At 70.5% G+C, this 54892-nt stretch carries 60 protein-coding genes, 1 other RNA gene and 1 pseudogene (1 of these 62 cut by a window edge); 43 read left to right on the top strand and 19 right to left on the bottom strand.

Going from position 1 to position 54892, the window contains the following annotated elements:
• From F3H10_RS09800 to argF, 9 genes are all read left to right on the top strand, one after another.
• Positions 1-737, top strand: partial view of an argininosuccinate synthase gene (locus F3H10_RS09800; protein ID WP_149784590.1) — the 3' portion only. The gene continues 511 nt to the left of window position 1, outside the view; the window shows 737 of its 1248 coding nt (coding positions 512-1248); its start codon lies off the left edge, out of view; it ends in the stop codon at positions 735-737.
• The gene (gene argH, locus F3H10_RS09795) at positions 738-2258 is read left to right on the top strand and encodes an argininosuccinate lyase (protein WP_149784589.1); all 1521 of its coding nucleotides are present in this window, start codon (positions 738-740) and stop codon (positions 2256-2258) included.
• A gap of 217 nt (positions 2259-2475) precedes the next feature.
• A complete protein-coding gene (gene lysW / locus F3H10_RS09790) occupies positions 2476-2664 on the top strand; it encodes a lysine biosynthesis protein LysW (protein WP_066413002.1) in 189 nt (62 codons plus the stop codon).
• A 41-nt stretch (positions 2665-2705) separates the two neighbouring features.
• On the top strand, positions 2706-3635 hold the full coding sequence (lysX, locus tag F3H10_RS09785; protein WP_149784588.1) for a lysine biosynthesis protein LysX: 930 nt from the start codon (positions 2706-2708) through the stop codon (positions 3633-3635).
• Positions 3632-4741 (top strand): N-acetyl-gamma-glutamyl-phosphate reductase, encoded by a 1110-nt coding sequence (argC, locus tag F3H10_RS09780; protein WP_149784587.1) that lies wholly within the window; start codon positions 3632-3634, stop codon positions 4739-4741. The genes lysX and argC overlap by 4 nt, the downstream gene beginning before the upstream one ends.
• Positions 4738-5667 (top strand): acetylglutamate/acetylaminoadipate kinase, encoded by a 930-nt coding sequence (locus F3H10_RS09775; RefSeq protein WP_149784586.1) that lies wholly within the window; start codon positions 4738-4740, stop codon positions 5665-5667. The genes argC and F3H10_RS09775 overlap by 4 nt, the downstream gene beginning before the upstream one ends.
• Complete coding sequence (locus F3H10_RS09770) at positions 5664-6791, top strand: aspartate aminotransferase family protein (protein WP_149784585.1); 1128 nt, start codon at positions 5664-5666, stop codon at positions 6789-6791. Before F3H10_RS09775 ends, F3H10_RS09770 begins: the two co-directional genes overlap by 4 nt.
• Positions 6792-7021: 230 nt before the next feature.
• On the top strand, positions 7022-8131 hold the full coding sequence (locus tag F3H10_RS09765) for a [LysW]-lysine hydrolase (protein WP_149784628.1): 1110 nt from the start codon (positions 7022-7024) through the stop codon (positions 8129-8131).
• Between the two features lie 119 nt (positions 8132-8250).
• The gene (gene argF, locus F3H10_RS09760) at positions 8251-9165 is read left to right on the top strand and encodes an ornithine carbamoyltransferase (RefSeq protein ID WP_149784584.1); all 915 of its coding nucleotides are present in this window, start codon (positions 8251-8253) and stop codon (positions 9163-9165) included.
• A gap of 207 nt (positions 9166-9372) precedes the next feature.
• Here the strand turns inward: argF and F3H10_RS09755 are convergent, their stop codons facing one another.
• Together F3H10_RS09755 and F3H10_RS09750 are read right to left on the bottom strand one after the other, a co-directional pair.
• Positions 9373-9771, bottom strand: coding sequence for a rhodanese-like domain-containing protein (locus tag F3H10_RS09755; protein ID WP_149784583.1), 399 nt, complete (start codon positions 9769-9771; stop codon positions 9373-9375).
• Positions 9768-10298, bottom strand: a complete 531-nt coding sequence (locus F3H10_RS09750) for an NADPH-dependent FMN reductase (protein WP_149784582.1) — start codon at positions 10296-10298, stop codon at positions 9768-9770. Before F3H10_RS09750 ends, F3H10_RS09755 begins: the two co-directional genes overlap by 4 nt.
• A gap of 796 nt (positions 10299-11094) precedes the next feature.
• On the opposite strand from F3H10_RS09750, the gene F3H10_RS09745 reads away from it, so the two are divergent.
• Together F3H10_RS09745 and F3H10_RS09740 are read left to right on the top strand one after the other, a co-directional pair.
• Positions 11095-12474 (top strand): phosphoglucomutase/phosphomannomutase family protein, encoded by a 1380-nt coding sequence (locus F3H10_RS09745; RefSeq protein WP_149784627.1) that lies wholly within the window; start codon positions 11095-11097, stop codon positions 12472-12474.
• A gap of 72 nt (positions 12475-12546) precedes the next feature.
• Complete coding sequence (locus tag F3H10_RS09740) at positions 12547-13290, top strand: DNA polymerase sliding clamp (protein WP_149784581.1); 744 nt, start codon at positions 12547-12549, stop codon at positions 13288-13290.
• Positions 13291-13338: 48 nt separating this feature from the next.
• Here the strand turns inward: F3H10_RS09740 and F3H10_RS09735 are convergent, their stop codons facing one another.
• The 3 genes from F3H10_RS09735 to F3H10_RS09725 are packed head-to-tail and all read right to left on the bottom strand — an operon-like array spanning position 13339 to position 17212.
• Complete coding sequence (locus F3H10_RS09735; protein ID WP_149784580.1) at positions 13339-15129, bottom strand: histidine kinase N-terminal 7TM domain-containing protein; 1791 nt, start codon at positions 15127-15129, stop codon at positions 13339-13341.
• Between the two features lie 42 nt (positions 15130-15171).
• Positions 15172-16572 carry an MFS transporter gene (locus F3H10_RS09730; protein ID WP_149784579.1) on the bottom strand — a complete coding sequence of 467 codons (1401 nt, stop codon included), beginning with the start codon at positions 16570-16572 and terminating at the stop codon, positions 15172-15174.
• Positions 16573-16618: 46 nt separating this feature from the next.
• Positions 16619-17212 carry a DUF7474 family protein gene (locus F3H10_RS09725; protein ID WP_149784578.1) on the bottom strand — a complete coding sequence of 198 codons (594 nt, stop codon included), beginning with the start codon at positions 17210-17212 and terminating at the stop codon, positions 16619-16621.
• Positions 17213-17365: 153 nt separating this feature from the next.
• On the opposite strand from F3H10_RS09725, the gene mdh reads away from it, so the two are divergent.
• From mdh to F3H10_RS09710, 4 genes are all read left to right on the top strand, one after another.
• Entirely contained in the window at positions 17366-18280 is a 915-nt protein-coding gene (gene mdh / locus F3H10_RS09720) for a malate dehydrogenase (RefSeq protein WP_149784577.1), read from the top strand.
• A gap of 160 nt (positions 18281-18440) precedes the next feature.
• On the top strand, positions 18441-18602 hold the full coding sequence (locus tag F3H10_RS16095; protein ID WP_188127917.1) for a hypothetical protein: 162 nt from the start codon (positions 18441-18443) through the stop codon (positions 18600-18602).
• 103 nt (positions 18603-18705) lie between these two features.
• Positions 18706-19104 (top strand): DUF5790 family protein, encoded by a 399-nt coding sequence (locus F3H10_RS09715; RefSeq protein WP_149784576.1) that lies wholly within the window; start codon positions 18706-18708, stop codon positions 19102-19104.
• Positions 19105-19224: 120 nt separating this feature from the next.
• The gene (locus F3H10_RS09710) at positions 19225-19509 is read left to right on the top strand and encodes a hypothetical protein (RefSeq protein WP_149784575.1); all 285 of its coding nucleotides are present in this window, start codon (positions 19225-19227) and stop codon (positions 19507-19509) included.
• A 5-nt stretch (positions 19510-19514) separates the two neighbouring features.
• On the opposite strand, the gene F3H10_RS09705 is transcribed toward F3H10_RS09710, so the two are convergent.
• Positions 19515-20291, bottom strand: coding sequence for a creatininase family protein (locus tag F3H10_RS09705; protein ID WP_149784574.1), 777 nt, complete (start codon positions 20289-20291; stop codon positions 19515-19517).
• Positions 20292-20418: 127 nt separating this feature from the next.
• Between F3H10_RS09705 and F3H10_RS09700 the strand changes: the two genes are divergently transcribed.
• Complete coding sequence (locus tag F3H10_RS09700; protein WP_188127916.1) at positions 20419-20736, top strand: DUF5789 family protein; 318 nt, start codon at positions 20419-20421, stop codon at positions 20734-20736.
• A 62-nt stretch (positions 20737-20798) separates the two neighbouring features.
• Here F3H10_RS09700 and F3H10_RS09695 read toward each other — a convergent pair whose 3' ends face one another.
• On the bottom strand, positions 20799-22745 hold the full coding sequence (locus F3H10_RS09695) for an ABC transporter ATP-binding protein (protein WP_149784573.1): 1947 nt from the start codon (positions 22743-22745) through the stop codon (positions 20799-20801).
• Positions 22746-22921: 176 nt separating this feature from the next.
• Between F3H10_RS09695 and F3H10_RS09690 the strand changes: the two genes are divergently transcribed.
• The 3 genes from F3H10_RS09690 to F3H10_RS09680 all read left to right on the top strand — a co-directional run bounded on the left by F3H10_RS09690 (position 22922) and on the right by F3H10_RS09680 (position 25003).
• Positions 22922-23374, top strand: a complete 453-nt coding sequence (locus F3H10_RS09690; protein WP_149784572.1) for a hypothetical protein — start codon at positions 22922-22924, stop codon at positions 23372-23374.
• Positions 23375-23445: 71 nt separating this feature from the next.
• Positions 23446-23991: an NUDIX hydrolase gene (locus tag F3H10_RS09685; RefSeq protein ID WP_149784571.1), complete on the top strand. Its 546-nt coding sequence runs from the start codon at positions 23446-23448 to the stop codon at positions 23989-23991.
• A gap of 82 nt (positions 23992-24073) precedes the next feature.
• Positions 24074-25003 (top strand): CPBP family intramembrane glutamic endopeptidase, encoded by a 930-nt coding sequence (locus F3H10_RS09680; protein WP_149784570.1) that lies wholly within the window; start codon positions 24074-24076, stop codon positions 25001-25003.
• A gap of 53 nt (positions 25004-25056) precedes the next feature.
• Here the strand turns inward: F3H10_RS09680 and F3H10_RS09675 are convergent, their stop codons facing one another.
• Positions 25057-26259: a TIGR04347 family pseudo-SAM/SPASM protein gene (locus F3H10_RS09675; RefSeq protein ID WP_149784569.1), complete on the bottom strand. Its 1203-nt coding sequence runs from the start codon at positions 26257-26259 to the stop codon at positions 25057-25059.
• Positions 26256-26606 carry an Htur_1727 family rSAM-partnered candidate RiPP gene (locus F3H10_RS09670; protein WP_149784568.1) on the bottom strand — a complete coding sequence of 117 codons (351 nt, stop codon included), beginning with the start codon at positions 26604-26606 and terminating at the stop codon, positions 26256-26258. Before F3H10_RS09670 ends, F3H10_RS09675 begins: the two co-directional genes overlap by 4 nt.
• Before the next feature lie 123 nt (positions 26607-26729).
• Here F3H10_RS09670 and F3H10_RS09665 point away from each other — a divergent pair, with 123 nt between their 5' ends.
• The 3 genes from F3H10_RS09665 (at position 26730) to F3H10_RS09655 (ending at position 29061) form a co-directional block, all read left to right on the top strand.
• Entirely contained in the window at positions 26730-27800 is a 1071-nt protein-coding gene (locus F3H10_RS09665; protein ID WP_149784567.1) for a radical SAM protein, read from the top strand.
• 60 nt (positions 27801-27860) lie between these two features.
• Positions 27861-28262: RNase P RNA component (rnpB, locus tag F3H10_RS09660), an RNA gene on the top strand.
• Between the two features lie 196 nt (positions 28263-28458).
• On the top strand, positions 28459-29061 hold the full coding sequence (locus tag F3H10_RS09655) for a TIGR00296 family protein (protein ID WP_149784566.1): 603 nt from the start codon (positions 28459-28461) through the stop codon (positions 29059-29061).
• A gap of 120 nt (positions 29062-29181) precedes the next feature.
• Here F3H10_RS09655 and F3H10_RS09650 read toward each other — a convergent pair whose 3' ends face one another.
• Positions 29182-30342: a nicotinate phosphoribosyltransferase gene (locus F3H10_RS09650; RefSeq protein WP_149784565.1), complete on the bottom strand. Its 1161-nt coding sequence runs from the start codon at positions 30340-30342 to the stop codon at positions 29182-29184.
• A gap of 113 nt (positions 30343-30455) precedes the next feature.
• The gene (locus F3H10_RS09645; RefSeq protein WP_149784564.1) at positions 30456-32204 is read right to left on the bottom strand and encodes an Hvo_1808 family surface protein; all 1749 of its coding nucleotides are present in this window, start codon (positions 32202-32204) and stop codon (positions 30456-30458) included.
• 130 nt (positions 32205-32334) lie between these two features.
• On the opposite strand from F3H10_RS09645, the gene F3H10_RS09640 reads away from it, so the two are divergent.
• From F3H10_RS09640 to F3H10_RS09585, 14 genes and pseudogenes are all read left to right on the top strand, one after another.
• Positions 32335-32913, top strand: coding sequence for a cysteine hydrolase family protein (locus F3H10_RS09640; protein ID WP_149784563.1), 579 nt, complete (start codon positions 32335-32337; stop codon positions 32911-32913).
• A gap of 108 nt (positions 32914-33021) precedes the next feature.
• Positions 33022-33633: a hypothetical protein gene (locus tag F3H10_RS09635; protein WP_149784562.1), complete on the top strand. Its 612-nt coding sequence runs from the start codon at positions 33022-33024 to the stop codon at positions 33631-33633.
• Positions 33634-33688: 55 nt separating this feature from the next.
• Positions 33689-33832 carry an HVO_2523 family zinc finger protein gene (locus F3H10_RS16090; RefSeq protein ID WP_188127915.1) on the top strand — a complete coding sequence of 48 codons (144 nt, stop codon included), beginning with the start codon at positions 33689-33691 and terminating at the stop codon, positions 33830-33832.
• A 177-nt stretch (positions 33833-34009) separates the two neighbouring features.
• A complete protein-coding gene (locus tag F3H10_RS09630; protein ID WP_149784561.1) occupies positions 34010-34975 on the top strand; it encodes a phytoene/squalene synthase family protein in 966 nt (321 codons plus the stop codon).
• Positions 34976-34979: 4 nt separating this feature from the next.
• Positions 34980-35189, top strand: coding sequence for a hypothetical protein (locus tag F3H10_RS09625; protein WP_149784560.1), 210 nt, complete (start codon positions 34980-34982; stop codon positions 35187-35189).
• Positions 35190-35274: 85 nt separating this feature from the next.
• Entirely contained in the window at positions 35275-36552 is a 1278-nt protein-coding gene (gene hisD / locus F3H10_RS09620; protein ID WP_149784559.1) for a histidinol dehydrogenase, read from the top strand.
• 296 nt (positions 36553-36848) lie between these two features.
• Positions 36849-36905, top strand: a pseudogene (locus tag F3H10_RS16575) (hypothetical protein); the annotation flags it as partial.
• Positions 36906-37070, top strand: coding sequence for a hypothetical protein (locus tag F3H10_RS16570; protein WP_394349709.1), 165 nt, complete (start codon positions 36906-36908; stop codon positions 37068-37070).
• 52 nt (positions 37071-37122) lie between these two features.
• A complete protein-coding gene (locus F3H10_RS09610) occupies positions 37123-38295 on the top strand; it encodes a mechanosensitive ion channel family protein (RefSeq protein ID WP_149784558.1) in 1173 nt (390 codons plus the stop codon).
• 230 nt (positions 38296-38525) lie between these two features.
• Complete coding sequence (locus F3H10_RS09605; protein WP_149784557.1) at positions 38526-39542, top strand: phosphate signaling complex PhoU family protein; 1017 nt, start codon at positions 38526-38528, stop codon at positions 39540-39542.
• Positions 39543-39718: 176 nt separating this feature from the next.
• Positions 39719-40087, top strand: coding sequence for a HesB/IscA family protein (locus tag F3H10_RS09600; protein ID WP_142986178.1), 369 nt, complete (start codon positions 39719-39721; stop codon positions 40085-40087).
• A gap of 72 nt (positions 40088-40159) precedes the next feature.
• Positions 40160-40405, top strand: a complete 246-nt coding sequence (locus F3H10_RS09595; RefSeq protein WP_149784556.1) for a DUF5816 domain-containing protein — start codon at positions 40160-40162, stop codon at positions 40403-40405.
• A 97-nt stretch (positions 40406-40502) separates the two neighbouring features.
• A complete protein-coding gene (locus F3H10_RS09590; protein WP_149784555.1) occupies positions 40503-40841 on the top strand; it encodes a DUF7116 family protein in 339 nt (112 codons plus the stop codon).
• A gap of 142 nt (positions 40842-40983) precedes the next feature.
• Positions 40984-41184, top strand: coding sequence for a dodecin (locus F3H10_RS09585; protein ID WP_149784554.1), 201 nt, complete (start codon positions 40984-40986; stop codon positions 41182-41184).
• A gap of 27 nt (positions 41185-41211) precedes the next feature.
• Here the strand turns inward: F3H10_RS09585 and F3H10_RS09580 are convergent, their stop codons facing one another.
• On the bottom strand, positions 41212-41694 hold the full coding sequence (locus F3H10_RS09580; RefSeq protein WP_149784553.1) for an RNA-binding protein: 483 nt from the start codon (positions 41692-41694) through the stop codon (positions 41212-41214).
• A 172-nt stretch (positions 41695-41866) separates the two neighbouring features.
• Here F3H10_RS09580 and F3H10_RS09575 point away from each other — a divergent pair, with 172 nt between their 5' ends.
• The 3 genes from F3H10_RS09575 (at position 41867) to F3H10_RS09565 (ending at position 43332) form a co-directional block, all read left to right on the top strand.
• Positions 41867-42445 carry a 2Fe-2S iron-sulfur cluster-binding protein gene (locus F3H10_RS09575; RefSeq protein ID WP_149784552.1) on the top strand — a complete coding sequence of 193 codons (579 nt, stop codon included), beginning with the start codon at positions 41867-41869 and terminating at the stop codon, positions 42443-42445.
• 84 nt (positions 42446-42529) lie between these two features.
• The gene (locus tag F3H10_RS09570; RefSeq protein ID WP_149784551.1) at positions 42530-42889 is read left to right on the top strand and encodes a hypothetical protein; all 360 of its coding nucleotides are present in this window, start codon (positions 42530-42532) and stop codon (positions 42887-42889) included.
• A gap of 116 nt (positions 42890-43005) precedes the next feature.
• Positions 43006-43332, top strand: a complete 327-nt coding sequence (locus F3H10_RS09565; RefSeq protein ID WP_149784550.1) for a NifU family protein — start codon at positions 43006-43008, stop codon at positions 43330-43332.
• Positions 43333-43375: 43 nt separating this feature from the next.
• Here the strand turns inward: F3H10_RS09565 and F3H10_RS09560 are convergent, their stop codons facing one another.
• The gene (locus tag F3H10_RS09560; protein ID WP_223174291.1) at positions 43376-44875 is read right to left on the bottom strand and encodes a DUF402 domain-containing protein; all 1500 of its coding nucleotides are present in this window, start codon (positions 44873-44875) and stop codon (positions 43376-43378) included.
• Positions 44876-45068: 193 nt separating this feature from the next.
• On the opposite strand from F3H10_RS09560, the gene F3H10_RS09555 reads away from it, so the two are divergent.
• The gene (locus tag F3H10_RS09555) at positions 45069-46106 is read left to right on the top strand and encodes a PrsW family intramembrane metalloprotease (RefSeq protein WP_149784548.1); all 1038 of its coding nucleotides are present in this window, start codon (positions 45069-45071) and stop codon (positions 46104-46106) included.
• 27 nt (positions 46107-46133) lie between these two features.
• Here the strand turns inward: F3H10_RS09555 and F3H10_RS09550 are convergent, their stop codons facing one another.
• The 4 genes from F3H10_RS09550 to F3H10_RS09535 all read right to left on the bottom strand — a co-directional run bounded on the left by F3H10_RS09550 (position 46134) and on the right by F3H10_RS09535 (position 49718).
• Positions 46134-47114, bottom strand: a complete 981-nt coding sequence (locus F3H10_RS09550) for an ROK family protein (protein ID WP_149784547.1) — start codon at positions 47112-47114, stop codon at positions 46134-46136.
• Positions 47115-47225: 111 nt separating this feature from the next.
• The gene (locus F3H10_RS09545; protein ID WP_149784546.1) at positions 47226-47708 is read right to left on the bottom strand and encodes a universal stress protein; all 483 of its coding nucleotides are present in this window, start codon (positions 47706-47708) and stop codon (positions 47226-47228) included.
• Between the two features lie 261 nt (positions 47709-47969).
• Entirely contained in the window at positions 47970-48353 is a 384-nt protein-coding gene (locus tag F3H10_RS09540; protein ID WP_149784545.1) for a DUF5611 family protein, read from the bottom strand.
• Between the two features lie 114 nt (positions 48354-48467).
• Entirely contained in the window at positions 48468-49718 is a 1251-nt protein-coding gene (locus F3H10_RS09535) for a DUF7093 family protein (protein WP_149784544.1), read from the bottom strand.
• A 168-nt stretch (positions 49719-49886) separates the two neighbouring features.
• On the opposite strand from F3H10_RS09535, the gene F3H10_RS09530 reads away from it, so the two are divergent.
• Entirely contained in the window at positions 49887-50201 is a 315-nt protein-coding gene (locus F3H10_RS09530) for a 2Fe-2S iron-sulfur cluster-binding protein (protein WP_149784543.1), read from the top strand.
• Positions 50202-50345: 144 nt separating this feature from the next.
• Here the strand turns inward: F3H10_RS09530 and F3H10_RS09525 are convergent, their stop codons facing one another.
• Positions 50346-50540, bottom strand: coding sequence for a cold-shock protein (locus tag F3H10_RS09525; protein WP_023499165.1), 195 nt, complete (start codon positions 50538-50540; stop codon positions 50346-50348).
• A 251-nt stretch (positions 50541-50791) separates the two neighbouring features.
• Between F3H10_RS09525 and F3H10_RS09520 the strand changes: the two genes are divergently transcribed.
• A complete protein-coding gene (locus F3H10_RS09520; protein ID WP_149784542.1) occupies positions 50792-51334 on the top strand; it encodes a hypothetical protein in 543 nt (180 codons plus the stop codon).
• Positions 51335-51349: 15 nt separating this feature from the next.
• Here F3H10_RS09520 and F3H10_RS09515 read toward each other — a convergent pair whose 3' ends face one another.
• Positions 51350-52816, bottom strand: a complete 1467-nt coding sequence (locus tag F3H10_RS09515; RefSeq protein ID WP_149784541.1) for an amidohydrolase — start codon at positions 52814-52816, stop codon at positions 51350-51352.
• Between the two features lie 181 nt (positions 52817-52997).
• On the opposite strand from F3H10_RS09515, the gene F3H10_RS09505 reads away from it, so the two are divergent.
• On the top strand, positions 52998-54647 hold the full coding sequence (locus tag F3H10_RS09505; RefSeq protein ID WP_188127914.1) for an HTTM domain-containing protein: 1650 nt from the start codon (positions 52998-53000) through the stop codon (positions 54645-54647).
• The last annotated feature ends 245 nt before the right edge of the window (positions 54648-54892 follow it).

The raw sequence follows: 54892 nt of genomic DNA, 5'->3' as shown, positions 1-54892 counted from the left end.
TCGACGAGAACATCTGGTCGCGCGCGGTCGAGGGCGGCAAGCTGGAGAACCCGAACTACGAGCCGCCGGAGGACATCTACGAGTGGACCGCCGAGCCGGAGGGCGAGACGACCATCGAGGTCGCCTTCGAGGAGGGCGTCCCCGTCGCCGTCGACGGCGAGGAGATGGACCCCGTTTCCCTCATCCAGTACCTCAACGAGTACGCGGGCGAGTTCGGGATCGGCCGCACCGACGTGATGGAGGACCGCATGCTCGGGCTCAAGGTGCGCGAGAACTACGAGCACCCGGCCGCGACGGTCCTGCTCACGGCTCATCAGGCGCTGGAGGACCTCGTCCTCACGAAGAACGAGCGCTCGTTCAAGAAGGGGATCGAACACGAGTGGTCCGAGAAGGCCTACCAGGGGCTCGTCTTCGCGCCCGTCGTCGACGCGCTGGACGCCTTCATCGACGAGACCCAGGACGTGGTGACCGGCACCGCGACGGTCAAGGTCTCCGGGGGCAACTGCCGCGTCGTCGCCCGCGACTCCGAGTACGCCGTCTACTCCGAGGAGATGGCCTCGTTCAACACCGAGGACGTCGCCGGCATCGCCCAGGAGGACGCCACGGGCGTCGCGAAGTACCACGGGCTCCAGGAGCGCCTCGCCAACGACGTGAAGAAGGCGGTCTCGAAGCCCGAACTCGCCACGGACGGCGGTGCCGCGTCCGACGACGGCTCCGGTGAGACGGACGGGAACTAGATGACCGACGACGATCCCGACACGGCGACGGACGCCGTCGCGAACGCGGACGACTCGGCGGAAGGCGGCACCGCCGTCCGTCGCGACCGCTTCAGCGGCGGCCCCGCCCGCGCGTTCCTCTCGAGCCTGGCGGCCGACGAGGCGATCTTCGCGGCGGATCTCGCGGTCGACCGCGCGCACGTGGTCATGCTCGCGGAGCAGGGGATCGTCGACGACGCGGTCGCCGGCGAGGTCCTCGCCGCGCTCGACGACGTGGAGGCCGCCGGACACGGCGCGCTCCCGGACGGCGAGGACGTCCACGAGGCGATCGAGACGGCCGTCATCGACCGGGTCGGACCGGACGGCGGCCGGATGCACACGGCGCGCTCGCGCAACGACGAGGTGGCGACGTGTATCCGCTACCGCCTGCGCGAGGACCTGCTCGCGGTCGCCGAGGCGACGCTGACGCTGCGGGAGGCGCTCCTCGACGTCGCGAGCGAGCACGCGGAGACCGTGATGCCCGGGTACACCCACCTCCAGCCCGCCCAGCCCACGACGGTCGGCCACTACCTGCTCTCGTACGCGGGCGGGGTCGGTCGTGACACCGAGCGCCTGCTCGGCGCGTACGACCGGACGAACCGCTCGCCGCTCGGCGGGGCCGCCTTCGCGGGCACGCCCTTCGACGTCGACCGCGAGCGCACGGCCGACCTGCTCGGGTTCGACGGACTCGTCCACAACTCGATGGACGCCGCCTCCGCACGCGACTTCCTCGCGGAGGCGGCGACCGCGTGTGCGACGCTGTCGACGACGCTGTCGGGGCTCGCGGAGGACCTGATCCTCTTCTCGAACAAGGGCTTTCTCGAGCTGTCGGACGACTACTCGTCCACGTCCTCGATCATGCCCCAGAAGAAGAACCCCGACACGCTGGAGCTGACCCGCGGCGTCGCCGGCGACGCGATCGGCGAGGCGACGGGGACGCTCTCGCTGCTGAAGGGGCTGCCTCGCGCGTACAACCGCGACCTCCAGCGCGCACACGCGAGCGTGTTCGAGATCGCCGACGACGTGCGGGAGGCGACCGAGGTCGCCGCCGGCGCGGTCGCGACCGCCGACTGGGCGGTCGAGGACCTCGCGGCGGCCGCCGGCGACGGGTTCTCGACGGCGACGGGCGTCGCCGACCTGCTCGCGACCGGCGGCATGCCCTTCCGGACCGCCCACGAGATCGTCGCAGCGGCCGCCGAGGGCATCGACGACGCCGACGACCCGGCGACCGCGGCCGCAAAAGTTGACGAGGCCGCACGGGAGATCACGGGTGAGCCCCTCTCGGCGTACGTGAGCCGCGAGGAGGTGGAGGCCGCGCTCGATCCGACCGAGAGCGTCGCGAGCCGCGATTCGACCGGCGGGCCCGCCCCCGACGCGGTCGCCGAGGCGCTCGCGGCGAGCAGGGCCGAACTCGACGACGACGCGGAGGTCGTGGCCACGCGACGCGACGCGCTCGCGGACGCGACCGATCGGCTGGAGACGGAGGTGGAGACGTATGTGTGAGTCGCCCCGTGACGCGGCCTCGACGTTTCAGCAGCCGCCGCGACCGCCGCGATCGCCGCCGTCCCCGCGAGGGGACGACTAATTACTGGAATCTGTCATCGGATTTCACATGACGGCTGAAATCGCTTTTCGCACCGTTAGAGGAGACTCCATGTTTTGTAAACAAAATTATATTTCCGAAGGGTTTATGTTTTATCGGGGGTGAGTATCGCCCACGATGACGACCGATACCGACCCGGTGCTGGCAGAGGACCCGATCACGGGCGAGGAGATCGAGCTTCCGGCCGACGTCGAGGTCGGCGAGATAATCGACAGTCCGGTCACCGGGACCGAACTGGAGGTCATCTCGCTCGATCCCGTCACGCTGGAGGAGGCTCCCGAACTCGAGGAGGACTGGGGAGAGTAGATGGTGACGAACCTCACGACGTCGACACGCGAGTGGTCGGAATGCGCATAGGGATCCTCTACTCGCGGATCCGCCGCGACGAGAAGCTGCTGCTCGAGGAACTGCGCGACCGCGGCCACGAGATCGAGAAGATCGACGTGCGCAAACAGCGGTTCGGACTGGAGTCGACGACGGCGAACGTCGCCGACCTCGACCTCGTCGTCGACCGGTGTCTCTCCACGAGCCGGTCGCTGTACGCGACGAAGTTCCTCGACAGCTACGGCGTGCCCGTGGTGAACTCCCCCGAGACCGGCGACGTCTGTGCGGACAAGGCGAAGAACTCGCTCGCGCTCGCGGAGGCGGACGTCCCCACGCCCGCCACGGAGGTCGCGTTCACGAAGGAGGCCGCGATGGAGGCGATCGAGTCGTTCGGCTATCCGTGCGTGCTCAAGCCCGTCGTCGGCTCGTGGGGCCGGCTGATGGCGAAGATAGACACCCGCAGCGCCGCCGAGGCGATCCTCGAGCACAAGGAGACGCTCGGCCACTACGAGCACAAGGTGTTCTACGTCCAGGAGTTCGTCGACAAGCCGGGCCGCGACGTCCGCGTGGTGGCGGTCGACGGCGAGCCCGTCGCCGCGATGACGCGCTCGTCGGAGCACTGGCTCACGAACGCCGCGAAGGGCGGAACGACCGAGTCGTTCGACGTCGACGACCGGGCGCTCGAACTCGTCGAGCGCGCCTCCGCGGCGGTCGGCGGCGGGATGCTCGGCATCGACCTGATGGAGGTCGGCGGCGAGGGATCCGGCGAGTACACGGTCCACGAGGTGAACCACACGGTGGAGTTCAAGGCGCTCACCGAGGCCAGCGACGTCGACGTCCCCGCGCGGGTCGTCGACTGGCTGGAGTCGAAAGCCGAGGCGTTCGCGGCCGAATCCGACGGTTCGAACGGTGACGGTTCCGGCGACGCCGACGCCGACGAGGTCGTCCTATGAGCGGGACGGGAACGGGGGCGGACGCCGAAGCCGCGGCCGCCGCGACCGACGCGGACGCCGCCGTCGAGACCTACACCGCGAGCGTCGTCGGCGGCACGGGATTCACCGGCGGCGAGCTGTTGCGCCTGCTCGCCGGCCACCCGAACTTCGAGGTCGTCCAGGCCACCTCGCGGTCGGCCGACAACATGACCGTCGGCCGCTCGCACCCGAACCTCCGGGACCTCGACCTCCGGTTTTCGGACCCCGACGACCTCGAGTCCGTCGACGTGCTCTTCTCGGCGACGCCACACGGCGTCTCGATGGGGCGCGTCGACGACTACTTCGAGGTCGCCGACACGGTCGTCGACCTCTCGGCCGACTTCCGGCTGCCGGAGGCCGCCATGTACGACGAGTGGTACGACGGCCACGAGTCGCCGGAGTACCTCGAGCGTGCGGAGTACGCGCTGCCCGAACTCAACCGCGAGAACCTCCCCGGCGCGGACCTCATCGCGGGCGGCGGCTGTAACGCGACGGCGACGATCCTCGGGCTCAAGCCGCTCGTCGACGCTGGCGTGCTCGGTCCCGACAGCGGCGAGGTCGTCGTCGACGTGAAAGTCGGCTCCTCGGAGGGCGGCGCCGGCGGCGGCGCGGCCTCCTCACACCCCGAGCGCTCGGGCGTCGTGCGGCCGTACGCGCCCACCGGCCACCGCCACGAGGCGGAGATCGAGGCGTACCTCGGGCTCTCCGTCTCCTTCACCGTCCACGCGGTCGACATGGTCCGCGGCGCGTCCGCGACCTGCCACGTCTTCCCCGACGAGCCCGTCTCGAAGGCGGACCTCTGGAAGGGCTACCGCGGCGCGTACGCCGACGAGCCGTTCATGCGGGTCGTCTCGGGCGGGGGCGGCGTCTACCGCTACCCCGAGCCGAAGTCCGTCGCGGGCACCAACCACGGCGAGGTCGGCTTCGAGCTCGACCCCGGGAACCGGCGCGTCGTCGTCTTCTCGGCGATCGACAACATGACCAAGGGGTCGGCGGGGCAGGCGGTCCACGCGACGAACGTCGCGCTCGGGCTGCCCGAGACCGCCGGCCTCGAGTTCGGGGGGCTTCACCCCGTGGGGTCGCCATGAGCGGTGGACAGACCGACGCCGGCGGCGCGCCCGCAGACGAGCCGCCGGTCGTCGTCAAGATCGGCGGCGCGAAGGCGGTCGATCCGGCGGGCGCGGTCGGCGACGTGGCGGCGCTCGCCGCGGACGGCCGGTCGGTCGTCGTCGTCCACGGCGGCTCGACAGTCGTCGACGAGACCATCGAGCGGCTGGGCATGGAGCCGGAGTACGTCGAGTCGGCCTCCGGCGTCACCGGCCGGTTCACCGACGCCGACGCGATGGAGGCGTTCACGATGGCGATGGCGGGCAAACTCAACACCGAGTTGACCGCGCTGTTCCGCGAGGCCGGCGTCGACGCCGTCGGGCTCTCGGGCGTCGACGGCGGGCTCCTCTCGGGGCCGCGCAAGTCGGCGGTTCGCGTCGTCGAGGACGGCAAGCGGAAGATCCGCCGTGGCGAACATTCGGGGAAGATCGAGTCGGTGAACGCCGACCTGCTCGCCGGCCTGCTCGCCGACGGCTACACCCCCGTCGTCTCGCCCCCCATGGAGGGGACGGAGAGCGACGGCGGCGTCACGCCGGTCAACGCCGACGCGGACCGGGCGGCCGCCGCGGTCGCCGGCGCGCTCGGCGCGGACCTCGTCCTGTTGACGGACGTGGCGGGCGTCTACGCCGACCCGGACGACCCCGACACGCTGATCGAGTCGGCCGCGACGCCCGCGGACCTGGAGGCGATCGAGGACGCCGCCGAGGGGTTCATGGGCAAGAAGGTGATGGCCGCGACGGAGGCGCTCTCGGGCGGCTCCGGCCGTGTCTTTATCGCCGATGCCAACGCCACCGACCCGATCCTCGCCGCGCTCGACGGCTCGGGGACGACGATCGAGCAGTCGGCGGTCGACGGAACGGACGAGGACGCGGAGGATGCCGAGGAGACGGAGGCGGTCGACGCATGAGCGGCTTCGTCTTCTCCGAGAAGCCGATCGAGATCGCCTCCGGCGACGGGGTCCACCTCACCGACACGAACGGCAACGACTACCTCGATTTCGGCGCGAGCTACGCGTGTACCCCGGTCGGCCACTGTCACCCCGAGGTCGTCGACGCGGCCACGAGCCAGTTGGAGGAGCTCATGTACGTCCAGGCGTCGTACCCGCACGCGACGCGGACGGCGCTGTACGAGCAGTTAGCCGCGGTCGCACCCGGCGACGTCGGGAACGTCTGGCTGTGTAACTCCGGGACGGAGGCCAACGAGGCCGCCCTGAAGTTCGCGCGGCACGCGACCGGCCGCGAGAAGATCGTGGCGACCACGCAGGGCTTCCACGGCCGGACGATGGGCGCGCTCGCGACCACCTGGAAGGCGAAGTACAAACGGGGGTTCGAGCCGCTCGCCGGCGGCGTCGAGTTCGTCGAGTACGGGGACGAGGCGGCGATGCGCGAGGCGGTCGACGAGGCGACGGCCGCCGTGATCCTCGAACCGCTTCAGGGCGAGGGCGGGATCAACCCGGCCGCCACCGAATACCTCCGCGCGGTGCGGGAGGCGACCGAGGAAACGGGGACCGCGATGGTCCTCGACGAGATCCAGACCGGGCTCGGCCGGACGGGGTCGACGTGGGCGGCGGAACGCCACGACGTGACGCCCGACGTCCTCACGACCGCGAAGGGGCTCGCGAGCGGGCTCCCGATGGGCGCGACGCTGTGTCGCGACTGGATCGCCGCGGAGTCGGGCGACCACGGCTCGACGTTCTCGGGCGGCCCCGTCGTCTCCGCGGCGGCCGGCGCGACCCTCGACGTCATCGAACGCGAGGGGCTGGCCGACCACGCGGCCGACGTGGGGTCGTACCTCCGGGCCGAGATCGAGACCCGCCTCGGCGACGACGTCCGCGAGGTCCGCGGCGAGGGGCTGATGGTCGGCATCGAGGTGAAACGCGGCTCCAACCGGCTGCTCCGCGACCTCGCGATCGACCACGGGATCCTCGCGCTGCCGGCCGGTCGCACCGTGTTGCGCCTGCTGCCGCCGCTGACGGTCGAGCACGACCACGTCGACCGCGTGGTCGACGCGCTCGAGGAGGTGATCGCGTGACCGCCGCGCCCGACTCGGCCGGGAACGCGGAGGCTCCCGCGGCGGGCGACGGTGACGCTGCCGACGCGGCGGGCGACGCCGACGCTGCCGACGACGCCGACGCTGCCGATGCGGCCAACGACGCCGACGCTGCCGATGCGGCCAACGACGCCGACGCTGCCGACGACGGCGACGCTGCCGATGCGGTCAACGACGCCGACGCTGCCGACGACGCCGACGCCGGCACCGACGTGGTCGCCGGCGGGGGCTACCCCGAGGCCTGCGACACGCCGGCCCGCAAGCTGCTGTACGACCTGGTCTCGATCCCCTCGCCGTCCGGCGAGGAGGCGGCGGCCGCCGAGCGGCTCGTCGACTTCTTCGAGGCCAACGGCCGCGAGGCGTGGATCGACGAGGTCGGGAACGTCCGCGCGCCCGCGGACGACGCGGTCCTCCTGACCTCGCACGTCGACACCGTCCCCGGCGACATCCCCGTCGAGGTGCGTCCCGCTCCCGAGGACGTGGACGACCTCGGCGGGACCGACGTCCGGGTCGGCGAGCCGGGCGAGCCCGTGTTGTGGGGCCGCGGCGCGGTCGACGCGACCGGCCCGCTCGTCTCGATGGCGGTCGCCGCCGTCGAGACCGGCGTCTCCTTCGTCGGGGTCGTCGGCGAGGAGACGGACTCGCGGGGCGCGCGCCACCTCGTCGCCGACCGCGACGCGCCCGAGGCGGTGGTGAACGGCGAGCCGTCCGGCTGGGACGGCGTCACCCTCGGCTACCGCGGATTCCTCTCCGGGACGTACGTCAACACCAGCGAGTCGGGCCACTCCTCGCGGCCGGAGCCCAACGCGATCCAGCACGCGATCGACTGGTGGCACGGCGTCGAGGAGGCGTTCACGCCGGCGGACTCGGAGACGCCCGTCTTCGAGCAGGTGACGACGAAGCCCGTCTCGATGGACGGCGGGCTGACCGACGACGGGCTCGCCGTCGAGGCCGCGATGGACGTGCAGCTCCGGGTACCTCCCGCCCGCACCGTCGACGAGGTCCACGAGCTCGCGGAGGCGGAGCTTTCGACCGGCTCGGTCCACTGGAAGGAGCCGATCCCGCCGGTGATGGAGAGCCCCCGCACGGACCTCGCGCGGGCGTTCCGCGTGGCGATCCGTGGGGCCGGCGGCGACGTTCGCCTGCTCAGAAAGACCGGCACGAGCGACATGAACCTCTACGCGGCCGAGTGGGAGTGCCCGATGGTCACCTACGGCCCCGGAAACTCCGAGCTGGACCACGCGCCCGACGAGCGGCTCCCGCTCTCGGAGCTCGACCGGGCGACGACCGTTCTTGCCGACGTCTGTCGCGACCGACGATAGGCGTCGCGGCCGCGGGCCGCGGCGCTCCCTTCTCTCCGAAGCCTCCCGTATCGACCCATCACCGAATCCGAACCATCGACGCAGATCAACCACGTCTCAGCCATCGAACTCACCCACACATGCCACTCGCTACCGACGACTTCCTCGACATCGACGACGTAACGCCGGCCGAACTGGACGCCCTGCTCGACCGCGCGGCCGCGATGAAGGCCGGCGAGACGGAGCCGCGGCTCCCCGACACGACGCTCGGGATGATATTCGAGAAGCCCTCGACGCGGACGCGGATCTCCTTCGAGACGGGAATGACGCGGCTCGGCGGCCACGCCATGTTCCTCGGGCCGGACGACCTCCAGCTCGGGCACGGCGAGCCGCTTCGGGACACCGCACGGGTGCTCGGCCGGTACGTCGACGCCGTCATGGCGCGGCTGTTCGACCACGCCGACGTCGAGACGCTCGCCGAGCACGCCGACTGCCCCGTGATCAACGGACTCACCGACGAGGCACACCCCTGTCAGACGCTCGCGGACCTCCTCACGATCCGGGAGTTCGTCGGCGAGGACGCCACCGTCGCGTGGGTCGGCGACGGCAACAACGTGGGCCAGTCGTTCGTCGTCGGCGCGGCGATGGCGGGGATCGACGTTCGAGTCGCCACGCCCGCCGAGTACGGGATGGACCCTGCGGTGTTCGAGCGCGCGGCCGCCTTCGGCGCGGAGGTGGAGCCGACGGCGGACCCCGAGGCGGTCGTCGACGGCGCGGACGTGGTCTACACCGACGTATGGGTCTCGATGGGACAGGAGGACGAGCGCGACGAGAAGGTCGCCGCCTTCGACGGGTACCAGGTGAACGCCGACCTGCTCGCCGGGACCGACGCGAAGGTGATGCACTGTCTGCCCGCCCACCGCGGCGAGGAGATCACGGACGACGTGCTCGAGTCCGACCGCGCGCTCGCGTGGGACCAGGCGGAGAACCGGATGCACGCCCAGAACGCGCTGCTCGTCGAGTTGCTCGAGAAGGGAGACGCGGGCGAGTCATAACCCGGCCCGCTCGACCCCCCCAGCACCCCGACTGCCGTCCTCGGCGTGCGCGACCCGTGAGGACGACCGACGGGAGTCCGAGCGGCACGCGCGCGAGGGAGCGTCCGGCCGCGCCGCCGCGATTCCGGCGGCGCGGCCGGTGCGAGGCTGGGGAGGTGAGAGGTGACGCTCCGCCGGCCGTCCATTCCCGGAGCGGCTATCCATCCGCTACCGGATCCGCCACCACAGCGACCGAATCTTGTACCCGAGCGACCCGACCCGATAGCCGTTCCACCCGCTCATCCCGCCGGCGAGCGTCCTCGCGTCGTATCCTTCCTCCTCGAGGACGTTCGTCGCCCGCTTCGCGACGATCCCCATCTTACAGACGGTGATGACCTCGCGGTCGCGCGGCACCTCGTCCAAACGCGCACGGAGCGCCGACTCGTCGCCGCCGCGGAGGTCCTCGTAGACGGGGAGGTTGTGGCTCCCGTCGATCGCCCCCGATTCGTACGCGTCCGCCGGGCGAACGTCGAGGACGAACGGTTCGTCTCCGCTCGTCCCTTCGCTTCCCTCTCCGCTCCCGCCCCCGAGACGCTCGTCCAACTCGTCCGGACGGATCCCGTTCATTCCCGCAGCCGCTCGGCGTGTTCGGTCACGATCCGGCCCAGCCGCTCCGTCCGCTTCCGGAGGTCGTCGTCGCGGAACCTCCCGTCGTCGATCTCCGAGGAGGCCCCGCGGATCCCGACCTCGTGGGGGACGACCCACGCGTGGACGTTCCGGAACGTCGACCGGAGGTGTTCGAGGGTGCCGCCGTAGGAGCCCCCGCCCGCGGTGGCGAGCAGTCCCACCGCGGTGTCCTCGTACTCGTGGGAGCCGCAGAAGTCGTGGAAGTTCTTGAACGTCGAGGAGTAGGAGCCGCGGTAGACGGGGGTGCCCGCGAGCACGCCGTCGGCCTCGCGGACCCGGCGTTTCAGGCGCTCGCTGTCGCCCTGGTCGTCCTCGTCGGGGTGATACAGCGGGAGGTCGACCGCGCCCAGATCGATCAGGTCGGTCTCCGCGCCGGCGTCGGCCGCGGCCTCGAGCGCCACGCGGAGGGCGGCCTTCGTGGTGCTCGCCTCCCGACGGCTGCCGGAGATCGCGACGATCCGTGCCATACGCCGGGTTCGGACCGAGGAACCAAAAACGAGGGCGGTTCGGCGTGAGGCGTGGGCGGTTCGTGTGGTGCCTTCGATCGATATCCGGTTCTCGGTTTCATACCGACGGAACGGGGTGTCGCATGACCGTCCGCGGAGTCGTTTTCGACCGACTCGGGACGAATCGGCCGTTATATTTCGAGTGCTAGTTGTACGGTTGTCTCGATAGGGATCGGGATGAGTAGAAGAGGATCGTTGCTGGCGGGATGAACGTTATCAAAGCCCCAGGCGGCTCCGGTCGAGGGCCTCGCTGTGTTCCTCGCTCACTTCGTTCGCTGCGGTGCTTGCGTCGGCCGTCTTCCCGGAGCCGCCTGTCTCTTTGTGTCCCACCCCGCACCGCCCAGCCCCGAACCTCATACCTCCCCAGCCTCGTCGCCGGACTACGTCCGGCTGCCAGAGGCGCGGAGCGCCTCGCTGCGGCTCACTCCGTTCGCCGCGTCCCTCGCGTTCCGTCTCGTGAGCCTTCGGCTCGCTCGCGGGCGCGCCACCGCATGAATCGGTCAGTTCTTCATCTGTAGTGAACATCCGCGAGCGAAGCGAGCGGTTCACCGACGGCGAGGCGAACGCCGAGCCGTCGGCCTTTTTCCCTCCAGGTTTTTCGAGGAGCGGTTCCCGAAGCGAACGCAGTGAGCGAGGGGACTCGACGAGAAAAAGGTGGTGTACTGAGCGATTCGCCCCCCGGTTCACGTCGCCGACTCCCACGCAAGGTTCGCGAGCGACACCGGACGTTATGGTCCCGGCCGTCCAGGGTGCGGACATGGACCGGATCTCCTTCGGCACGGACGGTTGGCGGGCGACGCTCGACACTTTCACCGACGAGCGCGTGCGGATCGTGGGACAGGCGGTCGCCGACCACCTCGAGGCGGCGGGCCACGACGAGCCGGTCGCGGTGGGGTACGACGCCCGCGAGACCTCCGAGGGGTTCGCCGAGAGCCTCGCCGAGGTGCTCTCGGGGAACGGCTTCGACGTGTTGTTGCCCGAACGCGACGTGCCCACCCCCCTGATCGCCTACGGGATCGTCGCGGAGGGACTGGCGGGCGCGTGTATGGTCACCGCCTCCCACAACCCGCCCGAGTACAACGGCGTGAAGTTCATCCCCAGCGACGGGGCCCCCGCGCTGCCCGCGGTGACCGAGGACGTCGTCTCGCGGCTCGCGGAGCCCGACCTCCTTCCCGAGGACGAACGCGGCGAGGTCCGACGCCACGACTTCGTGACCCCGCACGCCGAGGCCGCCCGCGACCTCGTCGACGCCGACCTCGACGGGCTCACGGTCGCGTACGACGCGATGCACGGCAGCGGTCGCGGCGTGACGGACGCGCTCCTCGAGTCGGCCGGCGCGGAGGTGCGTCGTCTGCGCTGTGACCGGGACCCGACGTTCGGCGGGGAGTCCCCCGAACCGAGCGCGGAGCACCTCGAGGAGCTCGCGGAACTGGTGACCGACCCCGAAAACGATATCGACCTCGGCGTCGCCAACGACGGCGACTCCGACCGGGTCGCGGTTGTGACGCCCGAGCGTGGCGTGCTCGACGCCAACCTCTTCTACGCCGCCTGCTACGACCGGCTGCTGGAGACCGACTCCGGCCCGGCGGTTCGGACCGTCTCCACGACGTTCCTCGTCGACCGGATCGCGGAGGCACACGGCGAGGAGGTGTACGAGACGCCCGTCGGGTTCAAGTGGGTCGCCGAGGCGATGGGCGAACACGACGCGCTGTTCGGCGGCGAGGAGTCCGGCGGCTTCTCCGTGCGCGGGCACGTCCGCGAGAAGGACGGCGTGTTGATGGCGCTGCTCGCCGCCGACGCGACCGAGGCGGAGCCGTTCGACGACCGCGTCGACCGCCTGCTCGACGAACACGGCCACATCGCCGCCGGGAAGGTGTCGATCGACTGCCCCGACGACCGCAAGGAGGCGGTCCTCGCCGAGTTGGAGGGTCACATCCCCAAGTCGGTCGACGGCCACGCGGTCGCGGAGGTCGTCACGCTCGACGGGTTCAAGCTCCTCTTGGAGAACGGCTCCTGGCTCCTCGTCCGCCCCTCGGGGACCGAGCCGAAGCTGCGCGTCTACGCCGAGGCGGACTCGGACGACCGGGTCGAGGCGCTGCTGGCGGCGGGCCGCGAACTCGTCGAACCCCTCGTGTGAGCCGGCTGCGAGCGACGCGGAGGCGCTCGGATTGGGTGCCTTTTTAGGGGATACCACCCTAGTCGCTCGTATATGTTCAAGGCCATCGTGAGCGCGTCGACGCTGCAGGACGCGCTCGATTCGGTGAGCGTGCTGGTCGACGAGTGTAAGATCCGCCTGAACGAGGAGGCGCTCTCGATCCGCGCGGTCGATCCCGCGAACGTCGGCATGGTCGATCTCACCCTCGAGGCCGCCGCGTTCGAGTCCTACGAGGCCGACGGCGGCGTCATCGGCGTCAACCTCGCCCGCCTCGAGGACATCGCCGGTATGGCCAACTCCGGAGACCTGATCCACCTCGAACTCGACGAGGAGACCCGCAAGCTCCACATCGAGACGGACGGGCTCTCGTACACGCTCGCGCTCATCGACCCGGACTCGATCCGCCAGGAGCCCGACATTCCCGACCTGGACCTCCCCGCGGAGATCGTCGTCGAGGGTGCACAGCTCGACCGCGGCGTGAAGGCCGCCGACATGGTCTCCGACCACATCCGGCTGCGCGTCGACGAGACCGCGGAGACGTTCCTCATCGAGGCGGAAGGCGACACCGACGACGTCGACTTGGAGCTCGCCCGCGAGGACCTCATCGCGCTCACCGCCGGCTCCGCGGACTCGCTTTTCAGCCTCGATTACCTCAAGGACATGAACAAGGCGATCCCCGGCGACGCCGAGGTCACCGTCGAGCTCGGCGAGGAGTTCCCCGTCAAGCTCCACTACGGCTTCGGCGAGGGGTTGGGCCACGTGACGTATATGCTCGCGCCACGTATCCAGAGCGACTGAGAAGCGGGGAAACGGCCCTTTCGGGCTCGTTCGAACACGATCGGCGCATCACTCCTCGTCCGCGACCGGGACCGACGCCGTCACCCGCGTTCCGCGCGGGTCGCGGTCGGCGTACTCCACGTCGGCTCCCAGCGCGCCGGCGGCCCACTCGACGACCCACAGTCCGAGCCCGGAGCCGTGCTCGAGCGCGGTCTCCCGGCCCGACTCGACCGCCTTCACCTCGTGGTCGGGGATCCCCGGTCCGTCGTCCTCGACGACGAGGACGAGGCGGTTCCGACCGCCGTCGTTCTCGCCGCCCTCCGCGCTCTCGCGCCGAAGCGTCACCCGGACCCACGGCCCGCCGTCCTCGCGTTCCGTCCCCTCGCCGTCGTGGTGTTCGATCGCGTTCTCCACGCTGTTCTCGAGTATCGCCCGGAGCGCGTCGGCTCTGAGACGGACGGTACCGATCTCGGCCCCGGGTCCGCCCCCCGTTTCCGTGCCGATCACGAGTTCGACCGTCGCGCTCGGCGTTCGATCGCGGGCGGCGGCCACGATCGACTCGGCCGTCTCGTCGACGTCGACCGCGGTCGGGTCGGCGTCGTCGAGCAGCGACTCGACGGTTCCGGCCTTCTCGCCGAGCGCGGCCAGCGCGCCGGAGCGTCGCTCGATAGCGTCCGCCATCCGCACGAGTTCGGGGTCCTCGAGCCGCTCGACGAGCAGTTCGCCGTACCCGTTGACGACGCCGGCGTCGTTGCGGAGGTTGTGGCGGAGCACCCGGTTGAGCACCTCCAGCTGTTGCCGGCGGCGCTCGCGTTCGGTGACGTCCGAGAGGACGACGGTGTACCCCACGTGGGTTCCGTTCGGATCGGTCAGCTTCGAGGTCGACACCGCGTAGGTTCGTCGCCGCCCCCGCGTCTCGACCGCCACTTCGGCGTCCGCGTCGTCGGTCTCGTCGCCCTCGTCGTTCTCGCCGCCGATCGGCACGTCGAGGAACGCGTCGAGCGGCCGGTCGCGGGCGGTCGCGGCCTCGACCCCGAGGAGCGTCTCGGCGGCCGGGTTGAGCCGGACGATCCGTCGGTCGAGCGAGAGCGCGATCACGGGGTCGGTCAGGTCGTCGATCGCCGTGCGCTCGGCGGCGCGGCTGGTCGTCGGGTGTCGATCGAACATCTCGGCGCGGTCGAACGCGTACGCGTCGAGCAGCACGTGCGGGACGAACATGAGCGGCGCGAGCTGGAGCTGCGGGACTGGACCGATCTCGAGCGTCCACGCGACCAGGGCGAATCCGGGCGGAAGCGAGCTCAACGCGACCGCGGCGCTCTCGCGGCGATAGAGCGGGCCGTAACTGAGAAGCGTGTCGACGAGCAGGAACACCGCGCTCGCGACGAGCACCGTCTCGACGGCGACGACGAGGTACGCCCACGGGCCGAAGGCGTACGAGACGGTCGACACGCCGAAGACGGGGTCGACCCCGAACCCCGTCCAGAACGCGCCGTGGACCGGGTTGGTGGCAAGCACGAGCGTCGAGAGGAGGCCGAAGCCGACGGCGGCAACGAAGAGGCGACTCCGAAGCACGTCGCTCCGTCCCGTGTACGCGAGCGCGAAGCCGAGGAACGCGACGCCGGTCCAGACGATCCCGAGCCAGGTCGTCGCCTCCAGGAGGATTCGGATCGCGAGGTCGTCGACGAGCAGCCCGACCCCGTAGGAGAGACACCACGTCGCCTGCGCGGCGAACACCCCGAGGAACCAATGGACGCCGGGCCGGCCGCGGTGGCGGCGGATCGCCCACGCCAGCCCGAGCGCGCCGACCCCGCCGGCGATCGACCCGACGGCGGGCCACGCGGGGACGACGTCGGGGAGCATGTGTCGGCTACGACGACGACGGTCGGCGTAAAACTGTCGCGGTCACTCGGTCCGAACGCCGCCTGACCGCCGCCCGAACGCGACGGCGACCGGGACGAGGAGCACGGCGCCGACGAGGAACGGCGAGGCGACGGCGACCGTGTACAACACCGCCATCAGCGGCGGGCCGACGGTCCGGCCGAGGCTCGACGCGCCCTGCGTGACGCCGAAAGCGGCCCCCTGTTCGGCGTCGCCGGCGGACGCCGAGACGAGCGTCGCCAGCGAGACGTTGACGAGGGCGTTCCCCAACGAGAGCGCCGCGAGCGCGACGAGGAGGAGCACGAGCGGGAGCGTGAGCCACGCCGGGCCGCCGACGGCGACGCCGCCGGCGACGCGGTCGACGACCCCGGTCGTCGGGATCGCGACGAGCGCCCCGCCGAGGACCACGGAGCCGGCGGCGACGAGCGTTCGGGAGGGGACGACCCGCGAGAGCCGTCCGACGAGCACGCCTTGGTTCACCGCGCCGAGGACGCCCACGTAGGTGAGCAGGAACGCGGCGGCGGTCGCGTCGTAGCCGAACGCGTCGGCGACGTACGGAATGAACATCACCTGTACGCCCGCGAACGCGACGGCGACGAGGAAGTACGCGACCGTGAGCGGCCGGAGGGTGACGGAGTCGAGCGCCTCCCGGAACTGTCCGATCGCGGTCGTCCGGGCGGCCGATCCGCCGGAGCGGTCGCGGTCCGGCTCCTCGAGGAAGAGACCGCCCATGCCGACCGCGAGGAAGCTCATCCCGGCGGCGGCGAAGCTCGGCAGCGAGTACGGCGTCGCCGGGACGAACGACGGGAGGAGCGCGTCGGCGCGGGCGACCACGGGGTCGGCGGCGAGCAGCCCGCCGATGGCCGGCCCGAAGACGAACCCGAGCGCGAACGAGGCGCCGACGAGCCCGAGCGCGCCCGCTCGCCGGTCCCGCGGGGTGATGTCGGCGACGTACGCCTGCGCGGCGGCGATGTTGCCCCCCATCGCTCCCGCGAGGGTCCGGGAGGCGAAGAGCGTCGCGAGCGCGGCGGTCGTTCCGAAGCGCGCGCCGGACTCCCCGGCGTAGCCGAACGTCACCCACGCGACCCCGGCGGTCGCGAGCGACGCGAGCAGAACGGGTCTCCGACCGATCCGATCGGAGAGCCGTCCGAGCGTGGGCGCGGCGAGGAACTGTGCGAGCGAGTACGACGCCGCGAGCAGCCCGATGAAGGCGTCGCTGACGCCGAACGACCGCACGTAGAAGGGAAGGATCGGGATCACGATCCCGAAGCCGACGAGGTCGATGAACACGACGCCGATCACCACGGCGAGCGCGCGGCGGGGATTCGAGACGGCCGGAGGCCTCGAGGAACTCCCCTCCGACGAGGACGCCGCGACCTCGTCCGCGCCGTCGATCGACGCCGCTCCCGCTTCCGGGTGTGTCACGGTCGTGAAACGTCCCGACGGGGCTTAAACGGGGCGGCGTCGACGGTCAGCCGTGTCGCTCGATGACCCGCTTCGCCGCCTGTCCCTTCTCCTTCCAGCCGTATCCGGCGTCGTACACGTGGCGTTTCGACTCGACGAGCTCCTCGGGCGAGGACTCCTCGAAGCCGCCGCGGTCCCACGCGCCGGAGGTCCGGAGCCACTCCACGACGTTCTCCTTCGTCTCCGGCCAGGAGAGCCCCACCATCTCGTACCACGCGACCATCGCGAAGACGGCGTTGTCGTGACAGCCGGGGACGGAGCCGCGCTCGTAGACGGTTCGCATCGGCTCGCGGGTCGGCTCCGAGACGAGCTCCTTGAACTCCGCGGCGGTGAGCAGTCTGAGGTCGTCGTCGTCGCGGATGACCCGCTGCTCGCGTTCGAGCGCGCCCAGCGCGGCCTTGTGGAGCCCGCCCCACTCGCCGGGGACCGCCTCCCGGAGCGCCGGCTCGGGGAGCCCGTCGGGCTCGCTCGTGAGGACCGACAGCAGGTCCGTGTACGCCTTCTCGACGGTCGGCCAGCTCACGCCCTCGAACTCGCAGTCGGCGTCGTGGAGGCTGTTGGTCGTCCGGCAGCCGGGACACGGGTAGCGGAACGTCGGCACTACGAGGGAGTGTGCGGCGGCCGGAGTTATGGTTTTCGCGACGCTCGTGGGAATCGGCGGCGAAAGTCGACGGCGAAAATCGATGCCCAACCGTCGTTCCGAACCGTCGGTTCCGAAACGTTTACTCGCCGTCCGACCGCGGTATCAGGTGACATGAGTAAAGTCAGCGTGATCGGCGCGGCGGGGACGGTGGGTGCCGCGGCCGGCTACAACCTCGCACTGCGCGACGTGGTCGACGAGCTCGTCTTCGTCGACATCCCGGACCAGCGCGAGACGACGATCGGCCAGGCGGCGGACGCGAACCACGGCGTCGCCTACGACTCGAACACGACGGTCAGACAGGGCGAGTACGCGGACACCGCGGGCTCGGACGTCGTCGTGATCACGGCGGGGATCCCCCGGAAGGAGGGACAGACCCGGATCGACCTGGCCGGCGACAACGCCCCGATCATGGAGGACATCGGCTCGTCGCTCGCCGAGCACAACGACGACTTCGTCACGGTCACCACCTCGAACCCGGTCGACCTGCTCAACCGACACCTCTACGAGGCGGGCGACCGCGACCGCGGTCAGGTGGTCGGCTTCGGCGGGCGGCTCGACTCCGCGCGCTTCCGATACGTCCTCTCCGAGCGGTTCGACGCGCCCGTGAAGAACGTCGAGGCGACGATCCTCGGCGAGCACGGCGACGCGCAGGCGCCAGTCTTCTCGAAGGTACGCGTGAACGGCCGCGATCCCGAGTTCGACGCCGACGAGAGGGAGGAGATCTTAGCGGACCTCCAGGAGTCCGCGATGGACGTGATAAGCCGGAAGGGCGCGACCCAGTGGGGTCCCGCCACCGGCGTCGCGCACACGGTCGAGGCCATCCTCGACGACACCGGCGAGGTGCTCCCCTGCTCGGTCGTGCTCGACGGCGAGTACGGCTACGAGGACACCGCGCTCGGCGTCCCCGCGAAGCTCGGTTCCGACGGCGTCGAGGAGGTGATCGAGTGGGACCTCGACGAGTACGAAACCGAACTCCTCGACGAGGCCGCCGAGAAGCTCTCCGAGCAGTACGGGAAGATCGCGTAGACGACGCGGTTCCATCGGGATCCGTACCGCTCCGTTCCGTACGTACCGTTCCGTCTCGTTCCGTTTCGCTCCGTTTCGCTCCGCACCGCTCCCGACCTCGCCGATCCCGGACGGACGCCTCATAGTCGGCTTCATCTGGTCGCCGCCCCGTGGCTCGAACATGAACGAGGGAGAGGCCGACCCGCGGGCGCTCCGACTCCTGATCGCGGCGACGCCGGACGCCGAGACCGTCCTCCCGTGGCTGCGTACCCTGGCGGTCCTCGCCGGGTTCCTGACGGTCGCGATCCTCCTCGTGACGCTCGAACTCCTCGGCCGGGTCTGAGCCGCACGCGACTTCGTCGATCCCACACGGGGCCACGCTATCGCCGGATTTCACTTTCGCTTTCGGGCTCGGATATAAACCGCGTCGGCACGACGGTCCCCGCATGAGCCAGTCCACGTTCGACGACGACGACCTGTTCGGGGAGGCGGCCGCGGAGACCCGCGCGGAGGTCGAGGAACACCTCGAAGCCGCCCGCGAGGAACTGCCCGACCCCGACGACGTGTGGGTGACCGACGCCGAGAACGTGCTCGGCGCGCTCAACGGGCTCAAATCGGCTCTCGACGTCGGGGACGCGGTCGACCACGTCCGGTCGGCGAAGAAGGCGTACGTCCTCGGCGAGCGCGCCGACGCCTTCGAGGACGCCGAGGACCTCGAAGACGAGATCGCCGACCTACAGTCGCTCGTGGGCGACATCGAGTCGGCCGCCGAGGAGGTGGCCTCGCTCACCGGGACGGTCCCCGCGATCCGCGGCGCGCTCCAGGACGCCGACGACGACGAGTAGCTTCCTCGTTCTCGGCTCTCGGCGTCTTCCGATCCCTCCGCGCTCGGGTCCTCCTCGGGTCGTCTTCCCGAACGGGAACGCCCTCCGCCGTTTATGTCCCGCGCGGCCCAACCCTCCGACATGGCGGAACCAACCACGGAGGACGTTCGCGTCTGGCTGGTCGAGCGGACCTACTCCGACGACGAGCAGAACGTGGTGATCCTCACGTACGCCACGCCGGACGGCGAGCGGTACTTCCGGAAGGAGCGCGCGCTCACGTCCTTCTCGGACGTGCGGGACACCACCGCGGCCGTCGAGGCCGGCCCGGGCGAGCTCGGGGCCGTCGACGACCCGGAGCTACGGGAGCGCTACGCGGCGGAGGCGCGTCGGATGCGCGACGCCCACGACCCGGACGACCTCATCTGAGCGGGCTACCCGTCGTTTTCTGTCTCCCGGTCGACGACCGTCCGCGCCAGTTCGGCGAGCGCGTCGCCCGCGAGGTCGAGCAGCTCCCGGCCGCGCTCGGCGTCGCCCGCGGTCGGGTCGCCGACGACCCCGTTGTCGGTGAACTCGTGGGAGTCGTGCGCGAGGTTCACGCCCGAGACCCACTCGCCCCAGCGGTCGGTTCCCCCGTCGCGCGCGTCGTCGACGCGGTCCTCCCGGACGAGGTCGGGGTTCGCCGCGCGCAACAGCGCCGTCTCCAGCGGCCCCGCGTGGCCCATGTCGCCCGCGTGCTCGCCGACCGCCTCGAACCAAGTGAACGCGACGCCGTAGCCGTCGTGGGCGGGGTCACGCGAGAAGCGGCGAGCGACCTCCGCGAGCGCCTCGACGTTCCCCCCGTGGCCGTTCACGAGGACGACGCGGTCGACGCCGTGTGCCGGGAACGAGGCGGCCGCCTCCCGCACGTACGCCCGGAAGGCGTCGGGGCTCACCCACATCGTCCCGTCGAACGCGCGGTGCTCCTCGGCGACGCCGACGGGGATAGGGGGCCCGACGAGCGCCTCGCCGCGCGGGACGCCGTCGGCGACGCCCGCTCGCGGCTCCGCGTCGTACGCCGCCGCGGCCGCCTCCGCGACGGCGACCGCGTTCAGCGTGTCGGTGCCGAGCGGCGCGTGGGGGCCGTGCTGTTCGGTGCTGCCGACCGGCAGGAGCGCCACGTCGACGTCGGCGTCCCGCACGTCGGTCCAGGTCGCGTCCGCGAGTCGCATACCGTTCCTCCGGGGACCGGCCCCGTATAGTCGACGGTCGACCGTCGGCGCCGCGGGGACCGTCGGGATCGATCCTCGTCACGATTCGTCCCCCGATACTTAATCCGTCGGGCGTGGATCGGCGGGTATGTCCGACGACGAGACCACCTCGGAGGCCGTCTACGGCGTTCGGTTCGGCCCGCTGAAGCCGGCGCTCCGCGAACACGTCTACCCGGTGACGAAAGAGGAGTTGATAGAGCAGTACGGCGGCTTCGAACTCGAACACGCCGGCGGAACGGACCGACTGGAGGAGGTGTTGCGCCGGACCGAGGTGGCGACGTTCCGCGAACCGCGCCAGGTCCGCGACGTGATCCTCGCGGCCGTCGGGGTCGACGGGACCGGGAACTCCGTCGACCCGGAGACGGTCGGCAGGGAGACCGGGGACTGGAGCCGACGGGCGCCGTGAGCGCGTCCGGACCGTCCGTCGCTCGTAGAGGTCGAGCCCGTTAGTCGTCGTCGCCGGCCTCGCTAATCGTCGTCGCCCTCGGCGTCCTCGAGGACTCGCGCGGTCCGCTCTTGGGCTCGGTCGATGAACTCCTGCGGCAGCTCGTCGATCTCGCCGGCCTGGACGCCCCAGAGGTGCGCGTACAGCCCCCCGTTCTCCAACAGCTCGTCGTGGGTGCCCCGCTCGACGACCTCGCCGTCCTCCAACACGAGGATGGTGTCGGCGTCCTTGATGGTCGAGAGCCGGTGGGCGATCGCGAACGTCGTCCGGTCGGCGGTAAGTCGGTCTATCGACCGCTGGATCAGCATCTCCGTCTCCGTGTCGACGTCCGAGGTGGCCTCGTCGAGGACGAGGACGTCGGGGTCCTTCAACACCGCACGGGCGATGGTGACTCGCTGGCGTTGTCCGCCGGAGAGCTTCACGCCGCGTTCGCCCACCATCGTGTCGTAGCCGTCCGGGAGGTTCTCGATGAACGCGTGTGCCTCCGCGGCCTTCGCGGCCTCGCGGACCTCCTCGTCGGTCGCCTCGAAGGCCCCGTAGGTGATGTTCTCGCGAACGGTGCCGTAGAACAGGTACGACGACTGCCCGACGTAGCCGATCGACCGGCGCAGCGACCGCAGCGTGACCTCGCCGACGTCCTGGCCGTCGATCCGGATCGACCCCTCGTCGACGTCGTACATCCGGAGCAACAGTTTGAGGACGGTCGACTTCCCGGCCCCGGTCGGTCCGACCAGCGCGAGCGTCTCGCCGCCGTCGACGGCGAAGTCGACGTCCCGGACTATCGGCTCCTCGTCGTAGCCGAAGGTGACGCCGTCGTAGACGACCTCTCCCTCCTCGACGACCAGATCCGGGGCGTCGGCGTCCTCCTCGAGCTTCGAGGGCTCGTCCATCAGCCCGAAGATCCGCTCCGAGGAGGCCCTGGCGCGCTGGTACATGTTGATGATCTGGCCGAACTGCGCCATCGGCCAGATGAACCGCTGGGTGTAGAGGATGAACACGACGAACATCCCGACGGAGAGCTCGCCGGTGAAGGGTCCCGGCGGCGCGTCCTGAAACACCCAGAGGCCGCCGACGACGAAGGTGAACACGAAGCCGATGCCCGCGAGCACCCGCAGCGCCGGGAAGAACTTGATCCGGGTCTGGATCGCGCCCCAGTTGGCGTCGAAGTAGTCCATCGAGACGTCGTCGACGCGGTCGGACTCGTACGGCTCGGTGTTCGAGGACTTGATCACCTGAATGCCGCCGAGGTTGTTCTCCAGCCGGGAGTTCATCTTCCCGACCGAGGAACGGACCTCGGCGTACTTCGGCTGGATCGTCCGGATGAAGACGTACGTGAACCCGGCGATGACCGGGACCGGCAGGAGCGCCACGAGGGCCAGCTGCCAGTTGATCCACACCAGGAGTCCGCCGATGCCGACGACCATCACGGCGAGCCGGAACAGCGAGTTCATTCCGTCGTTGAGGAACCGCTCGAGCCGGTTCACGTCGTTCGAGAGGATCGACATCATCTCGCCGGTCTGTTTGTCCGAGAAGAACTCCATGTTCAGCCGCTGCATCCGGTCGTAGGTGTCGGTCCGGACGTCGTGTTGGATGTTCTGGGCGAACGCGTTGAACCCCCAGTTACGGACCCAGTGGAACGCCGCGCCGAGCGCGAACGCTCCGGCGATGACGGCGATCGTGAACCAGAACTGCTCGGTACGGCCCGCCGGGAGCCACGCGTCCGGCAGGACCACGAGCGGGATCTGGTCGCTGAAGCGCGCGTCCTCGTAGAAGACGGCGTCGATGGCGATCCCCAGCATCAGCGGCGGGAGCAGATCGAGCAGCCGCGCGAAGACGCTGGCGAGGACCCCGACGGACGCCTGCGGGAGGTACGGGCGACCGTACTCGGCGAAGAGCCGCTTCATCGGGTTCTCGACCTCCGCGCGCTGCTCCTCGAACGGGTCGTCTTCCTCCCACTCGGCCCCACTCATATCGGTCCTATCGGGCCACGAGGCAAGTGCGTTTCCTTCGGATCGGTCCCGGCCGATACGAACCGGAGAGGATGGCCGCTATCGACGGTTTCGGCGACGAACGCGATCGGCCCGGCCGATCCGGGACGCCGGCGCGACCCCGTGGGTTTATCAGTCATGCCGGAGGAGACGCCGACGTGTCCCCATCGCTCCGAACGGTCCTCATCGGCTCGAACGAACGCGGTCCACTCCGGCGGCTCCTCCCCGCCGCGCTGTGTTTCCTCGGCGTCTTCGTCGGCTACGCCGTCGGCGTCTTCGAGATCCCCGGCGGCGTCGTGTTCCTCCCGTGGGACGCGGCGGTCGCCGGCGTCCTCGTCGCCGCCGCCCTCGCACATCGCGGCGACGGGCTGGCGGTCGCGTGGGTCGTCGTCTACGCGTCCCTCCTCGGGTACAGCGCAGACCACTATCTGCTCGGCCTCCCCGGACGGCCCCTCCTCGAACGGGTCGCCGCGCTCCTCGGGGTCGACGGCCTCGTCTACCTCGGCGTTCAGGCGCTCGTGTTGGGGACGCTGGCGTGGATCGGCGGGACGGTCGCAGCGCGCGTGGCCGCGACGGTCCGGGACCGGCGGTCGACGACGGATCGCGGGTGAGATCGGCGGTACCCGAACGCGTCGCCGGCCCGATGCCGAGGGTTTACCTCGCCGAGCGCCGAGTCGGGGACATGGACGACCTCGCGTGGGAGACGACAGACACGGAGATCGACTACCGCTGTCCGGGGTTCGACGTGCGCCGCGACGCGGTCCGGTTCCCCGACGGCAGGGACGGGGAGTACCACTACGTCGACGAGCCGCCGGCGGTGGTCGTGTTGCCGCTGACGCCCGACGGCGACGTCGTGGTCATCGACGAGTGGCGACAGGCCGTCGGCCGGACCAACCGCGGGCTACCCGCCGGGACGGTCGAGCCCGAGGACCGCGACGACCTCGAGCGGGCGGCCGCCCGCGAACTCGCCGAGGAGACCGGCTACGAGGCGGCGGAGTTCGAACGGCTCACGACGGTGGAGCCCGCCAACGGCGTGACGAACGCGGTCCACCACCACTTCCTCGCGACGGGCTGTGAGCCGACCGCCGACCGCGACCTCGACCACGACGAGTCGATCGCGGTCGAGACCGTCCCCTACGACGACCTGCTCGCGAGCGTCGTCGACGACGAACTCCGTGACGGCCGGGCGGTGACCGCCGTGACGTGGTACGAGCTGTTGTACCGATGACGACGACTCGTTCGCCGCCGCGGCGACGGCGACCCGCGACCGACGGACAAACCCTTTGCCCGGTCGCCTCCAACGGGGGACGATGACGGATCCCTCCCGCGACGATCCGGTCGACCGCGCGCCCGCCGCGGACGCGACCGACGACGACTCCGTCGCTCCCGACGACCCCGCCTCCGAGCCGGCCGTCGAGGACGACTCGACCGCAAACCCTGCCACCGACCCGTCGGCGACCGCCCCCAACGATTCGCCCGCCGTCGCGGTCGCCGTCGCGCTGGCGCTCGGGGTGCTCGGTCCGGTGTTGGCGCTCCTCGGGGGACAGGGGCTGTTCCTCGTCGACACCGCGGTCGGCGGGCTGCCGCTCGCGGTGTACGTGCTGCTCACGCTGATCGTGGGCCAGTACGTCGCGTTCGGCGGGCTCGCGGTCGGCTACCTCGCGTGGCGGGGCTTCGACCGGTCCGGGATCGTCTCGTATCTGGGCGTGCGGCGGCCGAGCCTGACCGAGATCGGGCTCGTGGTCGGCGGCTGGGTCGTGATCGTGATCACGCTTCTGGTCGTCTCCTCCGTCGTCCAACTGCTCGGCGCGGAGACGGCCTCGAACCAGAGCGCGGAGCTCGCGATACAGAACCCGACGATCATCCCGCTCTTCGTCGTCGCGATGTTCCTCGTCGTCGGCCCGTGCGAGGAGATACTCTACCGCGGAGTCGTCCAGGGGCGGCTCCGGGAGTCGCTGCCGGCGGCACCCGCCATCGCGATCGCCTCCGCGATCTTCGCGTTCATCCACGTGATGGCGCTGACGGGCGGGGTCTCGGGACGACTCACCACGGTCGCGATCCTCTTCTTCCCGAGTCTGGTCTTCGGCGCGGTCTACGAGTACACCGAGAACCTGGTGGTCCCGGCGCTGCTCCACGGGCTCCACAACGCGGTGATCTTCACCCTGCTGTACGTCACCGTAACGTACAGCGACGAACTCCAGGAGATGGCGGAGGGCGGCGCGGCGCTGCTCCCGCTCTGAGCGGACGGGCCCCGCGCGTTGGCCGGATCGAGAACCGGGACGCCGCGTCGCGGTCAGTCCGCCGCGCCCGGCGTCGCCGGCGTGATCTCCTCCTCGCGGAGGTAACACTGCGGGTCGGGCGCGAAGAGGTCGCCGGTCGTTCGCAGCGCCCGGAGCCGTGACCCGCCGCGACAGATCGAGCGGTACTGACAGTCGGAACAGCGCCCGGTGAGCCGCTCGTCGCGGTCGCGCAGCGCGGACAGGAGCGGGTCCGACTCGTCCTCCCAGATCGCGGAGAAGGGGCGGTCGCGGACGTTGCCGAGCGCGTGGCCCTGCCAGAACTGCGTGAGGTGGACGTTCCCGACGGGGTCGACGTCGGCGACGCGCTCGCCGGCCGGATCGCCGCCGTTCCGCTCGAGGTACTCGCGGATCCGCTCGGCGTGTTCGACGCCCAGCTCCCGGCGGGCGTACTCGACGAGGTAGCCGGCGTCGGCGTAGTTGCCCACGAGCAGCGTCTCGATCTCCTCGCCGCGGTCGTGGTACTCGCGGGTGAGGTCACAGAGCGTCCGGACCGCCTCCCGCTTCCGCTCGGGCGTGAGGTCGACGTCGACGATGTCGGCCCCGCGGCCGCCGTAATCCAGGTGGTAGAAGCAGAACCGGTCGACGCCGACGTCGGTGAGCAGGTCGATCACGCCCTCGAGATCGGGCGCGTTCGCCTCGGTGATCGTGTACCGGAGCCCGGTCTTCAACCCGACGTCGAGACACGCCTCGATGCCGCGGACCGCCGCGTCGAACGCCCCCTCGCGCCCCCGGAACGCGTCGTTGCGCTCGGCGAGCCCGTCGACGGAGACGCCGGCGTACCGAAGCCCGGCCTCCTTCAACTCGGCGGCGGCCTCCCGCGTCAGGAGCGTCCCGTTCGTCGAGAGCACCGGCCGGATCCCGCGGTCCGCCGCGTACGCGACGAGCTCCGTGAGGTCCTCGCGGATCAGCGGCTCGCCGCCGGAGAAGAGCACGACCGGGACGCCGTAGTCGGCGAGCTGACCGAGGAGCCCCTTCGCCTCCGCGGTGGAGAGCTCGCCGGGCGCGCCGTCGGAGTCCGCGCCCGCGTAGCAGTGGTCACAGTAGAGGTTACACCGCTTCGTTGCGTTCCAGACGACGACCGGGCGACGCTGTTTCCGCTCCGTGATCTGCGGCTCGGCCGATCCGTCGGCGGCGTCGTATCGGAGCCCGTCGCTCTCGGCGTCGAGCCCGCACAGCAGCTTGCTGATCGAGATCATCGACGGTCCTCTCCCCCTCGGACCCTCGGGGTCCCCTCCGTCTCCTCGTGGACGCGCGGTTCGCCACCGGAACGAGCGTTCTCGGCGTCACCCTCCTCGTCCTCGGTCTCCGCGAGCGAGTACGTCGAAAACCGGTGGGTCTCGTCCGCCGGACAGAGCCAGACGTCGCGGGCGTACCACGCGAACAGCCGGCTCGCCTCCTCGTGGGCGACCGCCGGGGACGGGGCCGCGACGGTCCCGACGCGTCGCATCGGGTCCGACTTCGACTCGCGAACGAACACCTCCCAGCGTCGTTCCCGGGTCCGACGGGGCGTCTCCTCGACGCTGCGCTGCGCTTTCTCGACCATGCGGGCCGTAGCCACGACGGGGACATATCGGTTCGAGCGCGCTGTCAGGGGATGGGAACGCGCCGCGAACACGTTCGCTCGATCGCTGAACGGGGAGGGGCTCGTAGCCGCCGAGAGACGACCATGTTCGACGACCTCGACACCGACCGGCGTCCGCTGGTGCTCGTGTGGGAAGTCACGCAGGCGTGTGAACTCGCCTGTCGGCACTGTCGGGCCGACGCGAAGCCGGCCCGTCACCCCGACGAGCTCACCACGGCGGAGGGGAAGCGCCTGCTTCGCGAGGCGGCCGAGTTCGGCGACGGACAGCTGGTCGTGCTCTCGGGCGGCGACCCGCTCGCCCGCGAGGACCTCCTCGAACTGGTGGAGTACGGGGCCGAGCGGGGAAACCGAATGACGATCACCCCGAGCGGCACCCGCTCGCTCACGCCCGAGCGGGTCCGGGGTCTGGCGGACGCCGGCGTGCGACGGATGGCGCTCAGCCTCGACGGCGCGACCCGCGAGAGCCACGACGCGTTCCGCGGCGAGGCGAGCTTCGCGGACACCCTCACGGCGGCGGAGGCGGCCCGCGACGCCGGCCTGCCGCTTCAGATCAACACGACGGTCTGTGCGGAGACGGTCGAGGAGCTCCCGACGATCCGCGACCGCGTCCGCGACCTCGGAGCCGTCCTCTGGTCCGTCTTCTTCCTCGTCCCCGTCGGCCGCGGGCGGGTCCTCGACCCCGTCTCCCCGGAGCGCGCGGAGGCGGTGATGGAGTGGCTCCACGAGGTCGACGCGGCGGAGCCGTTCGGCGTGAAGACCACGGAGGCGCCGTTCTACCGGCGCGTGGGGCTTCAGGGGGACCGGACGGGGTCGGCGCGCCGCGGCGGGATCACGGCCGGTCGCGGGTTCGCGTTCGTGAGCCACGTCGGCGAGGTGTACCCGTCGGGGTTCCTCCCGGAGTCGGCCGGGAACGTCCGCGAGGAGTCCGTGGTCGACGTCTACCGCGACGCCGACCGCTTCGAGGCGCTCCGCGATCCGGACCGGCTGACCGGCAAGTGTGGCGCCTGCGAGTTCCGTAACGTCTGCGGCGGGAGCCGGTCGCGGGCGTACGCGCACACCGGCGACCCGCTCGCGAGCGACCCGCTCTGTCCGTACGTTCCCGAGGGATACGACGGGCCGCTTCCGGGGAGCGTCGAGCGCTCGGGCCGGGCGTGACGGGGGCGAGCGCCGTCCCGACCGAATCGCTTATTCCGAGCGCGGGGATAGAAGCGAGCGGACAGAGGGAGCCCGACTCCCGTGCCTTTAGCATGAGGAAAGTCCCCCCACCGGCCGGACGGGCGACCGGGCACACGCCCGGAGTCGGAGACGGCTGGCTCTGGAACAGCAACGACACCCCCCGCCCCGACCCGTGATTCGCGCGGTCGCCTCGGCGGCCGCGGCGCTCGCGGGATCACCCGCGAACGCGCGAACCGACCCGCAAGGGAAGGGAGTTAACCCGATGAGGGCACGCGTGGTGCTGCCGCCCCGAGGCGGTAGCGCCACGTTATGAGACGGGCGGGAACGGATGGAACGGCGAATCCTCGCCGGTGCAAGTCCGCGCCATCAGGTAGTCCGGCCACGGCGCGGACGCTCAGCCGAATGTCGGGACGAACCGAAGGGGGCTTACTCCCCTCAGTCCGCTCACGCCCGCGAGCGACGCGACCGGCGGTCGTTCCCCGGGACGCTCGACCATCAGTAAAGAAATGCCGCATCGATGAACGCCGAAAACGACGAAAAAAGCGTCATGTGCCCTCCAGAACGCCTGAATCCGGTCGATCACGAACGTTCACCATCAAGGGAAGCGTTCAAGTCGTCAGCACCGCTAACAGTGTGTATGTCCGAGGCACAGACCGTTCGGCTGTCGTACGACGACGGGGCACGAGCGGTCGAACTCGCACGCGAGGCGGTCGAGTCGTTCGTTCGACACGGGCAACGCGAACAACCCGGAAGCATGCGCGAGGCGTTCTACGCGCGAACCGGCGCGTTCGTTCGACTGGAATCCACCCGCGGACGTGGCCGGCTGCGGGGGTGTGCCGGCGCGTGGGACGGGTCGGACCAACTCGGACACGCCATCGTCGAGGCCGCGATCAAGGCCGCCTCGGGCGACTCCTGCGGGTCCGAAGTCGAGCCGAAGGAGCTCGAGAACCTCACCGTCTCCGTCTGTATCGTCTCGAACACCGTCCTCACGAACGACCCGCTCGAGGACCTCGAGATCGGCACCCACGGCGTCGCCGTCGACGGCGGCAACACCCACGGCTGGCTCTACCCGACGGTTCCCGTCGAGAACGGCTGGTCGGGCGCCGAGTTCCTCTCGCGGGCCTGCCGCAAGGCGAAGCTCTCGCCGACCGCCTGGCAGGACGAGGACACCATGGTGACGCTCATCGAGGGACAGGTGTTCCGAGAGCGCGCGGACGGCGGCGCGGTCGAGGAACTGTAGTCGGCCCGACCTCGATCGAGACCGACGCGCAACCTCCGCTCCGCTCCTCCAGATCGCGATCAGTCGTACCCGACCCCGGATCTGACTCCGCCTCCGACCCGTACCCGACTACGACTCCGACTACCCCTCCGACCCGTACCCGACCCGTTCCGCGTCCGCGAGCGCTCGCTCCGTCGCCGCGTCGAGAGCGAACGCGTCGTCGGCGACGACCTCGCCGCCGCGGATCACGGGCTCCATGAGCGGCTCCGCGCCCGCCGGCCCGTCGCGGTCGGCGAGCCCGACCGCGTGGTCGCCCTCGGCGGTGCGGTAGACCGCCTTCGCGCCGGAGAGCTTCCCGCGTTTGGCCGCCGGCTCGTCCTCGACCGCGACGACGTCGAGCGCGAAGTCGACCGGGTCGGCGTTGGAGACGTAGCCGCCGACGCCGAAGCCGTCGACGACGTCGCGGAGCCGCCGGAGGTCGGCGGGGCCGAGCCCGCCCGAGACGTAGACCGCGACGTCGTCGTGGCCGCGCGCGCCGAGCTCCCAGTTCACCTCCCGAACGATGTGCCTGAAGTCGCCGCGGCGCGAGCCGGTGGTGTCGAGGCGCACCCCGTCGAGCCGGTCGCCGAGCGCGTCGACCGCCCGCAGGACCTCGTCGACCTCGTCGGAGTAGGTGTCACAGAGCGCGATCCGCGGAACCGACTCGTCGACCGCCTCGTCGAAGGCGCGCCACGCCGCCTCCTGTTCGCCGCGACCGAAACAGATCGAGAGCGCGTGCGGCATCGTCCCCGACGCCTCCCGGCCGATCAACTCGCCCGCGGCGACGTGCGAGAAGCCGTCGAACCCCCCCACGAGCGCCGACCGTTCCACGGCGGCCGTCATCGCGGGATGGACGTGGCGCGCGCCGAACGAGAGCACCTGCGAGTCCGGTGCGGCCACCCGGCAGTCGAGCGCGGCGGTCGCGATGGCGGAGGCGTGCGAGAGGAAGCCCAAAAGCGACGTCTCCAGCCGCGCGAACTCGAGGTACTCGCCCTCGATCCGCATCACCGGGCCGCCGTCGAACAGCCGACCCTCCGGGATCGCGTGGACGTCGACGTCGCGGCCCGAGAGCAGCGCGACCGCGTCCTTCACTCCGGCCAGCAGTTCGAACTCCCCCGTCGGGAACTGGTCCGCGGTCACCTCGGCGACGACGCGGGGGTTCCGTCCCGCGCCTTCGAGGGCGGTCGCCGTGCGGTCGAAGTAGGCGTCGGTGGCCCGCCCGCTCCGGACCGCCTCGGCGTCGACGATGTCGAACTCGCTCATGATCGGGCGTTCGGTCGGCGGGGACGAAAAGTCATCCGTGTCGTCGGCGCGGGCGGTGCCGCCGCGGGCGGTTCCGGCACGGGTGGTGCCGGCGGCGTCCGCGTCGCGATCGGCTACCGCCGCGAACGACGCGCGAGGAGCGCGGTCACGGAGAGCAGGGCGACGAGCGCGGCGACGACGCCGAGGCCCGGCACTCCCTCGTCCGTGGACCCGTCGTCGTTGCCGTCGCCGGGGTCGGCCCCGACGCTCGTGTCGCCCGTGTCGCCGTCCGACGAGCCCCCGTCCGCCGTCGGATCGTCGTCGTCCGCACCGTCCGTGGAGCTCGTCCCCTCGTTCGAGTCCACTCCGTCGTCCGAGTCCGTCCCGTCGTCCGGCGTCGTCGACGCGGGCTCCTCGAGGTCGATCCCGGGGCGGAGTTCGAGGACGCCCTCGGGCTCCGGCGCGTGGGCGATCGTCACCCTCGTGCCGTTCCGTTCGACGCCGTAGGCCCCGCGGAAGTCGCCGTCGTCGATCTCGCGGACCCCGTTAGGGCGGTGCTCCGCGCCGTGCGCGTCGAGCATCCGACGGTACGTCGACCGGAACTGCCGGGCGTCCGTCGTCGTTCGCCACTCGGTCACCCAGACGTAACCGTCCCGCCCGTCGTCGCCCGCGTCGTTGCGGTAGGGGTACAGCTCGTCGTCGACCCAGCCGGCGGTCGCGCGGTGCGCGTAGTTGTACGCCGACCGCGTCTGGAGCCGCTCGTCGGTGGCGGTGTGGATCTCGACGTTCTCGTCGATGTCACCCGTGGGTTCGAGAACGGCGTTCTCGTACTCCCAGCTCTGGTACCAGAACATCACGAACATCGACGCCTCCCCGGCGGTCTCGGAGCCGTTCACGCCCTGGCCGGCGTACGTCTCCCAGCCGCCCTCGGCGGCGTCCTCGAAGTCGATCTCGTGGGTCCCGTAGTCGGGCTCGCGGTGGATGACCTCCGCCGTCGTCGACGGCGGGTCGTTCATCGTCTCGTTGACCGCGCTCCAGCCGTCCTCCTCGACGAGCGTCTCGACGTAGAACGGTCCGTCGGAGTACGGCTGGAGGATCGTCTGGAGGATCCCGACGTTGTAGTCGGCCGCGGATCCGCCGGACCCGCTCGCGTCGGGAGCCTCGAGACAGCTCCAGTTCGTCTCACAGCGGTCGACGTACCGCTCCTCGACGTAGACCGCCTCGCCCTCGACGATCCCGTCGACCGCGAGGTCCGCGTCCTGGGTCGCGCCGACGAACCGCGGCGCGGCGAGGTCGTGGTACTGGTCCTGCATCGCGTGGGTGAGCTCGTGGATCAGCGTCGACTCGCTGACCTGGAGCTCCTCGCCCTCCGCGACCACGAGGACGATCCGGTCGTCGGCCGGCGAGTAGAACCCCGAGACCGAGCCGCCGAACACGGTGTCGATCGCCTCCGCGCTCGATTCGTCCTCGCCGACGACGAAGAGCGCCTTCCACACCTGGTCGTTCCAGCGGTTGAACCGCTCGCCGTCCGCCGTCCCCTCGCTTCCGTTGCCGGTTCCGTCCGATCGGAACTCCTCCCGCGTGACCGTCTCGACCGGCACCCCCGTCCGGAAGGGCCGCTCCCGGAGCCGCTCGACGCGCGCCATGCTCCGGTGGGTCAGCGCCTCGAGTTGGGCCTCGGTCAACCCGTCCTCCTGGTCGAACCCGAGTTCCTCCGCGTGGTAGGTCCCGTTCCAACAGCCGACCAGTTCGTTGTCGGCCTCGGTCTCGCAGTCGGCGGCGGTCTCCGCGACCGCCGCGTCCGCCGCGGCGACGCCGCCGGTCCCCGCGACGAGGAGAACGAACAGGGCGAGCGCCGTCGCGAGGGGGAGAGCCCGTCGCATACGGTCGGTTACGAGGGGGCGGGTAAGTAGTTTGTCCGTCGAACTGCGGCTCCGGCCCGAGCCGCCTCCGCGCTCGATCGCGGTTCGGACGTCGTCCGATCTTTTGTGTGAGGACGCCGAACGACCGATCATGCCGTACGATCCGGCCGACACCGCGGTGGTCGTCGTGGACATGCAAAACGGGTTCTGTCACCCCGACGGGAGCCTCTACGCCGAGCCGAGCGAGGCGGCGGTCGAGCCCGTGACCGACCTCGTCGCCCGCGCTCGCGACGCCGGTGCGCGGGTGGTCTACACCCGCGACGTCCATCCACCGGAACAGTTCGATGACACGCACTACTACGACGAGTTCGACCGATGGGGCGAACACGTCGTCGAGGGGTCGTGGGACGCCGAACTCCTCGCGGACCTCGACGTCCGCGAGGCGGACCACGTCGTCGAGAAACACACCTACGACGCCTTCTACCGGACCGATCTCGAGGGCTTTCTCGACGCGCACGGGGTCCGTGACCTCCTGATCTGCGGGACGCTCGCGAACGTCTGCGTGCTCCACACCGCCGGCAGCGCCGGGCTCCGCGACTACCGCCCGGTCGTCGTTGAGGACGCGCTCGGCTACATCACCGAGGAGCACCGCGAGTACGCGGTCGAGCACGCCGACTGGCTGTTCGGCGAGACGACCACGCTGGAGGCGGTCGGGTTCGAGTCCGCGTGAGGCCGACACGGGAACGGGACGCCGGACCCCGGACGAACCCGACGCGACGATTATCAGGCGCGTTAATCGGCGTGTAACCCTTTTGAGCCCCGGCGCGGACGGTCGCGTATGGAACTCTCTCGACGCGGCGTGCTCGGCGGGCTCGGGGCCGCGTGTGCGGTCGGGGCCGTCGGCTTCGCGGGGGCGGCCTCGGTCGGCGGTGGGGGCAGTGACGGAACCGGAGACGGCGCGACCGCGGCCGGCGAGGGCGGCGACGACGACCCGGAAAGCGGCGGGTCCGCCGAGGGCTCGAACGAGCGGGAGGCGACCTCGGTCGCGGTCGATCCGGACGCGCCGTTCGAGGGCCGCCTCCTCCGCGAGGACGGGTCGGGTGACGGCGGGTCGGGCGACGACGGACCCGGAGACCTCCTCTTCGACGCCGCGGATCTCGACTACGTCCAGGGGGTCACCGAGGACGAGGGCGAGCACCTCGTCGGGATGTCGCTTTCCGCGGAGGGGGAGGCGTCGTTCCGCGAACGGCTCGAGGCGTCCGGCGCGGTCGACGAGCCGGGGCCGTTCGCGGTGTCGATGACGCTCGACGGCGAGGAGGTCCGCCGCGTCGACCTCGACGAGCCGACCGTGACGGCGCTGACCGACGAGGAGTGGGGCGGCGTGTTGACGCTGCCGTTCGAGTCGGCGGGAACCGCGGAGTCGGTGTACGGGTCGCTGGCGGCGGAGTGACCTCCGACGAGGGGGAGCACGCCCGTTTATCACTACGGGATCCGTGGGTGGACCCGTGAGCGAACCGAGCGACCGGTCCGACGCCGACCACGGCGGGCGACCCTGTCCCCGTTGCGGCGAGGCGATGGTCCATCGACACTGTAAGTACGTCTGTCCCGTTCACGGGGTCGTCTACGACTGTAGCGACACGTTCTACTGACCGGCGTCGGGGGCCCGTCCGAACGGGACGATTCCGGGTGACCGGTCGGGAACGTATCACACGGGTCGGAGACGAAAATATCCGGGGCGTGGGAACTGTTATGGTTCTGCGGGCCGACCCGTTGTACATGATGGGCGACCCGCTCTCGACCCTCCTCGCGGCGTCTCAGGGGTCAACATGGTAGAGAAACGCCAGGTTGCCCGGGGCAAGCGGATCCAGCGGCGCACCGGGAAGACGTTCCACGTCGCCACCCGTTTGCTGCCCGAGGAGATCCGTCATCCCACCTACGTGTTGTACGGGTTCTTCCGCGTCGCCGACGAGATCGTCGACGCCGAGGAGACGGCCCCGCCCGCCGAGCAGCGCGCCGAACTCGAGCGGCTCCGCCGGGCGGCGCTCGGCGAGGAGCCGACCGACGACCCGGTGCTCGACGCGTTCTCGTCGGTGCGGGCCGAACGCGGCATCGCCGAGGAGGACGTGAACGCCTTCATCGACGCGATGGAGAGCGACATCGACGCCGACCGGTACGAAACGTACGCCGACCTGGAGGCGTACATGGACGGCTCCGCGTCCGCGGTCGGCCGGATGATGACCGCGATCATGGACCTCGATCCGGCGGCCGAGGAGACGGCGCTACCGCACGCCACGAGGCTCGGCGAGGCGTTCCAGATGACGAACTTCCTGCGGGACGTCCGCGAGGACGCCGTCGAGCGCGACCGGATCTACCTCCCGCTCGAGACGCTCCGGCGACACGGCGTGAGCGAGGAGCGGATCCTCGATCTGGAGTTCGACGACGACGTGGGCGCGGCGATCCGCGAGGAACTCGTCCGGACCGAGCGGCTCTACGAGGAGGGCGTCGCCGGGATCAAGTACCTCCCGGAGGACTGCCAGCTCGCGGTGTTGCTGGCGGCGGTGTTGTACGCCGACCACCATCGGCTCATCCGCGATCTGGGGTACGACACCGTCTCGACGACGCCGGAGCTCTCGCTCACGCGGAAGCTCTCGCTCCTCGTCCGGACCCGCTGGAAGTGGCAGTGGAACCCCGACCCGGAGGCGATATTCTACGAGATGAGCCACGGGTTCGATCGCGACCGCGGTCGCCACGGCCACGGCCGACACGACCACACCGCCCTCCGGACCGACTGAACCGATGGACCGGGCACGGTTCGTTCGGCTCGCGCTGCTCGCGTTCGGACTCGGGATCGCGGCCTTCGTCGTCCGCGGGACGACCCGGCTGCTCGCGCCCTACGAGGTGGCCGTCGCGCTCTCCGCGCCGCTGCTCTTCGCCGCCGCCGCGCTCCTCGCCGGCCTCGTGGTGGTGGCGACGCTGGACGTGACGGGGATCCGGCCGGTGGAGTGAGGACGCGACGACGACCCGCCAGCGCCCCTCCAGTTCTCCCGTCGCGAGCCGGAACGCCCTTTTCCCGCCGTCCCGGAGTGAGCCCATGAACGTACGAGCAGTCGCCGACCTCTCGCCCGCGGAGCGGCACGCTCTCTTCGAGCGCGACGCGGGAATCGAGGCGGTCCGCGGGGACGTCGAGGGGATCGTCGACCGGGTGCGCACCGAGGGCGACGTGGCCGTCCGCGAGTTCGCCGAGGAGTTCGACGGGGTGGCGGTCGGCAACCTCGACATCACCGACGAGGCCGCCCGCGCGCACGCCGAACTCGAGGACGCCGCCGACCCGGTCCTCGGGGCGGTCCGCGAGGCCGCCGACAACGTCCGGGCGTTCCACGAGCGCCAGCGGCCCGAGGACTGGCGGGAGTCGTTCGAGGGGCGCGAGCTGGGCCGCCGGTTCCGGCCGATCGACCGGGCGGGCGTGTACGTCCCCGGGGGCGCGGCCGCGTATCCCTCCAGCGCGCTGATGGGCGTGATCCCGGCGGTCGTGGCGGGCGTCGACCACGTCTCCGTCGCGACCCCGCCCGCGGACGACCCGAACCCCGTCACGCTCGCGGCGATCCACGAGGCGGGCGCGGACGCGGTGTACCAGGTCGGCGGCGCGCAGGCGATCGCGGCGCTCGCGTACGGGACGGAGACGGTGACGACCGTCGAGAAGGTGGTCGGTCCCGGCAACAAGTGGGTGACCGCGGCGAAAGCCGAGGTACAGGGCGACGTCGAGATCGACTTCCTCGCCGGCCCGAGCGAGGTGCTGGTGCTCGCGGACGACACGGCCGACCCGGAGTACGTCGCCGCCGAACTGCTCGCACAGGCCGAACACGACCCGAACGCCTCCGTCGTCGCCGTCACCGACGACGCCGACCTCGCGGACGCGGTCGCTCGGGCGGTCGAGGCGAGCGTCGACGAGCGCGAGCGCGCGGAGACGGTCCGGGCCGCCCTCGAGAACGACGCCTCCGGCGTCCTCCACGCGCGGTCGATGTCGGAGGCGGTGCTGTTCGCCGAGGAGTACGCCGCCGAGCACCTCTCGATCATGGCCGACGACGAGGAGGCGCTGCTCGACCGGATCTCGAACGCCGGCTCCGTCTTCCTCGGCGGGTACTCGCCGGTGGCCGCGGGCGACTACGCGGCCGGGCCGAACCACGTGTTGCCGACGAACGGCGGCGCGAAGCGGTACGGCGGGCTCTCGGTGGACACGTTCCTGCGCTCCTCGACCGTCCAGCGGCTCGACCGCGAGGCGCTCTCGGGGATCGCCGACGTCGTGACCACGCTCGCAGAGGCGGAGGGGCTGGAGGCACACGCCGAGAGCGTCCGGAAACGGTTCGAGTAGCGGGGACGGGAGGGTCGAAGACGGGAGAGGAGAGCCCGGCCGCCGCGGCGGCTCCGTCTATATAGCCGTCCGAACGGCACGGATCCCCCTCCTAGGGATCCGGCCGCCTACGAGGACGTCAGGAACGTTCGAACCCCGGACGTACGGGTCATAGCAGCCTTCATGGGCCGAACGGCGGCAGGTCCGGCCGTAATGGTGGAAGACACCGACGGACGGAGCGGACCGAGTTCGAGTACGTCCGCGGTCGCGACCTCGGGGCGAACGGCTTCGAGCGCCGGAAACCGGACCCGCATTACCTGAAGGAGGCGCTCGACGCCTCCGGCGGGCTCTACGTCGGCGACCGCGCGACCGACGTGATCGCCGCCGAGCGGGCCGGCCTCGAGAGCGTCTTCCTCCGGCGCGAGCACAACGCCTCGCTGGAGCTCGGCGTCGAGCCGACCGTCGAGATCGGGGGCCTCCACGACCTCGTCGACGTTCTCGCATCCGTCGAGACGACCGACGACGGACGGACCCGATAGCGGACGCGCCACGGGCAGAAACGGTTATCTCCCGAAGCGACCTCTCGGAGGCATGACACCGTTGCTGACCGGGGCGTTCGAGGGGCTCACGGCGATCGAGGCGACGGTCGCGGTCCTCCTGCTCTCCGTCGTTGCCGCCGTGGGCATGGAGTTCGTCGTCCTCCGCGTCGCCCGCCGGTACGTCGCGACCACGGACGGCGAGTACGACGACATCGTCATCTCCTCGCTGCGCGCGCCGCTCGTCGTCACCGCCGCGCTCGCCGGCGTGTACGTCCTCACGCAGATCCCGGCGGTGCGGTCGTCGGTGGTCGTGGATCCGGGGCTGCTCGACGACGCCTTCGGACGGCCCGCGTTGTCGGTCATCGTCCTCGTCTGGGCGGTCGCCGCCAACGCGGTCGTGAACCGGCTCGTCGCCGCCGTCAACGCCGAGGGGAGCCGGTTCGACTTCGCGCCCGTCTTCTCGAACGTCTGGACGCTCGCGGTGCTCGTCGGGAGCGTCGGGTCGCTGTTGTGGCTGTGGGGCATCGAGATCACGCCGTTGCTCGGCGCGGCCGGGGTCGCAGGCATCGCCGTCGGCTTCGCCGCGAAGGACACCGTCGCGAACTTCTTCGGCGGGATCGCGCTGTACTTCGACGACACCTACAAGATCGGCGACTACATCGTCCTCGACGACGGCACCGCGGGGACCGTGATCAAGGTCGGCGTGCGCTCGACGACGCTCCTCACGCGCGACGAGGTGCTGGTGACCGTCCCCAACGCCGCGCTCAACGCGGCGAAGGTGACGAACGAGTCCGCGCCGCAGCGCCGCCGTCGCGTCCGGGTCCCGATCGGCGTCGCCTACGGCACCGACGTCGACGCGTTCGAGGCGCTCGCGATCGACGTCGCCCTCGCGGAGCCGCTGGTCCTCGACTCGCCGCGTCCCCGGGCGCGGCTCCGCTCGTTCGGCGACTCCGCGCTCCAGTACGAGCTGCTCTGTTGGGTCAACGGTCCGACGCGACGCCGACGCGCCCAACACGAGCTCAACCGCGCGCTGTACAAGGCGCTCGCCGCGGCGGACATCGAGATCCCGTACCCCAAACGCGACGTGACGGTCGCCGGCGGGCGTGGCCCCGACGCGTCCGACCCCGCGCCCACGGACCGATCGGCTCCCGCCGGTGAGCGTCCGACGCCTCCGGCGGCCGGCGGGTCGATGGCCGGCGAACCCGACGCCGAGGACGTGGCGTGAAGCGAGTCTCGACACCCATCGCCGATCCGGACCGAACCGCGTCTATATATCGCTATTGTCGGCTCCGGTCGGACATGTGCTCACGGGAGCGCTCAATCGAGGCACGGAGCGACACGTAACCCACATAGCAGGGTACATGATCGTCGGTTCGGTACCTCACGACATGGTACCCGTACCCGATCGGAGCCGAGGCGAGGACGGAGCGACGGACGCCCGCGGACCGCGTCGAGATGAATAACGGGACGGATCCGTACGAACGGAAGGTCCAGCTCACCGGGGGGACGACCTACACGGTCTCGCTCCCGAAGGGCTGGGCGAACGAGCGCTCGCTCGACACCGGCGACACCCTCCATCTGTATCCGAAGGGGGGACGCCTGCTCCTCGCTCGACCGGAGGCGGAGGGAGGTCGGCGGACGGTGTCGGTCTCGGCGACGCGATACGACCCGGCCGGGATCGAGCGACTCGTCGCTGCCGCGTACGTCGCCGGGGCCGACGTCGTCCGCGTCGGCGGCTCCCCGAACCGTGCCGAGCGGGCGGCCGTCCGCGACGCGGTCGCCGGGCTCGTCGGGATCGAGATCGCGGAGGAGACGGCGGAGGCGGTGGTCGCGCGGACGATGCTCGACGTCGCGGACCTGCCGCCCGCCCGGACGCTCGAGCGGATGGCGGACCGGACCCTGACGATGCACGAGGAGGCCGTCGCGGCCGTCCTCGCGGGTGACGGCGAGACCGGGCGACGCGTGCGCGGGCAGGACGACGACGTCGACCGACTGTTCGGCCTGCTCTCCCGGGAGTTCCAGCGCTCGCTCGTGGAGGTTCCTGCCGACGCCGAGGGCGGGCTCATCCCGTTCGACCACTACGCCGTCGCCAGACAGTTGGAGCGGGTGGCCGATCACGCCGAGAAGATCGCCGAGGCCGCCGACGCGATCGAGGAACCACCGTCGGACCGGGTCGTGGCGGACCTCGATCGCCTCGCGACCGACGCCCGGACGGTCGTCGAGCGAGCCTTCTCGGAGGCGATCGGGGAGTGCGACCCGCGAACGCTCGGAGCGGTCGTGGCCGACGCCGACGACCTCATCGAGGAGACGCGGCGGGTCGACCGCGAGCTCTACGAGCGGGAGCTCGCGGACGGGTACGTGCTCGCGACGGTGCTCGACAGCATCACGCGCACGGTCGAATACGGGGTCAACGTCGCCGAGGTGGGGCTCCGTGCGGCCCTCCGGGACGAGTCGAGCACGCGCACCGAGTGAACCGTCGGCCGGTCGCGGCGAGCACGAGGGGTTCCCGCTCCGAACCGTGACACCTTCCTCGACCCGAACCAGGACACCTCCCCGAACCGAACCGGGACGTCTTCCCGACTCGAGCCAGTAGCGTGCCACTCTTTCACACCGTCAGGGTTTTCATCCTGCGACGGGTATCCTCCCCCATGAGTACCGAATCGGTTCAGGGAGGCGGTAACGACCCGGCCATAGAGGTGACGCCGGAGGCCGCCGAGGAGGCGCTCTCGCTTCTGGAGGGTGAGGAGCTCGACACCGACGAGGCGGGGCTCCGACTGTTCGTTCAGCAGGGCGGCTGTGCGGGGCTCTCCTACGGGATGCGCTTCGACACCGAGCCGGAGCCGGACGACCTCGTGGTCGAGCACCACGGGCTGCGGGTGTTCGTCGACCCCGCCAGCCGGAACTACATCGGCGGGAGCAAACTCGACTACGAGAGCGGCCTCCAGGCCGCCGGCTTCCACGTGGAGAACCCGAACGTCGTCTCCGAGTGCGGCTGCGGGGAGTCCTTCCGGACGTAGCTCGCTCCCGACTCAACCCGATCTTCGACCCGGGTCTCGCTTCTTAAGTCGCTCGACCGAGTAGCGGTCGGCATGGAACTCGACGCGTCGACGACCGCGGACGGCGAGCGGGTGTACATCGACCGAACGCGCGCCGAACGCGGGGCCGAGGGACCCTTCTATCTCGTCTACGCGGACGCGGACGCCGCCGACCGGTGGGGGTTCGCGTGCGGGAACTGCGGGTCGCTCGACACGGCGATGGACACGATGGGACGGATCCAGTGTACCGACTGCGGCAACCTCCGCAAGCCCGACGAGTGGGACGCCGCCCACGAGTGATCCGCGGCGGAGCGGCGCGTACGGGGCGAACGGGCCGTTACTCGATCCCGACACCCGTGAGAAAGTTTATCACGGATCCCGATCAACTGTCGGATCGATGGCCACTGCGAGCATCCCACCGACGACGGAGGCCAGAGACGTCTTTCGTGAGCTCGGATACAGCGTCTCCGAGGGCGGACGCGAGTTCGTCGCGGAGCGAAAGTGGCGACGCGTCCTCGTCACGGCGCTGTGTATGGAGGACGACGATCTGGACCCGTATCTCACGGACGGTGGGGAGACGCCGCGACTCCGTTGTTTCGTCACCTGGCGGACGAACGCCGACGACCTCCAGGAGCGTCTCACGTCGCTGAAGCCGCCCTACGACTGGGCGGTGATCGGCGTCGACCCCGGCGGCGACGACTTCTCCGTGATGGAGGGTGCGCCCGGAAGTCCGTAAGCGGGACCCTTCATCGACCCGACTCCCGGAGCCCTCCGCCGTCGAGCCGTCGGTCCGGCCGTGAGGCCGGGGCGTCGGACCCGACTCGGCGTGGGGACCGCGGGCGGTTTTATAATCACGTGTGATCAATCATCACGGGTACATGGTGTTCAAGAAGATCACGCTGATCGGAACGAGCGAGGAGAGCTTCGACGCGGCCGCCGACGAGGCGATCGACCGAGCCGAGGACACCCTCGAGAACGTCTACTGGGCGGAGGTAACGGAGTTCGGCGTGGAGATCAAGAACGCGCCGGAACGGGAGTATCAGGCCGAAGTCGAGGTCGCCTTCGAGCTCGAGGACTGAGGCGACGGTCCCCTTTTCGGACGGTTTCTACGCCGAGAACTCGTACAGCTCGTCGCCGACGTGGTGGATCGAGGAGACGACCTTCCCGCCCTCGCCAAGCATCTCGTCGCCGTCGACGAGCGCGCGGCCGACCGCGAGCACCTTCCCGTGGGTCTCCTCCGCGATCACGACGAGGTCGCCCTCCCGGATCGCCGTGTCCGCCTCGACGATCCCCGGCCGCATCACGTCCGCGCCGTCGGAGACGAACGAGATCGCGCCCGCGTCGACGGTGACGACGCCGGTCTCGGGCTCGTAGTCGTTCGCGCCCCGCACGGTGAGGAACGGCTCGTCGTCGTCGACGTAGAAGACCGCCGGGTCGCCGTCGACGAGCACCAACTCGTAGTTCGCGTCGACGAACTCGACGAACTCGAACGTCTCGCCGTCGATGTCGACGCCGAGGTGGTCGGCGACCGCCTCGCGGATCGCCGTGATGTCGTCGCTCCGGAGGTGGTGGCGGGATTTCACCTGCATGCCCGTCCGATCGGGCGGGCGGGCGATAAAGGACCCGCTCCGCGCCGAGCCACGATGGAGCCGACGTACGCCGCCGCTCGACGACGGATCCGCGGGACGCGGCCGTGGGGTGGATTCCCGGAGCGTTGGCCCGATCAAAACGGTATTAAACCACCTCTCCATAGTCGTCGGTATGCTTAACCCACTGCCGATCGCGCTCGCAGCGATCGCGACGCTGACGGTCGTTCTCGTCAGTACGGTGAAGGGAACGGGGTGGGAGCCCACCGAGGACGTCTCCGATGAGATAATCGAACGACGCGCCAACTCCCTCCCGGAGACCGGCTTCCCCGAGCCCGGCAACCGCGCGATCGGCGGCGGCGGTGGCGGCGGCGCGATCCCCGCCGGCGGCGAGGGCGGCGAGGGCGAACTCGAGGAGGGCGGCTCGGCGAGTGCCGGCCCCGGCGACATCCCCGAGGACGAGGTGGAGTACTTCGAGGTCGAGTTCGCGAAACAGGGCGAGACCGTCGAGCTCGCGAACGACGAGCCGATCCTCGAGCAGGGCGAAGACCAGGGCTGGGACCTCCCGTACGCCTGCCGGCAGGGCCAGTGCGTCTCGTGTGCGGGACAGATCACCGATGGCCCCTCCGAGGACTTCGTCGAACACGACAACCAGCAGATGCTCGACGAGAACGAGCTCGACGACGGCTACACGCTCACCTGCGTCGCGTACCCCCGCGACTCCTTCACCATCGAGACCGGCGAGGCCCCCTGACCCGGTCCACCGACGGCTCCCGATCCGGTCCCGACTCCGATCCGCTCACGACACCCTTTTTCCCGTCTCCGCCGTACGAACGCCATGTCACTGGCAGCCGCCGCGGGCGGGCTCCTCCTCGTGCTCGCGGCCGCGCTCGTCCATCGAGACGCGACGCGGGTCGGCGTCGAGTTCGGATCGCCCGCGCTGTGGACCGGCCTCGTGCTCCTCGCCGGGGGAACGGGAGCGGTCACGGCGCTTCTCGTCCCCGACGCCCCGATCCCGGGCGTCCTCGTGGTGGTCGCTCTGGGACCGCTCTTGTATCTCCTCGAGCGCGACGACTCGCTTCACGGCGACGACGACGCGGACCCGACGCGGCTTCCGAGCGCGACGAGAGGCGTCTCGAACTCGTCCGACGAGGAGGCGACGCGGGAGGAGACCGACGACGACGAACGAACCCGGTGAGCCCGGTCGAATCCCCCCGGGAGTCTCCACTCATCGACGGTGACGTAGTTCGTTTCGACGACGCGAACGGGTCTCAAACCGCAACCTTCCAAAGGTTCGGGCCCGAAGGGGAGGTAATGAGCGACGAGAGCCTCGCGGAGCGGATCGAGACGTGGATGGTCGGCCAGATGCCGATCATCCAGATGCACGGCGGGACGAGCGTCGTGCGCGAGGCCGACCCGGAGACCGGCGAGGTCGTCGTCGAGCTCGGCGGCGGCTGTGCGGGCTGTGGCGTCTCGAACGTCACCGCCGAGAACATCCGACGAGACCTCATCACCGACTTCGAGGAAGTGACCGACGTCACGGTCCGCGTCCCCTCCTCCGGGGACCAGGGTGCCTCGACCGTCGAGGGCGGCCGCGGCGGGGAGCTCCGCCACGAGACGGACGCCTCGAACCACTTCTAAGCTCGGTCCCGTCCGCACCGCGCCATCGTCGATCCGCCTCCCGCTACAGCGCGTTCTCCAGCGCCGAGGCCACGCTTCGGGCCTTCTCGGCGAGCACCTCGGGCGTGTCGCCGGCCACGACGGACGCGTCGAGGACCTCGTCGTCGACGCGCTCGACCGTCCCGTCGGCGTGCTTGATCACGTCGACGTGGAGGTCGACGTAGCGGGCGGCGTCCGGGAACACCTCGACGGGGGTACAGACGTTGACGTAGGTCCCCTTCACCGATCCCTCCGAACCGCGGTAGGTGGTGGGGTACCACCACCGGCCCTCCTTGAGGCTCGTCACGGCAACGTCGCCGGCCTCCCGGCGGGTGCCGAGCCCGTCGTAGCTGCCGCCGGGCGTCATCTCCCGCTCGACGGTGAGCGAGCCGTCGTCGTCGACCGCGGTCACGTCTCCCTCGCCGAGGGTGATCAGCCGGCCGTCGGGCTTGCCGTGTTCGAGCCGGAGCCGGTCGCCCTCGCTCGGGCCGAAGGAGTCGCGCACGGCGGCGAACGGGAAGTCGGCATCGGGGTCCGGATCACAGAGCGCCTCCGCGAAGTCGACGCCCGCGGACGCCGACTCGGATCCGGCTTTGACCCGGTGATGGCCCGGCATCGTCGCGGTCACCTCCCGGCGAACCGCGTCGAGCGCGAAACGGGATTCACGGCCGAACCAGACCCACACGCCGGCGTTCGGGCGGGCGAGCGGTTCGGACCGCATCGTCGACGGATCCGCGAGGAGGCCGATACCGGCGCCCTCGGGGTCCTCGCCGACGTCGGCTCCGACCGCCTCCGCGAGCCGCTCGGCGTCCGCGACGGCGCGTTCCAGTCCCGCCCCGAGCGTGTCCATGTCGGCGTCGAGCGCGGCGGGACCCCAGACCGCGCGCCACCCGTCCGGCGGTTCGACTCCGAGGAGGTCGGTCATCCCCGCCAGCTCGCGGGCCGCCTCGTCGTCCCGAACGTCGACGCGGGTCTCCGACCCGGGTTCCACGGTGACGAGGCCGTTTCCGACCCGGAGTTCCGTGTCCAGTTCCGGTCGCCGTGACGTCCAGGGAGCGGCTGACGCCGTCACCTGCGCTCGCACCCGGTCGCCCGTCTCGATCCGGGCGTCGACGTTCCCGTACTGGAGGTATCCCTCGACGGGACCCTTCGCCGTGGCCTCGCCGTCCGCGGAGTCGGCGTCATCGGACACGACCGCGAGGTCGAGGATCGCGCCGCCGCCGAGCGTCTCGGTGACCTCGCCGTCGAGGACGGCCCCGACCGGCGTCGGATCGGTCCACGCGAGGGTGTCGATCCCGACGTCGACGAGCAGGTCTCGAAGCGTCGCGACCGCGTCCGGGTCGCCGACGACGCCGACGCCCTGCCGATCGTCGGTCGTGGAGACGGTCGCGTCCGGCGGGGAGGCGGGAAACGCCGCGTCGAAGCGTCTGCGGATCGGCGGCGAGGCGTCAACGACGGCGTGGTCGGCCTCGAGCAGGAGTCGCGTCAGCGCGGTGGTGTAGATCCCGCGGACCCGCGCGTTCACGCCGTCACACCTCGATTCGATCGCGTCTCGCCTCCGTTCCACCGTCCTCCATCGGCGTCCATACCGGGGGATTTCGGCCCCGATCGCTTGAACCTCCGGTGTTCCTCGGACGATCCCCTCGCCGAACGAGGGATCTCGAAACGGGAGGGCTCGGCGGCGACCGCTTAAGTCGGATCGGGCCGAACCCGCTCGCATGGACTCACGGTCGGACCCCGTCGAACGGGACGACGACGGCGATCGCGACCTCTACGACGTCGCCACGTGGGAAGAGCGCACCTCTCTGGACGGGCTCGCGGTCGCGCTGTACTGGCTTCTCACCCGTTCGGCGAAGGCGCTCGTCGTCCTCCTCGCCGGGGTGATCCTCCTCAGCATCTTCGCGTCGTTCGGCGTGGGGTTGCTCTTCAATCCCGCCGTCGCCGCGCTGGTGGCGCTGTCGGCGGTCCCCGCGTTCGGGCTCGCGGCGTACGTGTACGTCTCCGACGTCACGACCGGCGAACCGCTCTCGCTTCTGGTCGCGACGTTCCTGTTGTCGGTGTTGACCGCGACGTTCGCGGCGGTCCTCAACGGCGTCGCCCGCCCGCTCTTCGAACCGCTTGGCTTCCTCGGGCTCGTCCTCTTCTTCTTCGTCGTCGTCGGACCGATAGAGGAGACGGTGAAGCTGCTCGCGGTGCGGCTGTACGCGTACACCGACGCGCGGTTCGACGCCGTGATCGACGGCGCGGTGTACGGCGCGATCGCCGGACTCGGGTTCGCCGTCATCGAGAACCTGCTGTACATCGCGCGGACCGTCGACATCGCGGAGCTCTCGCTCGGCCTCGCGGCGCTCGGAGCCGGAGACGGCATCGCCGCGCTGCGCGCGCTCGCCGGTCCCGGTCACGTCGTCTACTCGGCGTTCGCGGGATACTACCTCGGGCTCGCGAAGTTCAACCCCGAGAACCGCGGGCCGATCGTGATCAAGGGGCTCGTGATCGCGGCGACGATCCACGCGCTGTACAACACGCTCGTGGGGCCGGTGACGGCGGTCGCCTCGGGACTGTTCGGCCTCCCGCAGGTCCTCGCGCTGTTCGGGTTCGTCGTCGTCTTCCAGGGTGCGTTCGGCTACGTTCTCCTCCGGAAGATCTGGCGGTACCGGGACGCGTACCTCGCGACGCGCGGGACGAGAACGAGCGGCGCGACGGGCGACGGTCGCGGCCCGGAGGCGACACCTGAACGGGACGAGTTCGAGGAGTAGTCGTGGAGGGATCTGGAGGTAGCCCGCCTACGGCGGCGACTCGACGCGCGAGCGGTCGCCGGTTCCGCCGGTGAGCGCGCTCGCGAGCGCGCCCTTGACGACGACGTCGTCGCCGAGCTCGGTGAGCCGGATCTCCGGGACGTTGATGAACACCATGTCCGCGAGCTTCTCGCGGACCGGATCGAGGACGCGTTCGGGGTTGTTGAGCGCGACCGCGCCGCCGACGCTGACGACGAGGGGCGCGTACGCGTGGATCACGTTCGCGACTCCCATCGCGTTCCAGTGGGCGAGCTGGTCTATCACGTGGTCCGCGAAGGTGTCCTCGCCGGCGGCCTCGAAGACGTCGATCGCGGAGAAGTCGGGGTCCTCGATCGGGAGGGCGGTCTCGATGGGGTCCTCCTCGTGGAGCTCGCGGGCGTACTTCGGGATGTTGTTGCCCGAGCAGTACCCCTCCCAGTGGCCGTCGAGCCCGCATCCGCAGGTCATGAATCCGTGCGGATCGACGGTCATGTGGCCGACTTCGCCGGCGTTTCCGTCCCATCCCGAGAGGACGTTGCCGTCGACGGCGACGCCCGCGCCGATCCCCGAGGAGACGGTGAGATACACCATGTCGTCGGGGTTGCGCTCGGAGTGGAACCGCTCGCCGATCACGCCCGCGTTGGTGTCGTTGTGGAGGTGGACCTCCTCGGTGTCGAGCAGCCGCGAGACCGGGCCGACGAGGGGGATCCGCTCGACGGTGTCCGGGAGGTTCGCCGGGTTCAACACGACCCCCGCCGCGAGGTCGAGCGGACCGATCGAGCCGATCCCGGCGGCGACGACCTCGCCCGGATCGACGCTCGCCTCCGCACACGCGTTTCGGACGACGCTCAACACCGCCTCGGTGACGGCGATGCCGGTCGGTCCACGGGGGGTCCCGCGCGCGTCGGAGCCGAGCACGGTCGCCGTCTCGTCGCCGACGACCGCGCGGACGTTCGTCGCGCCGAGGTCGACGCCCACGTAGTAAGCCATCGCCGGAAAGAGGTCCCCGTTACCACTTAATCGGGACGGTTCCGTCGGGTGTCGCGATCGCTCGCGACCCTCGGAGGACGTCGGGTCGAGAGGTCGCTATCGAGGCGGGTCTCAGGGCGCGACGCGACGTTTCGATTCGACCGGTTCCTCGCGGACGAACGTCACGGGACACGGCGCGGAGAGGATCACTTCCTGTGCGACGCTGCCGAAGACCGCCTTGCCGGTCGGCGAGCGGTGTCGACCGCCGACGACGACGCGGTCGGCGTCGGTCTCCTCGGCCAGCGCGACGATCTCGTCGGCGTGATCGCCGACCGCGCCACGGACCGTGTGGTTCACGTTCGCCTCCGAGAGCGCCTTCGAGATGGCTCGGGTGGTCGTGTGACGCTTCGCCACCGCGTTCGGGGTCGATTCCTCGCTCGCCGCGTCGACGCCGAGGTCCGACCGGACCCCGTCGAACTCGTCGTCGTCGAACACGTGTGCGAGGACGACCGTGGCTCCGGTGGGCTCCGCGACGCTTATCGCCTCGGCAGCGAGCCGTTCGGTCCGCTTCTCGTCCTCGGTTCCGACCGCCAGTAGGATCGTTTCGATGCTCATACCTCACCTTGGCGGTCCGAGAGGTTAAACGCACCGATTTTTAACTCATTATTGAATTAATATTCATTACAGGGAAAAGACGGGCAGTCGTGGCCGCGAAGGTGACGACCGCGGCGGGACGAGAGACGGTCGAATCGACGGGGCGACCGCTCACGACGTGGAAGGATCCGTGGTCACGGACGAAAGCGCGTCACGAGCTCGCGGCGTTGCGCCGCTGGGCGTCCGGAAGTCGTCGGCGAGAACGGGACCGAAGACGGGGCTTCAGTAGTCGGGCGCGTCGTCCTCGACCTCGCGTTTCAGCGAGTCACGCCGGGACTTGGCGTCGCGGCCGGTGGCCTCGAGCAGGAAGGAGTTCTTCGCGTCGACCGCGCTGGCCGCGGCGTCGGCGTTCCCCTCGGCGATGACCTCCTCGGCCGGGCGCTCCTCGAAGTGGACCGCGAGCTTGTCCTTCTTGCCGCTGTACTCGGCCGCACCGGCGACGATCCGCTCGAAGACGGGGTTGTCGGGGTCCTCGACCACGTACAGCTCGTGGCCGTCGTACTCCTCGGTGCCGGTGACCGAACCGAAGTACTCCTCGATGGAGCCTTTGAGGTCCGGCATGCGCTCGTCGAGATGCTCACCGCGGCGCATCTTGTACTGCTTCATGCTGCGACCGTTCGACAGGGTCGCGTAAACCAGTTTCGTCACGGGGAACCGGCGTCAAACGGCTCGAAACGGCGGAGAAAGGCGACGAGAAAACGAGACGTGCCGGCTCGACGACTATCGTGGCCGCTCCGCGACGTAGCCGCGTTTACACTCGGGGCAGATGTCGCCCGCGCGCATCGAACTCCCGGTGGACTCGACGGTCATCCCGCACTCGGGGCAGTAGTACTCCGTCGGAGTCGTTCCCGACTCCATGGTCTCGAACTCGGGCTCCTCCTCGCGGGTGATCCCGGATCCGGGGTCGTCCCGCTGCTCGCCGGCGTCGTCGACGGCCGCCTCTCCGGCCACGGAGTCCGTCGACGTCCGATCGACGGGCTCGACGTACTCCGCGTTCGCGGACTCCGCCGTCGGCTCGGCAGTTTCGGGCGTGAGGCCGCCGAACTCGACGCCGCTGCCGCTTTCGTCGCCGATCTCGGCGTCGAACCCCTCGTCGTCCCCCTGCTGTTCGGGCCAGGGAGACGCCTCGAACGTCGTGTCGTCGTCCTCCTCCTCGACCTCCGGCCATTCGCCGCGGTCCCGATCGGCCGCCGAGTCCGCGTCGTCCTCGTCGAGGATCACGCCGTCGTCGGCGTCGGCGTTCGCCGCGTCGCCGCCGGTCTCGACTCCGTCGGCGGTGGAGGCACCGTCGCGACCGGCTGCGGAGGCGTCCGCACCCGGTTCCTCGGACGCGTCGACCGCGTCCGCTCGAGCGCTCGAGTCCGAGGGCGTCCCAGTACCGTCGGCCGGGCCGTCGGCCGAGCCGTCGACCACGCCGTCGTCCGGTCCCTCGTCGATCAGCTCCGCCCCTTCGTCGTCCGCCGCGACCGCGCCGTCTCCACCGTCGGAAACGTCGGCGTCGTCGTCGGCCGAGCGGTCGCCGGTCGCGTCGTCGCCGGGCCCGTCGTCGAGTATCTCCGCGTCGTCGCCGTCGGGGTCCGCGACGGCCACGTCGGCGTTCGCGACGTCGCCACCGGCGGACGCGGCGGCGTCGCCGTCGGCAGTCGCCTCGCCGTAGTCGATGTCGGGGCTCCGGTCCGCACCGCCGGCGTCGGACGACCGTGTCGGAGGCGTCCCGCGATCGTCGGCCGTCGCCACCTCCCCCGTCGATCCGGCCGCTCCGCTCGGGGACGCGTCGGCGGTCGTCGCCTGGTCCGTGAGCTGTTCCATCGTCGTGACCTCGGTGTTCTCGCTTACGACCTGCGTCTCGCCGCAGCGAGCGCAGGTCTTCACCTCCCTGACGGTCGTGACGACTTCCTCGCCGTCCTCCTCGCGCTCGCGTTCTATTTCGGGCTCCGAGAAGTCGTGCCCGAGCAGACACCTGATTCCCATTACACCACCCTGCGGTGCCGAGGGTAAAAAACGCCCCGTCGGCGTCCGACGCCCGGCACACGCGGATCTCCGTTTCGGACACGCGCCGTCCCCGCCTCGAGACGACCGCGATCGGGTCCGCGACACACCAGCACCTTTGGGGCCTCGACACGTACGGTATCACGCACCATGCCGACCGTGTACTATCAGGGCGAGGAGATCGAGTGTGAGGAAGGCGCCGTGTTGCGCGACGTGTTGAGAGAGGCCGACCTCCCGGTACACAACGGGGCCACCCGGACGCTCAACTGTCACGGGCTGGGCCAGTGCGGCTCCTGTGCGGTCCAGGTCGACGGCGAGGTCAGCGAGATGGGGCGAAAGGAGCGGACCCGGCTCTGGCTTCCGCCCCATCACCCCAGCCACGACGTGCGGCTCGCGTGTCAGACCCGCGTCGAGGGGGACGTCGAGGTGACGAAGGGCCGCGGGCTCTGGGGACAACACGTCTAGGAAGGACGGTCTCGTCCGTCGCCGTCGCTACCCGGTCGATAACAGCCCGCGACGGACGTGAGTCCGCACCGCGGGAAAGAAACTCGTTTTCGCGTGTCGGAGCCGTGTTCGGCGTCAGCCGGACGACCCGCCTCGGTATCCGGTTTACTGCCGAACGACGTTAGTCGCGCGGGGACCCTTGGGGGAGGACTCGATGTCGAACTCGAGCTCCTGTCCCTCTTCGAGGTCCGGACCGCCAACGTCTTCCATGTGGAAGAACACGTCGTCGTCCTCGTCCTCAGTCGAAATGAAACCGTAGCCGCCAGTGTCGTTGAAGAAATCAACCTTTCCTGTCGCCATTGCGTATGAACACACGGCGGGGGACGGAATAAGGCTTGCGAGTGTACAGTTAACACGACCGTCACTCGACGATCGTGTTCGATACTCGTCCGAAAGTCCGTGATCGATGACCGTTCGAGCGGTTTCGACGGATCGAACCGACCGACCCGTCGGTTCCAGTCGTAGCTGTCCGTCGGACGCCGTCGGTCGGCGGGAGCGAGAAGTCGGAGCCGACTCGGGCGTGAGCGACGCGGGACCCGGCACCGACGTTTATGTTCGAGCACGACCGATCCGTCGGCGTGTTCCGCACCCTCCGGGAGAACGGGCCGGCCCTGCTCGTGCCGGCCGCCTGGGCCGTCGTCGCTGGCGTGGTCGTCGGAACGGTCTCCGAGCGCGCGCTGTTCGTCGCCCACGTCGTCATGGCCTTCCTGCTCGTGGCGTTCCTCGCCGGCTCGTGGGACGACATGCGGTCGGGCGTCCTCCGGGCCTGGAAGCTCGTGATCCTCGCGGGGACGCCCGCGACGCTCGCGGGCGTCGCCGGATTCCTGGCGCGCGATGGCGGCCTCGACGTTCCCGCGGAGCCGCTGTTGGCCGCCGCGCTGTACGGGTGGATCCTGCTCCCGGCGATCGGTCTCGCGTACACCGGCCGGCACGTCGGGACGGCCGCCCGCGCGTACGACCTCGGCGCGGCCTGCTGTCTCGTCGGGGCGGTCGGCGTCGTGCTCGCGGGGACGCCCGCCGGGACCGCCGTGGCGCTCGTCGTCGTCGGAACCGGGCAGACGGTCGGGATCGTCGCCGCGACGGTCGTCGAGTGAGCCGACGCGGAAGCCTCAGTCGTCGTCGGCGGTTCCGGCGGTCGCCTCCGGTTCGGCGTCCGCGGTCGGCTCGAAGTCGGGGCGATCGACGCCGAGCAGTTCGTAGGGGTCGGCGTCCTCGGGCATCGCCGGCTCGTACCCCTCCTTGCCGCCGCGATCCTCGAACTCGGCGACCACCTCGGCGAGGAGGTCGCGGTCGGTGAGCAGTCGGAGGAGCGTTCCGCCGATCGCCTTCGAGGCGTACAACATCCCCTCGGTTCCGGTGGAACCGCTGGCGGCCACCGCCTGCCAGGAGTGTAACGGCGTGCCGGCGGGCCACGTCGCCGTCGTCATCCGCCCCAGCGGGACGATCTGGCTCACGTCGCCGGAGTCGGTGGAGTACGACCCCGTCGTTCCCGCGTCGAGCGCGTCGATCGGCTCGGTGAAGTAGGCGTTCTCCGCGGCTCGGTCGCGGTGCTCCTCGGGCAACACGGCGATCTGGTCGGACGTGTCGCGGAGCGCGTCGCTGAGCTCGTCGGCGAGCGGGTCGTCGACCGAGAACGAGCCGAGTTCGTCCATCGTCTCGCGGACGGCGTCGCCGAGCGTCTCGTTCGGTCGGACGCCGTAGACCCCGCTGGTCTTCGTGACCTCGACGTCGACGTCGGCCATCAGCGCCGCGCCCTCGGCGGCCCTGCTGAACCACGCGGAGACCTCCTCGACGAGGTCGCGGCTCGGCGCGCGAACGAGGTACTCGCCCGTTGCCTCCGGCGGGACGACGTTGGCGGCGTCGCCGCCCTCGGTGATCACGTAGTGGAGTCGAACCGGGTCGGGGACGTGCTCGCGCATGTACTCGACCGCGGTGTTGAGGAGCTGGAGCCCGTCGAGGGCGCTCCGGCCCGCCTCGGGCGAGGCGGCGGCGTGGGAGGACTCGCCGTGAACGGTCACCTCGTAGCTATCGACCGCCAGACACGACCCCTTCGTGGGCGCGTTGTACCATCCCGGATGCCAGGAGACCATCGCGTCGATGTCGTCGAACGCGCCCCCGCGAGCCATGTACACCTTCCCGGAACCGGCCTCCTCGGCGGGCGTGCCGACGTAGACGACCGACCCCTCGACGCCCCCGTCGATCGCGTCGGCGACCGCGAGCGCGGCCCCGAGCGACCCGACCCCGAAGAGGTTGTGGCCGCAGCCGTGCCCGTTTCCGCCCTCCTCTATCGGCTTCTTCGTCGCGCTCGCCTCCTGTGAGAGCCCGGGCAGCGCGTCGAACTCCCCCATCGTGCCGACGACCGGGTCCCCGTCGCCGTATCGCGCGACGAAGCCGGTCTCGACGTCGCCGACGCCGACCTCGACGTCGAAGCCGCGCTCGGCGAGGACGCCGATCAGTCGGTCCGCCGCGTACGTCTCCTCGAAGGCCGTCTGCGGGTGCTCCCAGACGTCGCGTGCGAGGTCCGTGAGGTCGTCCCGCCGGGCCTCGACCGCCTCGTCGACCGTCTCGAGTTCCATGGTAACGGATGGCGAAGACTCCTCAAAAAGGGTTCGGACGCGGCGAGCCGGGCGGATCGGCGGACGGATCGGGAGCGCCGAGGCTCCCGTCCCAACAAATATACATACCGTCTGCGCCACACTCCAGCCAGTCGGACGGACCTCCGTCGAGCGTCTCGACGGGTCCTCCAATCCTCATCGAATGCCGTCACGAGACTCCACACCCGGCGACGATGCCGCCGATGACCGCAACGACGAGCCCGAAGAACCCGGCGTCGGCGACGACTCCGTCGGCCCCGACGGCGACGAGGATTCCGTCGCCGCCGGAAACGGGACCACACGAGCGTGGGAACGCCTGTCGCCGGTTCGCGACCGGGTTCGTAAGCGGTTCGAGGTCGACACCCGGTCGCTCGCGGCCGTCCGGATCGCGCTCGGGCTTGTGATCCTGATCGATCTGCTCCACCGGTCGCAGGACCTCGCGCTGTTCTACACCGACGCGGGCGTCTACCCGGTGGCGGCCTACGAGGCGACCTACGGGCAGTACACCGGGGTGTCGCTCCACGCGCTCTCGGGCGACCTCTGGTTCCAGCAGCTGCTGTTCGTCGTCGCGGGGGCCTTCGCCGTCGCGTTCCTCCTCGGCTACCGCACGCGGCTGGTCGGGTTCGTCTCGCTGTTGCTCCTGTTCTCGCTTCAGGCGCGGAACCCGGCCGTCCTCAACGGCGGCGACCGGCTGTTCCGCGTCCTGCTGGCCGTCGCGCTCGTGACGCCGCTCGGCGAGCGCTGGTCGATCGACGCGCTCCGGCGCGGGTCCGCGAGGAGGTGCGTCGCGAGCTTCGGGACCGCGGCGCTGCTCGTCCAGCCGGTCGTGGTGTTCACGGCGAACGCGATCCTGAAACACGGAGGCGAGGAGTGGTACGCCGGGGACGCCCTCGAGATCGCCTTACACAACGACGTGATGACGACCGCCCTCGGCAAGTTCGTCGTCGACTTTCCGGCGCTCCTGACGGTGCTCAACTACGGCTGGGTGACGCTGCTTTCGGGCTCCGCGCTGTTCCTTCTGGGAACCGTCGGCCGCGCCCGGATGCTCGCCGCGTTCACGTACTCGAGCGCGTTCGTCGGCATGCTGTTGACGATGGCGGTCGGACTGTTCCCGCTTCTGTTGATGACGGCCATGCTCCCGTTCCTCCCGGGGCTCTTCTGGGACGAGCTCGGCCGTCGGGTGCCGTCGTCGTGGCGCGACCGAGTCCCGAACGCGGCCGCGCTCGGACCGCTCGGTCGATCGCCCGTGGAACGTCGAGTCCTCGACCCAGACCGTGAGGGGTGGTACGGGGAGGCCTCCGACTACGCGATCGCGTACGCCAAGTCGCTGATGACCGTGCTGGGCTTCTGCGTGCTGGTGTGGATCCTCGTGTTCAGCGTGAGCAGCGTCAGCGGCCACGACGTGCCCGACGAGATCGACTACGAGCATCTCGACCAGCAGAAGTGGGGGCTGTACGCCCCCGACCCGACGGAGTCGTACAGCTGGTACCCGTCGCGAGCGTACTTCGAGAACGGATCGATGTCGGACGCGTTCGGCGGCGGGGAGTTGACGTTCGACCGGCCGCCGGACCCCGCGGCGGAGTACCCGAACTTCCGACATCGGAAGTTCATGTCGGCGGTCAACAGCGCGGGACCGAACGGTATCATCGCGGAGAGCTACGCCGACTGGGTGTGTGAGCGGGCTCAGGAGGTCCACGACGCGCCGGTCGATCGGGTGACCGTCTACCGTGTGTATCAGGCGAGCCCGATCGACGGCGAGTACGAGGACCCGGGCCGACAGATAGTGATCGAACGCAACTGTTCGGCGGCCTGAGGACCGGAGGATCGAATCCCGGATCGGACCCATCGCGGCGGGTCGGTCGGGATCATCCGACGACGATCGTTCAGTCTTCGCTTCGCTCGCGGATGCTCACTACAGGTGAGAGAGGTATCAATCCGGGGCGGTGGCGCGCCTCCGAGCGCCCGAACGGGCGCGAGGAGCCCGCGAGGGACGCCGCGAACGCTTGAAAAGCGTGAGCGGCGAGGCTGGGGAGGTGTGAGGTGCGGGGCTGTGCGGGG

The sequence above is a fragment of the Halorubrum aquaticum genome, from assembly GCF_900113615.1.
Classification (GTDB): Archaea; Halobacteriota; Halobacteria; order Halobacteriales; family Haloferacaceae; genus Halorubrum; species Halorubrum aquaticum.
This window is presented reverse-complemented; position numbering and strand designations above follow the sequence as displayed.

Coding starts and splice junctions, on each gene's coding strand:
- F3H10_RS09625 (WP_149784560.1), top strand. CDS start 34,980: ATGGACCGGGCACGGTTCGTTCGGCTCGCGCTGCTCGCGTTCGGACTC.
- F3H10_RS09580 (WP_149784553.1), bottom strand. CDS start 41,694: ATGCAGGTGAAATCCCGCCACCACCTCCGGAGCGACGACATCACGGCG.
- F3H10_RS09605 (WP_149784557.1), top strand. CDS start 38,526: ATGAATAACGGGACGGATCCGTACGAACGGAAGGTCCAGCTCACCGGG.
- lysW (WP_066413002.1), top strand. CDS start 2,476: ATGACGACCGATACCGACCCGGTGCTGGCAGAGGACCCGATCACGGGC.
- F3H10_RS09685 (WP_149784571.1), top strand. CDS start 23,446: ATGGACGACCTCGCGTGGGAGACGACAGACACGGAGATCGACTACCGC.
- F3H10_RS09555 (WP_149784548.1), top strand. CDS start 45,069: ATGGACTCACGGTCGGACCCCGTCGAACGGGACGACGACGGCGATCGC.
- mdh (WP_149784577.1), top strand. CDS start 17,366: ATGAGTAAAGTCAGCGTGATCGGCGCGGCGGGGACGGTGGGTGCCGCG.
- argF (WP_149784584.1), top strand. CDS start 8,251: ATGCCACTCGCTACCGACGACTTCCTCGACATCGACGACGTAACGCCG.
- F3H10_RS09700 (WP_188127916.1), top strand. CDS start 20,419: ATGTCCGACGACGAGACCACCTCGGAGGCCGTCTACGGCGTTCGGTTC.
- F3H10_RS09695 (WP_149784573.1), bottom strand. CDS start 22,745: ATGAGTGGGGCCGAGTGGGAGGAAGACGACCCGTTCGAGGAGCAGCGC.
- F3H10_RS09520 (WP_149784542.1), top strand. CDS start 50,792: ATGTTCGAGCACGACCGATCCGTCGGCGTGTTCCGCACCCTCCGGGAG.
- F3H10_RS09670 (WP_149784568.1), bottom strand. CDS start 26,606: ATGGTCGAGAAAGCGCAGCGCAGCGTCGAGGAGACGCCCCGTCGGACC.
- F3H10_RS09655 (WP_149784566.1), top strand. CDS start 28,459: ATGTCCGAGGCACAGACCGTTCGGCTGTCGTACGACGACGGGGCACGA.
- F3H10_RS09750 (WP_149784582.1), bottom strand. CDS start 10,298: ATGGCACGGATCGTCGCGATCTCCGGCAGCCGTCGGGAGGCGAGCACC.
- F3H10_RS09540 (WP_149784545.1), bottom strand. CDS start 48,353: ATGAAGCAGTACAAGATGCGCCGCGGTGAGCATCTCGACGAGCGCATG.
- F3H10_RS09715 (WP_149784576.1), top strand. CDS start 18,706: ATGAGCCAGTCCACGTTCGACGACGACGACCTGTTCGGGGAGGCGGCC.
- F3H10_RS09530 (WP_149784543.1), top strand. CDS start 49,887: ATGCCGACCGTGTACTATCAGGGCGAGGAGATCGAGTGTGAGGAAGGC.
- F3H10_RS09505 (WP_188127914.1), top strand. CDS start 52,998: ATGCCGTCACGAGACTCCACACCCGGCGACGATGCCGCCGATGACCGC.
- F3H10_RS09610 (WP_149784558.1), top strand. CDS start 37,123: ATGACACCGTTGCTGACCGGGGCGTTCGAGGGGCTCACGGCGATCGAG.
- F3H10_RS09635 (WP_149784562.1), top strand. CDS start 33,022: ATGGAACTCTCTCGACGCGGCGTGCTCGGCGGGCTCGGGGCCGCGTGT.
- F3H10_RS09745 (WP_149784627.1), top strand. CDS start 11,095: ATGGACCGGATCTCCTTCGGCACGGACGGTTGGCGGGCGACGCTCGAC.
- lysX (WP_149784588.1), top strand. CDS start 2,706: ATGCGCATAGGGATCCTCTACTCGCGGATCCGCCGCGACGAGAAGCTG.
- F3H10_RS09515 (WP_149784541.1), bottom strand. CDS start 52,816: ATGGAACTCGAGACGGTCGACGAGGCGGTCGAGGCCCGGCGGGACGAC.
- F3H10_RS09755 (WP_149784583.1), bottom strand. CDS start 9,771: ATGAACGGGATCCGTCCGGACGAGTTGGACGAGCGTCTCGGGGGCGGG.
- F3H10_RS09525 (WP_023499165.1), bottom strand. CDS start 50,540: ATGGCGACAGGAAAGGTTGATTTCTTCAACGACACTGGCGGCTACGGT.
- F3H10_RS09550 (WP_149784547.1), bottom strand. CDS start 47,114: ATGGCTTACTACGTGGGCGTCGACCTCGGCGCGACGAACGTCCGCGCG.
- F3H10_RS09710 (WP_149784575.1), top strand. CDS start 19,225: ATGGCGGAACCAACCACGGAGGACGTTCGCGTCTGGCTGGTCGAGCGG.
- F3H10_RS09535 (WP_149784544.1), bottom strand. CDS start 49,718: ATGGGAATCAGGTGTCTGCTCGGGCACGACTTCTCGGAGCCCGAAATA.
- F3H10_RS09645 (WP_149784564.1), bottom strand. CDS start 32,204: ATGCGACGGGCTCTCCCCCTCGCGACGGCGCTCGCCCTGTTCGTTCTC.
- hisD (WP_149784559.1), top strand. CDS start 35,275: ATGAACGTACGAGCAGTCGCCGACCTCTCGCCCGCGGAGCGGCACGCT.
- F3H10_RS09595 (WP_149784556.1), top strand. CDS start 40,160: ATGGAACTCGACGCGTCGACGACCGCGGACGGCGAGCGGGTGTACATC.
- F3H10_RS09575 (WP_149784552.1), top strand. CDS start 41,867: ATGCTTAACCCACTGCCGATCGCGCTCGCAGCGATCGCGACGCTGACG.
- F3H10_RS09545 (WP_149784546.1), bottom strand. CDS start 47,708: ATGAGCATCGAAACGATCCTACTGGCGGTCGGAACCGAGGACGAGAAG.
- F3H10_RS09565 (WP_149784550.1), top strand. CDS start 43,006: ATGAGCGACGAGAGCCTCGCGGAGCGGATCGAGACGTGGATGGTCGGC.
- F3H10_RS09640 (WP_149784563.1), top strand. CDS start 32,335: ATGCCGTACGATCCGGCCGACACCGCGGTGGTCGTCGTGGACATGCAA.
- argC (WP_149784587.1), top strand. CDS start 3,632: ATGAGCGGGACGGGAACGGGGGCGGACGCCGAAGCCGCGGCCGCCGCG.
- F3H10_RS09775 (WP_149784586.1), top strand. CDS start 4,738: ATGAGCGGTGGACAGACCGACGCCGGCGGCGCGCCCGCAGACGAGCCG.
- F3H10_RS09630 (WP_149784561.1), top strand. CDS start 34,010: ATGGTAGAGAAACGCCAGGTTGCCCGGGGCAAGCGGATCCAGCGGCGC.
- F3H10_RS09665 (WP_149784567.1), top strand. CDS start 26,730: ATGTTCGACGACCTCGACACCGACCGGCGTCCGCTGGTGCTCGTGTGG.
- F3H10_RS09570 (WP_149784551.1), top strand. CDS start 42,530: ATGTCACTGGCAGCCGCCGCGGGCGGGCTCCTCCTCGTGCTCGCGGCC.
- F3H10_RS09705 (WP_149784574.1), bottom strand. CDS start 20,291: ATGCGACTCGCGGACGCGACCTGGACCGACGTGCGGGACGCCGACGTC.
- F3H10_RS09680 (WP_149784570.1), top strand. CDS start 24,074: ATGACGGATCCCTCCCGCGACGATCCGGTCGACCGCGCGCCCGCCGCG.
- F3H10_RS09585 (WP_149784554.1), top strand. CDS start 40,984: ATGGTGTTCAAGAAGATCACGCTGATCGGAACGAGCGAGGAGAGCTTC.
- F3H10_RS09675 (WP_149784569.1), bottom strand. CDS start 26,259: ATGATCTCGATCAGCAAGCTGCTGTGCGGGCTCGACGCCGAGAGCGAC.
- F3H10_RS09770 (WP_149784585.1), top strand. CDS start 5,664: ATGAGCGGCTTCGTCTTCTCCGAGAAGCCGATCGAGATCGCCTCCGGC.
- F3H10_RS16095 (WP_188127917.1), top strand. CDS start 18,441: ATGAACGAGGGAGAGGCCGACCCGCGGGCGCTCCGACTCCTGATCGCG.
- F3H10_RS09600 (WP_142986178.1), top strand. CDS start 39,719: ATGAGTACCGAATCGGTTCAGGGAGGCGGTAACGACCCGGCCATAGAG.
- argH (WP_149784589.1), top strand. CDS start 738: ATGACCGACGACGATCCCGACACGGCGACGGACGCCGTCGCGAACGCG.
- F3H10_RS09735 (WP_149784580.1), bottom strand. CDS start 15,129: ATGCTCCCCGACGTCGTCCCCGCGTGGCCCGCCGTCGGGTCGATCGCC.
- F3H10_RS09590 (WP_149784555.1), top strand. CDS start 40,503: ATGGCCACTGCGAGCATCCCACCGACGACGGAGGCCAGAGACGTCTTT.
- F3H10_RS09650 (WP_149784565.1), bottom strand. CDS start 30,342: ATGAGCGAGTTCGACATCGTCGACGCCGAGGCGGTCCGGAGCGGGCGG.
- F3H10_RS09740 (WP_149784581.1), top strand. CDS start 12,547: ATGTTCAAGGCCATCGTGAGCGCGTCGACGCTGCAGGACGCGCTCGAT.